The 57,671-nt window shown below is 40.9% G+C and carries 46 protein-coding genes and 1 pseudogene (1 of these 47 running past the window's edge); 26 read left to right on the top strand and 21 right to left on the bottom strand.

Annotation, left to right across the window (positions count from 1 at the left end; genetic code table 11):
- From PAT01_RS07705 to PAT01_RS07690, 4 genes are all read right to left on the bottom strand, one after another.
- On the bottom strand, positions 1–1,690 hold the 5' portion of the coding sequence (locus tag PAT01_RS07705) for a TonB-dependent receptor domain-containing protein (protein ID WP_154945278.1). Its footprint begins 1,133 nt before the window's first position; only the first 1,690 of its 2,823 coding nucleotides appear in the window; the start codon lies at positions 1,688–1,690; its stop codon lies off the left edge, out of view.
- Positions 1,691–3,161: 1,471 nt separating this feature from the next.
- On the bottom strand, positions 3,162–4,508 hold the full coding sequence (locus tag PAT01_RS07700) for an IS1182 family transposase (protein WP_154945277.1): 1,347 nt from the start codon (positions 4,506–4,508) through the stop codon (positions 3,162–3,164).
- 135 nt (positions 4,509–4,643) lie between these two features.
- Positions 4,644–7,571 carry a TonB-dependent receptor domain-containing protein gene (locus PAT01_RS07695; protein WP_154945276.1) on the bottom strand — a complete coding sequence of 976 codons (2,928 nt, stop codon included), beginning with the start codon at positions 7,569–7,571 and terminating at the stop codon, positions 4,644–4,646.
- A 245-nt stretch (positions 7,572–7,816) separates the two neighbouring features.
- Positions 7,817–10,159 (bottom strand): DNA polymerase II, encoded by a 2,343-nt coding sequence (locus PAT01_RS07690; protein ID WP_154945275.1) that lies wholly within the window; start codon positions 10,157–10,159, stop codon positions 7,817–7,819.
- 232 nt (positions 10,160–10,391) lie between these two features.
- On the opposite strand from PAT01_RS07690, the gene dinG reads away from it, so the two are divergent.
- From dinG to rsmS, 6 genes are read left to right on the top strand one after another with little or no spacing between them, the layout of a single operon-like run.
- On the top strand, positions 10,392–12,467 hold the full coding sequence (dinG, locus tag PAT01_RS07685; protein WP_154945274.1) for an ATP-dependent DNA helicase DinG: 2,076 nt from the start codon (positions 10,392–10,394) through the stop codon (positions 12,465–12,467).
- Positions 12,467–13,243, top strand: a complete 777-nt coding sequence (locus tag PAT01_RS07680; protein ID WP_024033710.1) for a TSUP family transporter — start codon at positions 12,467–12,469, stop codon at positions 13,241–13,243. Before dinG ends, PAT01_RS07680 begins: the two co-directional genes overlap by 1 nt.
- On the top strand, positions 13,244–13,852 hold the full coding sequence (locus PAT01_RS07675; RefSeq protein ID WP_138579832.1) for a primosomal replication protein: 609 nt from the start codon (positions 13,244–13,246) through the stop codon (positions 13,850–13,852).
- The gene (locus PAT01_RS07670) at positions 13,852–14,748 is read left to right on the top strand and encodes a histone deacetylase family protein (RefSeq protein WP_154945273.1); all 897 of its coding nucleotides are present in this window, start codon (positions 13,852–13,854) and stop codon (positions 14,746–14,748) included. Before PAT01_RS07675 ends, PAT01_RS07670 begins: the two co-directional genes overlap by 1 nt.
- Positions 14,749–14,797: 49 nt before the next feature.
- Positions 14,798–15,079, top strand: a complete 282-nt coding sequence (locus PAT01_RS07665; protein ID WP_004585951.1) for a late competence development ComFB family protein — start codon at positions 14,798–14,800, stop codon at positions 15,077–15,079.
- Positions 15,063–15,215, top strand: a complete 153-nt coding sequence (gene rsmS / locus PAT01_RS07660) for a pleiotropic regulatory protein RsmS (protein ID WP_024033713.1) — start codon at positions 15,063–15,065, stop codon at positions 15,213–15,215. Before PAT01_RS07665 ends, rsmS begins: the two co-directional genes overlap by 17 nt.
- Positions 15,216–15,217: 2 nt before the next feature.
- Here the strand turns inward: rsmS and PAT01_RS07655 are convergent, their stop codons facing one another.
- Entirely contained in the window at positions 15,218–15,742 is a 525-nt protein-coding gene (locus tag PAT01_RS07655; RefSeq protein WP_024033714.1) for a hypothetical protein, read from the bottom strand.
- Positions 15,743–15,847: 105 nt separating this feature from the next.
- On the opposite strand from PAT01_RS07655, the gene PAT01_RS07650 reads away from it, so the two are divergent.
- Positions 15,848–16,732, top strand: coding sequence for a DMT family transporter (locus PAT01_RS07650; protein WP_154945272.1), 885 nt, complete (start codon positions 15,848–15,850; stop codon positions 16,730–16,732).
- Positions 16,733–16,761: 29 nt separating this feature from the next.
- Here PAT01_RS07650 and PAT01_RS07645 read toward each other — a convergent pair whose 3' ends face one another.
- Positions 16,762–17,760 carry a cupin domain-containing protein gene (locus PAT01_RS07645; RefSeq protein WP_154945271.1) on the bottom strand — a complete coding sequence of 333 codons (999 nt, stop codon included), beginning with the start codon at positions 17,758–17,760 and terminating at the stop codon, positions 16,762–16,764.
- Between the two features lie 18 nt (positions 17,761–17,778).
- Complete coding sequence (locus PAT01_RS07640; protein ID WP_024033718.1) at positions 17,779–18,519, bottom strand: SDR family NAD(P)-dependent oxidoreductase; 741 nt, start codon at positions 18,517–18,519, stop codon at positions 17,779–17,781.
- A gap of 129 nt (positions 18,520–18,648) precedes the next feature.
- Here PAT01_RS07640 and hisD point away from each other — a divergent pair, with 129 nt between their 5' ends.
- The 5 genes from hisD to PAT01_RS07615 are packed head-to-tail and all read left to right on the top strand — an operon-like array spanning position 18,649 to position 23,432.
- The gene (gene hisD, locus PAT01_RS07635) at positions 18,649–19,923 is read left to right on the top strand and encodes a histidinol dehydrogenase (RefSeq protein ID WP_024033719.1); all 1,275 of its coding nucleotides are present in this window, start codon (positions 18,649–18,651) and stop codon (positions 19,921–19,923) included.
- Positions 19,924–20,931 (top strand): LacI family DNA-binding transcriptional regulator, encoded by a 1,008-nt coding sequence (locus tag PAT01_RS07630; protein WP_024033720.1) that lies wholly within the window; start codon positions 19,924–19,926, stop codon positions 20,929–20,931.
- A 14-nt stretch (positions 20,932–20,945) separates the two neighbouring features.
- Positions 20,946–21,647 carry an alpha/beta fold hydrolase gene (locus PAT01_RS07625; RefSeq protein ID WP_154945270.1) on the top strand — a complete coding sequence of 234 codons (702 nt, stop codon included), beginning with the start codon at positions 20,946–20,948 and terminating at the stop codon, positions 21,645–21,647.
- Complete coding sequence (locus PAT01_RS07620) at positions 21,644–22,423, top strand: HpcH/HpaI aldolase family protein (protein WP_154945269.1); 780 nt, start codon at positions 21,644–21,646, stop codon at positions 22,421–22,423. The genes PAT01_RS07625 and PAT01_RS07620 overlap by 4 nt, the downstream gene beginning before the upstream one ends.
- Positions 22,410–23,432, top strand: coding sequence for an ester cyclase (locus PAT01_RS07615; protein WP_055255211.1), 1,023 nt, complete (start codon positions 22,410–22,412; stop codon positions 23,430–23,432). Before PAT01_RS07620 ends, PAT01_RS07615 begins: the two co-directional genes overlap by 14 nt.
- A gap of 55 nt (positions 23,433–23,487) precedes the next feature.
- Here PAT01_RS07615 and PAT01_RS07610 read toward each other — a convergent pair whose 3' ends face one another.
- Positions 23,488–24,501 carry a nuclear transport factor 2 family protein gene (locus PAT01_RS07610; protein WP_154945268.1) on the bottom strand — a complete coding sequence of 338 codons (1,014 nt, stop codon included), beginning with the start codon at positions 24,499–24,501 and terminating at the stop codon, positions 23,488–23,490.
- Positions 24,502–24,738: 237 nt separating this feature from the next.
- On the opposite strand from PAT01_RS07610, the gene PAT01_RS07605 reads away from it, so the two are divergent.
- From PAT01_RS07605 to PAT01_RS07590, 4 genes are read left to right on the top strand one after another with little or no spacing between them, the layout of a single operon-like run.
- The gene (locus tag PAT01_RS07605; RefSeq protein WP_024033725.1) at positions 24,739–26,349 is read left to right on the top strand and encodes a sodium:solute symporter family transporter; all 1,611 of its coding nucleotides are present in this window, start codon (positions 24,739–24,741) and stop codon (positions 26,347–26,349) included.
- Between the two features lie 10 nt (positions 26,350–26,359).
- A complete protein-coding gene (locus PAT01_RS07600) occupies positions 26,360–27,325 on the top strand; it encodes a nuclear transport factor 2 family protein (RefSeq protein WP_064386751.1) in 966 nt (321 codons plus the stop codon).
- Positions 27,326–27,334: 9 nt separating this feature from the next.
- Entirely contained in the window at positions 27,335–28,438 is a 1,104-nt protein-coding gene (locus tag PAT01_RS07595; RefSeq protein WP_154945267.1) for an ester cyclase, read from the top strand.
- On the top strand, positions 28,435–29,289 hold the full coding sequence (locus PAT01_RS07590; protein WP_096739884.1) for a nuclear transport factor 2 family protein: 855 nt from the start codon (positions 28,435–28,437) through the stop codon (positions 29,287–29,289). Before PAT01_RS07595 ends, PAT01_RS07590 begins: the two co-directional genes overlap by 4 nt.
- Positions 29,290–29,792: 503 nt before the next feature.
- Here PAT01_RS07590 and PAT01_RS07585 read toward each other — a convergent pair.
- The 5 genes from PAT01_RS07585 to PAT01_RS07565 form a co-directional block, all read right to left on the bottom strand.
- Positions 29,793–32,195, bottom strand: a complete 2,403-nt coding sequence (locus PAT01_RS07585) for a TonB-dependent receptor (RefSeq protein ID WP_154945266.1) — start codon at positions 32,193–32,195, stop codon at positions 29,793–29,795.
- A 351-nt stretch (positions 32,196–32,546) separates the two neighbouring features.
- Positions 32,547–34,901, bottom strand: a complete 2,355-nt coding sequence (locus tag PAT01_RS07580) for a TonB-dependent receptor (protein ID WP_186807275.1) — start codon at positions 34,899–34,901, stop codon at positions 32,547–32,549.
- A 501-nt stretch (positions 34,902–35,402) separates the two neighbouring features.
- Positions 35,403–35,915: a CC0125/CC1285 family lipoprotein gene (locus PAT01_RS07575; RefSeq protein WP_054982240.1), complete on the bottom strand. Its 513-nt coding sequence runs from the start codon at positions 35,913–35,915 to the stop codon at positions 35,403–35,405.
- A gap of 25 nt (positions 35,916–35,940) precedes the next feature.
- Positions 35,941–36,681, bottom strand: coding sequence for an anti-sigma factor (locus PAT01_RS07570; protein ID WP_154945264.1), 741 nt, complete (start codon positions 36,679–36,681; stop codon positions 35,941–35,943).
- Positions 36,678–37,169, bottom strand: coding sequence for an RNA polymerase sigma factor (locus PAT01_RS07565; protein WP_126006468.1), 492 nt, complete (start codon positions 37,167–37,169; stop codon positions 36,678–36,680). The genes PAT01_RS07570 and PAT01_RS07565 overlap by 4 nt, the downstream gene beginning before the upstream one ends.
- A gap of 140 nt (positions 37,170–37,309) precedes the next feature.
- On the opposite strand from PAT01_RS07565, the gene PAT01_RS07560 reads away from it, so the two are divergent.
- Positions 37,310–38,656, top strand: a complete 1,347-nt coding sequence (locus PAT01_RS07560; protein ID WP_154945263.1) for a S8 family serine peptidase — start codon at positions 37,310–37,312, stop codon at positions 38,654–38,656.
- Here PAT01_RS07560 and PAT01_RS07555 read toward each other — a convergent pair.
- The 3 genes from PAT01_RS07555 to PAT01_RS07545 all read right to left on the bottom strand — a co-directional run bounded on the left by PAT01_RS07555 (position 38,640) and on the right by PAT01_RS07545 (position 42,919).
- On the bottom strand, positions 38,640–39,593 hold the full coding sequence (locus tag PAT01_RS07555) for a hypothetical protein (protein ID WP_154945262.1): 954 nt from the start codon (positions 39,591–39,593) through the stop codon (positions 38,640–38,642). The genes PAT01_RS07560 and PAT01_RS07555 overlap by 17 nt on opposite strands.
- Positions 39,594–39,655: 62 nt before the next feature.
- Positions 39,656–40,546: a RodZ family helix-turn-helix domain-containing protein gene (locus PAT01_RS07550; RefSeq protein ID WP_154945261.1), complete on the bottom strand. Its 891-nt coding sequence runs from the start codon at positions 40,544–40,546 to the stop codon at positions 39,656–39,658.
- Positions 40,547–40,681: 135 nt separating this feature from the next.
- Positions 40,682–42,919: an exonuclease domain-containing protein gene (locus PAT01_RS07545; protein ID WP_154945260.1), complete on the bottom strand. Its 2,238-nt coding sequence runs from the start codon at positions 42,917–42,919 to the stop codon at positions 40,682–40,684.
- An 89-nt stretch (positions 42,920–43,008) separates the two neighbouring features.
- Between PAT01_RS07545 and PAT01_RS07540 the strand changes: the two genes are divergently transcribed.
- Entirely contained in the window at positions 43,009–43,503 is a 495-nt protein-coding gene (locus tag PAT01_RS07540) for a phosphatase domain-containing protein (protein ID WP_104642955.1), read from the top strand.
- Between the two features lie 292 nt (positions 43,504–43,795).
- Here PAT01_RS07540 and PAT01_RS07535 read toward each other — a convergent pair whose 3' ends face one another.
- Positions 43,796–44,215, bottom strand: coding sequence for a GNAT family N-acetyltransferase (locus PAT01_RS07535; RefSeq protein WP_154945259.1), 420 nt, complete (start codon positions 44,213–44,215; stop codon positions 43,796–43,798).
- A gap of 172 nt (positions 44,216–44,387) precedes the next feature.
- Here PAT01_RS07535 and PAT01_RS20230 point away from each other — a divergent pair.
- Positions 44,388–44,528: pseudogene (locus PAT01_RS20230) on the top strand (protein phosphatase); the annotation flags it as partial.
- 7 nt (positions 44,529–44,535) lie between these two features.
- On the opposite strand, the gene PAT01_RS07525 reads toward PAT01_RS20230, so the two are convergent.
- The 4 genes from PAT01_RS07525 to PAT01_RS07510 all read right to left on the bottom strand — a co-directional run bounded on the left by PAT01_RS07525 (position 44,536) and on the right by PAT01_RS07510 (position 50,948).
- Entirely contained in the window at positions 44,536–45,255 is a 720-nt protein-coding gene (locus tag PAT01_RS07525) for a DUF6445 family protein (protein ID WP_154945258.1), read from the bottom strand.
- Entirely contained in the window at positions 45,248–45,988 is a 741-nt protein-coding gene (locus PAT01_RS07520; protein WP_154945257.1) for a SapC family protein, read from the bottom strand. Before PAT01_RS07520 ends, PAT01_RS07525 begins: the two co-directional genes overlap by 8 nt.
- Before the next feature lie 38 nt (positions 45,989–46,026).
- The gene (locus PAT01_RS07515; protein WP_154945256.1) at positions 46,027–47,583 is read right to left on the bottom strand and encodes a tryptophan halogenase family protein; all 1,557 of its coding nucleotides are present in this window, start codon (positions 47,581–47,583) and stop codon (positions 46,027–46,029) included.
- 71 nt (positions 47,584–47,654) lie between these two features.
- On the bottom strand, positions 47,655–50,948 hold the full coding sequence (locus PAT01_RS07510; protein ID WP_029772169.1) for a TonB-dependent receptor: 3,294 nt from the start codon (positions 50,946–50,948) through the stop codon (positions 47,655–47,657).
- Between the two features lie 356 nt (positions 50,949–51,304).
- On the opposite strand from PAT01_RS07510, the gene PAT01_RS07505 reads away from it, so the two are divergent.
- The 7 genes from PAT01_RS07505 to PAT01_RS07475 all read left to right on the top strand — a co-directional run bounded on the left by PAT01_RS07505 (position 51,305) and on the right by PAT01_RS07475 (position 57,635).
- Positions 51,305–51,877: an RNA polymerase sigma factor gene (locus PAT01_RS07505; RefSeq protein WP_004585933.1), complete on the top strand. Its 573-nt coding sequence runs from the start codon at positions 51,305–51,307 to the stop codon at positions 51,875–51,877.
- Positions 51,870–52,964, top strand: coding sequence for a FecR family protein (locus tag PAT01_RS07500; RefSeq protein WP_004585932.1), 1,095 nt, complete (start codon positions 51,870–51,872; stop codon positions 52,962–52,964). Before PAT01_RS07505 ends, PAT01_RS07500 begins: the two co-directional genes overlap by 8 nt.
- Positions 52,965–53,001: 37 nt before the next feature.
- Positions 53,002–54,432, top strand: a complete 1,431-nt coding sequence (locus tag PAT01_RS07495) for a sugar porter family MFS transporter (RefSeq protein ID WP_054982226.1) — start codon at positions 53,002–53,004, stop codon at positions 54,430–54,432.
- Positions 54,433–54,653: 221 nt separating this feature from the next.
- Positions 54,654–55,913, top strand: a complete 1,260-nt coding sequence (locus PAT01_RS07490) for an OmpP1/FadL family transporter (protein WP_138579853.1) — start codon at positions 54,654–54,656, stop codon at positions 55,911–55,913.
- A 1-nt stretch (position 55,914) separates the two neighbouring features.
- Entirely contained in the window at positions 55,915–56,328 is a 414-nt protein-coding gene (locus tag PAT01_RS07485; RefSeq protein WP_138579854.1) for a YeeE/YedE family protein, read from the top strand.
- A 4-nt stretch (positions 56,329–56,332) separates the two neighbouring features.
- Positions 56,333–56,734, top strand: a complete 402-nt coding sequence (locus tag PAT01_RS07480) for a DUF6691 family protein (RefSeq protein WP_138579855.1) — start codon at positions 56,333–56,335, stop codon at positions 56,732–56,734.
- A gap of 169 nt (positions 56,735–56,903) precedes the next feature.
- Positions 56,904–57,635, top strand: a complete 732-nt coding sequence (locus tag PAT01_RS07475; RefSeq protein WP_249318365.1) for a mechanosensitive ion channel family protein — start codon at positions 56,904–56,906, stop codon at positions 57,633–57,635.
- The last annotated feature ends 36 nt before the right edge of the window (positions 57,636–57,671 follow it).

Below are 57,671 nucleotides of genomic sequence, written 5' to 3'. Positions count from 1 at the left end.
CGCCAACCATATCCGATATGATTGGTATGTTTAATTCTGCATACGCTTCAGTTACATCGTATTTACCGCCAGTTGCACCGGAAGCAAGTGTTGTACTTTCTCCTAACTGAGCAAGGGCATCAGGGTTATACTGACCTGTTTCTTTGCGGTACTCGCCCCCAAGAGCAAAAGTTAATCCACCAGCTGGCAACTCAGTAATCAAACCACTAATATTTGCAAAGTACATTGTAGTTTGCGTCTCTCCACGATAATGCAGAGTCGGATATAAAAAGTCTTGTACACTAGGATCCGCTAGGGAATATTCTACTGAGCCAGCGCCAAAGCCAGCTAGTGGATTCCAAGCTGTACACTCTGCTGAAGAAATAGGATTATCTTCTGTACCACATTGCACTTGACCTGATGAATTTAAAAATGAAGGACCTGTCGCAGCTTTAATTGCTGGCTTATAAAAGTTACCATTGTCGACTTGAATCGTAGAGCTTTTACTGTAAACCCCTCCAATATCCCAATCAAAATATCGATCAGCTAATTCAAATGAGCCTTCAAGTGCTGCTGTGAAACGAAGGGTATCTTGATTACTTTCTGTTGTACGAGGAACCTCCCAACCACGGCGAGTAAAATATACGTCCTCATCAACTGGGTTAAAATAACTATCGGCACTAAGAACAATATCATCAGAAGCTGACTGATAGGGGTAACCTGCAACTTGTCGTGTCGCTTTTCGCTCACTATAACCAATATCGCTACTAAAGTTTATATCGTCTGTAAGAGCATAGTTAGCGCTAACATAAAGCGAACGAGCACTGAGAGGCGTTTCTAAATGCATTTGCTGCTGTGAAATACTTGAGCCATTTTCATATGTTTGTGGTTCGAAATCATCGAAAGAAGCAGCATTGCCAGGGCGCTTAGCAACATACCACTGATCATTATAGTTGAATCGACCATACTGCCCTACCAAAGTACGGTTATTCGGAATATCGTACCCTGGGTAAGAAACCTCAGAAAATTCACGGTCTTTAGCCCATACATCACCTTCATCGCGCCATTCAGCACCTAATGTTATTGAGCCACGATCACCTGTAATACCTGTGACCATGCTTACATTTTTCTTTTCACCGTCGCCTTCGTCATACTCCCCGCCATAAACTGTAAATTCTAACCCTTCGAAATTCTTGCGGGTAATTATGTTCACAACACCAGCCATGGCATCTGAGCCATACATAGCAGATGCACCATCTTTTAATACATCAATACGTTCAACCATACCCATCGGTACAGCAGATAAATCTTGATAGCCAGAAGTTGTAATACCTAGGCGCTTGCCATTAATAAGAACAAGGGTTCGACCTGTACCTAAGTTACGTAAGTTCACATAATTTCCGCCAACATTTTCGCCTGAAACGAGGGGCTCCGAGCGACTTATTGGCGGAGATCCCGCCGCTGACATATTCTCAAGAAGATCAATAACCGAAGTGAAACCTTGGTTAGCAATATCTTCACGACTAATAGTCTGAATCGGCTGTGCAGTTTCAAGGTCTGTAGAACGAATTCGTGAGCCCGTAACTTGAATACGTTCTACTTTTTCAACTCCCTCTTCAGCAGCAAATGAATTTGCTGAAAACGCAGCTGTTGATGCTGCACCAAAAGCAATCGCTAAACGCACTGCCTTTGAAACTTTGTTATTTAACATGTGATTCTCCCTGAATACTTTTAATAGTTTATTTTTATACGCCTAGCTAATACTTAAAATTAACCGGCTCGCAAATACTAATACCATTTTGAGTACAAGGTCAACATAGCGATAACCAAAAATACCTTTTATTTACAACATCTTGTGACTTACATCCATGCAACACGTTGCAAATAAATCACCAATCCATTATTTAAATAAACAAAACAATAACTTCACTTAATCAACTTAATTATTCTTGAATTAAATAGGTTTTATTGACCAGAAGACTTTAAGAATGGGCAAAGCCCTAATACTGAGATGTAAAAGATAATGCCTAAAATATATCATTCACAACTGAATTTAAGCTAACGCAGTGGTCTAATCAGTTTCAAGTGGCACAGTCTAAAAAACTCACACCCGAAATTATTTATAAAAGAGACGCAAAACTTAAATAGTACAGCCTCGCAATTCACTCTGTAAATCTGAGCTAGCTAAATTAAAGAGCTATCCAAACGTAGCAAAGAAAGTTGAGGCTAGAGTTAATAGCACGAGTATTTATGTAAAAAAATTTGAGATAATGTGTCATAAAATAGAAAGTTAATGGCGTAATTAAATTTAATTATTAAACGACATATAGCACGAAGCGTAAACACTTAAATACACCTACAGTTAATTTTTTGAACCCGAAGTTTAACTTAGTAACAGCAAATCAGATTTAAGCCTTAGACGTAACCATATTTAGATAAAGGCTAAAATGTACTTAACTGTTTTTATGAGTATACATTTTGCCAAACTATTAGCTTCCATAACGATAAATATATGAGGATTGATTTATTGCTAAAAGCCATAATAAAAGTATGTTACGTAAAAAACCGTCCACTGGTAAAGTTTTTCATTTACAGAGGTGGCCTCAATGTAAAAGTGAGCGATACGAAACCTATTAAAGTAGTTTGGTATGCAAACAAATAGCTACACCAACGAGCAAATACTGGCATAATTAAATATATGAAGTATAGCAACCTAGAAACGGCTACAATCAGATAGAGACGTTCAATCGCCAGTAGAGACTGAAAAATATTTAAGAAAAAATCTGAGTGAGTTGACAAGCACTGTACTTTTAGACATAAAAATGCCAAACATAAATAAAGAATGGTGTTAAAATATTTGTTGACTACTATAGCCCTAAGAATATCTTAAAGTACTCATTTCAATACTATGAAAGCGTTGGAGTTACCCCAACTAAAAGCTAGGGTTAACATAAAACTGAGCCCAAATAAAAAGCCCCAGTAGTTGCTGGGGCTTCAGATTGACGATAAACCCTGTTTTTTTGCAGAGTTTATTATTTTTGGGCCGCCCCAGGCTGTGATCGCGATTTTTCTGCTGTTATCATTATTTTTCATTTTTTAGTGTGGCTGTCATTTTTCGGAGTTCTACTGCTGAGAAGCGGCTTTTTGGGGGACTTTTTGAGGCTTTTAACGCTTAATCTCGGCTAGGCTGCCTTCATTAAGGCTATTTTCTTCATATTTTGACAAGCTGCTGCCAACAAACACTGCGCATTGACCTTTTTAATTCCTCTGTATCTACAATAACGGTGGCCGTGATGTTGTTTTGCATCTGCGAAACTTCTTTCTACTGTTTCACCTCGTTGTTTATAACGTTTTTTACCCCACTCACTTAAGCGAATTTCATTGGCTGCTTCTACACTCGCTTGCCACACATGCCGTGTAATCACTTTGGTATGGTTCTTACTATTTGTGCACCGCTGTCGAACAGGGCATTCCTTACACTTGGCTAGGGTTGAGTGGTATTGTCGATAATCTAGTCGGTTTGTGGTGTTATAAATCAGTATTTCTCCCTCTGGACATGTGTAGGTATCGGTGTCTACGTCGTAGCTATATTCTCGCTTTGCGAAGTACCCTTTCTTTTTGTTTGGTCGTCGATAACCCAAGACGCCGACCAGTTGTCGTTCTTCTAGGTTATGGCATACTGCGGCTGTAAAATAACCAGCATCTAATCCAACCGCAATAGGGTTGAGTTCAAATGTCTCAAGTACGCGGTCTAAGCGTTGTATGATTGGTTGACTGTCATGCACATTACCTGCTGTGGTATGTGTATCAACGATAATACCGTGCATGCCATCAACTACCCTGTGATCTAAATAGAAGAACCCTTTTGGCTTCTCATCACGGACCATAAACCCACTGTCTGGGTCGGTTCGACTTACTTTGGTGGGTTTTGTACAAGGCTCCTTTTCCTCATATTTCAGGGGCTTTTTTCCTTCTGCTTCTCTGTCTTTTGTGACGGCCTCATTAAGCTGCTCAACATACACTGAGGGGCTGACCTTTAAGTCTTCAATATCATAATGACGCTTATTGGCATTGGCTTTTAAATGGGTGCTATCTGCAAATAAACTGTGCCCACCAATGAGCTTTTGCTTCATCGCTTGGCGAACAATATTGTCGAAAATGGATTGATAATTATTGCTATCTTTAAAGCGTTTTATACGATTTTGGCTCAGTGTCGAGTGATGAATAACATCATCGGTAAGCCCTAAACCAAGAAACCAACGGTATGCGACATTCACTTGCACTTCTTTAATAAGGCGGCGCTCGCTTTGAATACCAAACAAGTAACCTAAGAAGAGGTATTTAAAAAAGCGGACAGGGTCTACGGCTGGCCGGCCATTATTTTTGCAATACAAGTGGGCGACTTCATCGCGTATGAATTCAAAATCAATCGCTAAGTCTACGAGTCGAACTAAATGGTCTTGTAGAACAAGCTGGTCAATCGCGACCATTTCTAATTCATGTTGTTGCGGGGATTTGTCTTTAAGCATAATGAACTCTCCAACTTCACTCTGCTTATTAGATCAAAGGGCTTGAGCTGTGTCTAGCCCTTTTTCAACACTCTGAAGCCCCAGTAGTTGCTGGGGCTTATTGCTATTTTACATGCCGTGTTACGACACTATTGGTTAGAACTTGCTTCTAAAGCCTACATAAAACGTTTGACCAATAGGGTCGTACGTACCTGCATCGGTTTCAGTACCTGTGCTTGATCCACTTACACCTGACAGTATACGTGGAGGCTCTTTATCAAATAAATTGTTAGCACCGGCGTATAGCTCTACCGCGTCACTTATATGGTAGCTTGCTTGTACATCGTGGTAGGTTACTGAGCCAATACCCACACCACCAGCAGGAATACCAAAGCCACTTAAGAATTGATCATCAAAGTCAGCTGCCCCTATGTAAGTCATGCTCCAGTTAAAGTCAAAGTCATCAAGCTTATAGCCTAGGTTCCAGTTAGCTTTGTGTTCAGATGCGCCAATTTCACCAGCAAATTCATCTTTATCTGCACCAGGTAACGGAATGGTGTAACCATCAATCAAGTAAGTGTATGCAAGGCGAGTTCTAAATGCGCCTGGGCCAATATCGGCAGAGTAAGTTAGTGTTAAATCCACACCCTCTGTACCTAAACCACCACTATTTGATACACCGCTATCGATAAACTCAAGCGAGCCTGCACTGTTATTACCTGATGGACCGCTTCGACGGGTTATAAAGCTACAGAAACTATCATCGCCACCACCGTAACACTGGTCTAAAATAAACTGACGTGGTGTAGATACAATCGCATCCGTTATTTCTATGTCAAAATAATCCAGGGTAACGTCAAGGCCTGAAATTAACTCCTCTGGAGTAAATACCACACCCACAGTCACTGAGTCACCAACCTCTTCTTTTAAGTCTGGGTTACCACGGTTAAAACCACTAATGCCCTGTAAATCAGATTGATTAAGGGTAAACTCCCCGTTTGATGCAATATTATTTGCAACACCCACATCGGCACGACATGCATCACCAACAGCGCCACCGCCGCTGTTTGTAACACCTATACATGGATCATTTAAACCACTTGGAAAGGTTTGCGAAGGCGGTGAAAATAACTCATCAATATTAGGCGCACGTGTAGAGCGGGCGCGGGTAGCACGAAGGCGTAAGCTATCCATTACTTCCCAATCAACACCTACGTTCCAGCTTTCTGTATTACCCACTGTTGAGTAGTCTGATAAACGCACTGCTGCGTTCATCGTTACGGCATCCAACACTGGGATATTCGCCTCAACATAGTATTCAGTTACATCAAAAGAGCCTTCGGTTGCAGGGATTGCATTACCGGCATTTAAGCCTGCCTGCTGTAGAGCATCAAATTCACTGCGAGAAAACTCTTCGCGGTACTCAAAACCAGCTGCTATACCTACCATACCTGCAGGCAGCTCAAATAAATCACCTGAAACGTTACCGCCAATAATTTCTTGCTCTACCGATGTAGAAAGCGTGCTTGGTGCACTTACAAAATCAATTGCACCTTGCGATAGTGAATTAAATCCGTAAATGTTCACTGGCGCACAATTAAAGCCACGCGCTGTTGCATCAATACAAATCGCTTCGTCGGTAATGCCGTCACCATCTAAGTCTTGGCTATCAATGACGGCCTCTAAACCTTGGCGAAAGCTTTGTACATTTACTAAGCCACCAGAGACTTGCGACTCTTTCGTTTTACCGTACACATAATAGGTATCGTAAAACCAGTTGTCGTTAATTTCACCCTGAAAGCCCACCGCTAAGCGGAATGTATCACGCTCTGCACGAGCACCACGGTTACCTACATCACTTAAACGTTTTGCAAAGAAGATATCACGCGCACCATCACCATCAGTGTCTGTTGCTGCATTGTAGATATCATCTGGTACAAAAGCGTTTCTGAGCATTTCACCATTTACATCAAATTCAATAGGCACACGACCATTAGCATAAATGTCATCTGAGGCAAACGGGAAAGGCTCTAATTCTGAAATAGTGGTACTAGAAGCGTACGTCCCTTCAAAAAAGAAACTGTGTTTATCAGTAAGCTCATAACTACCATTTGAGGCGAACAGGTAGCGCTCTGTAGGTATAGCGATAGTACGTACACCACTTCGGTTAAAGCCGTTAGCATCTATACCGTCACCGCCATTGGTGCTAAACGAGTCTTGCAAGTTGTTGTTTGGGTCATAAGTAAAGCGTGTATCGCCTGCATCAAAACGCCCTTGCGGAGGAAATGATGAGAAAAACGGATTTACAGCTTCAAAAATAGAACCTGGATTTGCCGCCGGATCGTCTTCAAAATAAATACCTGAAAATTGGTCTACTGCAGAGCGCTCACGGTCGCGTGAAAACACAGCGCCTTGGTCTGAGTAGCCTAAGTGGAACATGGCTTGACCTTTGCCATCACCTGTAGTTAAACCCGAAGTAAAAGAAAACTGGCGCGATTCATCATCGCCCTCGCTTGATTCGCCGTACTGGCCTTCAAACTCTACGCCTTCAAAGTCATCTTTGAGTACAAAGTTAACTACACCCGCAACCGCATCAGAGCCATATACTGATGAGGCACCACCAGTCATAATTTCCACACGTTCAATAAATTGGCTAGGTATAGTATTTAAATCAACTGCCGAGCTACCTGGCACACCCGATACATAACGGCGACCATTAACAAGTACTAAAGTACGATTTGAACCTAAGTTACGCAAATCAACAGTAGCTACACCCGCGCTTGCCGTTGAAAAGTTAGAGTTAGTACGGCTAATAGCCGGAGAGCCAAATGCCGGGTTTTCTAGCAATAGGTTTTGAATATTCAAAGAGCCTGATGCATCAATTGCCTCACCACTTACAACCTGTATAGGTGCTGATGACATTGCCTCTGCTGAACGAATACGAGAACCCGTTACTTGCACGCGTTCTATTTTTTCAAGTTCGTCTTCTTCTGCAGCAAATGAACTTGACGAAAATGCAGCTGTTGATACTGCACCAAATGCAATCGCTAAGCGAACTGCCTTTGAAACTTTATTATTTAACATTTGATTCTCCCTGGGTCACCACTTGTTAGAAGCGACTATTATTTAATTATTTTTTGTTGTCACAGTTTATTAACAGCGACTAAACCAAATACTAAACAAAAAATATCTAAAAGCCAACTACTGTTAACCAAATATTAATTAAAAAAGGGTTATTTATTGTTTTTTAGCTTAGATGAGGAATAACTGTACAAAAATAAAGCTAAAGCGTGGATTATGTAATCAAAAATTGTATTAATAGGTACAAGTTAGAATAGTTCGAACTGTTTTAGCTCGAAACTGTTTACGTTAACGTTAATAAATTGCGTAACCATTTCTAATAGAGGTACAATTTGTTTGCCTATATACAATGGGTAGTCGTAGCTATGCAGCCCTTGATACAGCTCAACACCGTGGGTTGTGTAAACAAATGTAACAAATTCACCTCTTTTTAGCGTAAATTCACTATTTTGTTTCTGAAACTTTTTTACTGCTTGCACATGTGGAGGGATATTTTTTTGATAGTCGGTTAAGTTTTGACCTAAACGTTTTTTAAAAACCAGCAAATGATCAAATTCGCCACGTAAAAGTTTACTAATGTAATCGTTTACAAGGTCACTAATTTGCTCAGGTTGATTAAAAAGGAGGGTAAATAAGTCAAATTGGAACTGTTGAGCCAGTTTAGTCCAGTCACTTCTTACGGTTTCTAAGCCTTTAAAAACCAGTTTTGATTCATCCGGCTTTATTAACTGACCTACATAGCGCTTTTTAGACCCCACACTTTTACCTCTTATGGTGGGTAAAAAGAACGGGCTGTAAAGCGATTCAAACTCTATTTCTAAATGGCTAGTTAAATTATATTTAGCGTGTATGTGTTGCTGCCACAACGTGTTTATGTGTTTAGCTAACTGTTTACCTATTTTATTACACACTTCAACACTTAAATCATCCGTTAACTTTACAAAGGTCGAATCGGTATCGCCGTAAATAACACTATAACCTTGCTCTTCAATCCACTTTTTAGTTTGCTGCATTATTTCATGGCCACGTAAAGTAATAGAGCTTGAGAGTCTAGGGTCATAAAAACGACAGCCTTGTGAGCCTAATACACCATATAAGCTGTTCATTATTATTTTAATGGCTTGAGATAGCATTAAATCGTGATTATCTTTAGCTCGTTGACGCTGGAGTGCTAGGCTTTTTATAAGCTTGGGTAAGTGGTGCTGATCTCGAGAAAACTGTGCGCTATTAAAACCTTCAATACTATTTTCAGGGTTTTCAATCCCTTCTATCAGGCCAAGCGGGTCTATATGAAAAGTTTGCATAATACTGGGGTACAGGCTTTTAAAATCAAGCACGATGACATTTTTATACAGCCCTGGTACCGACTCCATAACATAACCACCTGGGCTTTCAAACGTCAGCCCATGGTCGCCCATATTAGGTGCTACATAACCGCTGCGATGTAATAAAGGCAAATACATGTTTACAAAAGCCGCCACTGAGCCGCCGCGCTTTTCCAGCTCAAGGCCTGTTAATTGTGTGCGAATAACAGCAAAATCGAGAAGTTTTAGCTTATCGAATATTTTATTAACGAGAATGCAGTCTTGGCGATTGTAGTTAGCGAGCGAGAGTTTATCTTCATTAAATTGACGAATAATTTCTTGTAAGCTATTACTAGATTCAATTAATTTAGACTCGCCTAAAATTTCTTTAGCTACATTAGCAAGTGAAAAAGTTTCAAAACTATAAGTGGCATTTTTTAGAGTATCAATGCCATCAATTACACAGCGCCCGGGAATAGAAACCCTTGTAAAATGGCCTTTTCGAACATATAAAGGAAGGTTTCCTCTTCCTAGTAATAGTTTTACCCCAAGTGCCGCAGAGCGCTCATAAATAACTGCAAAATCAAACTCAATAACATTCCACCCAATAATAATATCTGGGTCGCACTGCTTAATAAGTGTTACAAGTTGCTGTAATAGTGCAACCTCGTCTGCGCACCATATAATAGTATAACCAATCACTGGGTCGTGATGCTCAGGCTCTCCGATCATGATTACGCAATCTAAACCACAGCCTACCAAGCCAATAGAAAACAACACCCCACTTTCATTGCACTCTATATCAAGTGATAACTTAGTAAGCACGGGCGTATAATCGCCATTGGTTTTTAATTTAGCATCTAAAATTTCAGTGTAATGTGCATGATCCACTCGTTTACCCGTGATCCACGCCCCGCCTTTAATAAATCGCTCCATTAAATAGCGCTCAATGGGCCTTATATCATCTTCATAAAGTGTAATACCGCGACTTTTTAACGCTTTGCTCGCGCTATAAAAGTGTTTGAGTGAGTAAAAGTAACAGCCACACATATCTTGCTGCTGAAAATTTTTAAGTGAAAGAGGTTTAATTAAAAAGTTTAGTGATTCGGCAGATAAAATAGCTTGAGCTGCTTTTTCATCTGCGTTTTTTATAAAAAATAGTGCGGTTTCATTCTCAGAAATTGTCTTTATTGGTCCATTATCGGTAGCAAACCAAATTTCATATTGTAAACCCTGAGCGCTATCGTGCGCTTGTGCAGAAAGTACAAAACCAGATGTTAAATACACTATCAATAAACCTTACTTATATTTTGTTTTTCTACTTTAAGGCCATGAACGTTAAGGATTGAAAATTGTTCAACCTCAAAATATAAACAGGCCATAATAGGGAGTAATTTATAAACTTAAAAAATCGCCGCATTAATTTACTAAATTAATTTCATCCTTGCTTGTAGTTACACGGTTATAACTCTAAAATCCATACACTGTAATTATATACATATTTTAGGTTTATCTCCCCATGCTTTCTGACCAACTAAAAAAAACAATTAGGCAAGTACACCAGCATGTGGCTAGTAACCTTACTGATTACCGCCCCCGCAGTAGCCAAAACTACCTTGTTGCCGAAATAGCAAAAACACTGGCTGGCGAATACCATAAAAAGCAGCGAATATGTGTTATTGAGGCTGGCACAGGGACTGGTAAATCGCTTGCTTATTGTTTAGGCGCGTTACCGCTTGCCCTTGCTCAAAAAAAGAAGCTGGTTATTTCTACTGCAACCGTGGCCCTGCAAGAGCAATTAATAGCAAAAGAGCTGCCTTTTTTTAAAAAACACTCAGGGCTCGACTTTAAGTTTGACCTAGTAAAAGGTAGGCAACGCTATATATGTGCCCATAAATTACATAACGCTGTTAATGGCGATAGCCAAACGCAAATGGAGTTTATGCCCACACTTACCTCGCCGCTAAGTGATATGGAAACGAAATGTTTAAAAGGCCTTTACGATGCCTATGTAAATAAAAAATGGCAAGGCGACAGAGATAGTTGGGCCGACACCATACCCGATAGAGTGTGGAACTTAATCGCATGCGATAAACACGCTTGCCAACGCCAAATGAAAGCCCATCAAACCTGCCCGTTTCAGCTTGCTCGTAATCAGCTTATGCAAATGGATGTGCTTGTTATTAACCACTCACTGCTACTGGCAGATTTGGATTTAGGGGGCGGTAAAATTTTACCCGAGCCCGATAACACCATTTATGTCATAGATGAAGCTCACCACCTTGCGCATATTACCCGCGACTTTTCATCGGCAGCGGCCACTATTAAAGGCACCATTGATTGGCTCGATAAGCTCACTAAATTTAGTGGTAAAATGTCTAAAGTATTAGTAGGTCAAAAGGCCATTGGTCAAAATTTCAAATTGTGCGATAGCATTAACGATGCTAATAAAGACTTAAAAGTGGTGCGTGATATTCTTGATAATGCCGACTTTGAATACTCAAAAGACGATACATATCGTTTTGAGCATGGCGAAATACCAAAATCATTGCACAACAAAGCTAAAGATATAAGTGACGCCACACTAGATGCACTGCGTTGTTTAAATAAAATGCACGATACCCTCACTCAAGATGTAAGCGATGGCGATATAAAACCCTACGTTGCCGACCCTGTTTTGGCCGAAAGCGGGCACTATATAAACCGCTTAGAGCAATTAAATAAGCTGTGGTATAGCTATGCAAATAAAGGCGAAGGCACACCTCACGCAAGGTGGATCAAACGTTTAGAATATAAAAACCATCACGATCACCTATTAAGTGATTGCCCTATCGAAGTTGGCTACTACTTAAAAGACAAGCTATGGAATGAATGCGCAGGGGCGGTACTATGCTCGGCAACTTTAAGTGCTCTTGGTTCGTTTGACCACTTTGCCTATGAAAGCGGGTTAGCAAAAGAAGAAGGCGTTAAGTTTATTAAAGTGCCCTCTCCGTTTGATTACCCAAAACAAGCCACTTTGCGTATCCCGGTAAGTAAAATTGAGCCAACCGACAAAGCATTTAGTGACCATATAGCGCAAACCTTGCCAGAGTACTTAAACACAAAAAAAGCTAATTTGGTGTTGTTTGCCTCGTACTGGCAAATGGACCATGTGGCTAAGTTTCTTAGAACAAAAGGTTTTAACTTATTAGTGCAAGGCGAAATGTCGCGCGAGGCATTATTAAAAAAACACACCCAAAATATTGATATCGGTAAAGGTAGTATTTTATTTGGTACGCAAAGCCTCTCAGAAGGGCTTGATTTACCTGGTAAATATTTAGAAAACTTAATAATTACAAAAATACCGTTTGCAGTACCTACATCACCAATAGAAGAAGCCCAAGCCGAATTTGTACAAAGTAAAGGCGGTAATCCATTTTTGTCTATTACGGTGCCCGATGCAGCAAAGAAATTGGTACAAAGCTGTGGTAGACTGCTGCGAAAAGAGAGCGATGAAGGCCGTATAACCATTCTCGATAGACGCTTAATTACCAAGCGCTACGGCAAAGCCATGCTCGACACCTTACCACCTTTTAAAAGACAAATAGATTATTAATGTTTGAACTTGCTTTAGATCCCACAACACTGGCAGTTTTATGTGCCGCGGCCCTTGCTGCTGGCTTTATTGATGCAATTGCCGGCGGCGGTGGCTTATTAACAGTCCCTGCACTACTCACCGCTGGCTTGCCACCGCATGTAACGCTTGGCACCAACAAGCTTGCGGCAAGCTTTGGCTCATTAACGGCCAGCTACACGTATTATAAAAAAAATCTATTTAGTCCTAAATTTTGGGCAAATTCCATTTTTGCTACAGCCATAGGCGCTGTGATTGGTACGTTAATAGTCGATCACTTAAGTATTGAATTTTTAAATAAGCTTTTGCCTATCATTATTATTATGGTGGCCTGTTATAGCTTGTTTGGTAGTTTAAGCACCACACAGGGCGATGATTTACCAAAAGTAACACCAATACTTAAACTAAAGCAGTGGTTGCAGGGCTTAGCATTAGGTTTTTTTGATGGCGTAGCAGGCCCAGGCGCCGGTACATTTTGGACCGCATCTAATAGTTTATTTTATAAAATGAGCTTACTGCTTAACTGTGGTTTAGCCCGCTCAATGAACTTTGTATCTAATTTTATATCGCTTATTACCTTTGTGGCACTTGGTCATGTAAACTTTTTATTAGGCCTTATCATGGGCTTTTTTATTATGTTAGGTGCTTGGATTGGCGCTCACTCAGCCATTCGCTTTGGCGGTAAGTTTATTCGCCCTGTTTTTAACACTATGGTTATACTGCTAGCATTAAAACTGATTTACGAGGCTTATTTGTAAATGCAAACACACGCGTTAGATAAATTACGCCAACAAGTTGCTACGCTTAAACAACAAGCTGAGCAATTTGATAGCGCAAAGTTGTTTTCTAAAAACCGCTATATGCAGGCGCAGCCTAGTTTATTTGACCGCGGCGTATTTAGTACTAAAAGCATGAACTTAACTGACTACGTAGCAGAAATTGAAGACGAAATTACCAGCTTACCACCAAGTGATCACCGCCATGCTTATGCTTATGCACTCGAGCGCATAGGTAATCAAGTACAAGCTGTATTTAGTGTTATTAAATCGACCCCCATCTGGGCAAAAGAAAACAAAAGCCAGTACAAACCTAGGCCCAAAAATACGGTTTATAAGCAAGCCGTAAAAAAAATAATGCAATCGTCGCACGAGCTATACGACGAGCTTAAACAAAACCATGAGTTTGAACGACGCTTAGTGTTAATGATTGAAGAGCGTAAACTACAAATGGAAAAAGCCAGCCCAGCGCAAGCACAAAAACTTAATATGGAAATTTTAACCACGCATGCGCGTTTAGGCCGCTGCCGTAAAGCTATTTCGGCCACCGAAGATAAAATTCAACAAGTCGAAAAACAACAATTACGCTAATGCAGCTTTTTTACCACCCGCTTTACAGTGCTTTAACGCTTCCTGAGCGCCACCGTTTTCCTATTCAAAAATACCAAATGCTAAAAGCAGAAATAGAACGCTTAGGCTTTGGGGCTACACAGTTTAATACACCAACCAAAGCTACGCCCGAGCAGCTTGCACTGTGCCATAGCCCAGGCTACATAAATGATTTTTTAAACGCCACACTCAGTAATAAAGCAATTAAAAAAATGGGTTTCCCGTATTCACGCAAATTAGTAGAGCGTACGCTACTTTCAGTTGGCGCCAGTATTCAAGGCAGCGAATACGCACTAAAACATGGTTTTTGCGCTAATTTAAGTGGTGGCTATCATCATGCATATAGCGATTACGGAAGTGGCTTTTGTATTTTTAACGATTTGGCTGTGGCTGGCGCGCATTTAATCAATACAGACCAAGCCGATACCGTATTAATATTTGATTGTGATGTACACCAAGGCGATGGCACAGCACAAATTACGCAACATAATAACGCTATAGTTACTTGCTCTATTCATTGCGAGCAAAATTTTCCGCGCTTAAAGCAACACTCCGATTACGACTTCGCCCTACCTGCCAACACATCAGATACCGAGTACTTAACAACGCTAAAACAAGCCCTCGAATTTTGCGTGCGTATTCATAAACCCGATATTATTTTATATAACGCAGGGGCTGATATTTACGAAAAAGACGAGCTAGGGTTATTTAATGTATCGCTTGAAGGGGTTTATGCGCGCGATTATTTTATTGTTAACTACTGCAAAGCCCATAACATCCCACTTATGTGCGCTTTAGGTGGCGGTTATCAGCGTAATTTAAATGCGTTAATTAATGTTCATAAACAACTATTTAAAGCTGCTATCGATTTATTTTAGTGCTTAGTATACACTCAAATAAACGGACTCTATAAAAGGCGCTAGCACGATGCGACTGCACGACGACATACATAACTTTTACGAAAAAATTGTGGTTGAAGAAATCATTAAACGTAAACTAGATAAAGTTTACAGTGAAGATGTAATGGCCGATTTTTGTTGCACGGTACTTAATCAGTTGCCGCCACGTTATATTAGATACGATGTAGATATGGCCTTTTATTTACCACAAAGTGAACGTATTCACATGGAAGAGCGCGTACAAACCGCTATTGATGTTGCTATTAGCCAAATTTCAAAAAAGAAAGATTTAGATGACCAGCCCACTTGATAACGCCCCTACACATGTAAAACTGGCAGTGGATTTAATTATGCTTTTGGAGCAGCACGAGGTTGCTCCAGAGGATGTATTAAAAGCGCTCGAAATTGTAAAAAGTGACTTTGAACAAAAACAAGCCACCGCTTAGCATTACTCTTTTGTTTGCACTTCGTATTTAGTCACAGTGCCATCGTGTTTGTTACAATCAATTTTAATCTCGCCAAACGTGCGTCTTGGGGTTGTTGAGCGACGGCACGTCATTTTTTGTGCTTTACTACCATATTGGCTTATGTACAACGCAACGGTTTCGTCTATTTTAAGCTGTTGCGCCGAAGTGGCTGCGTTATAAAAGGTATTGTATTGCGCCTGCCAACTTTCAACTCCAGCCTCTTTTGCAACGCCTAGCCACCCCATACCCATGTTAGTGGATTGTGTTAAGTACTGCCCTTTTAAAAACATAAACGACAATGTGTATTGCGCGCTTTTATAGCCAAGTGCTGCAGGGTCTTTTAGGTACATAAAGGCTTGTTTATAATCTCCTTTTTTATACGCTTTTATGCCATTGTACTCATGTTTTTTCATGGTTATGTCATCGTATAAATTAATAGGCGTAGACCCACAACCACTTAATAAACCCACTCCCATAATTGCTGTGATCAGTAAATATCGGCTCATGACTATTCCTTTTTTATTATTTTTATATGCGAGTACCGAATCTGGCTTACAGTTAATGCAAAGCCTGTTACTCTGTAAATTAATTTGTATAATTAAAATACTATCATGAGCTTAGCAAGTTTACTTCGGTTATTTTTTCTGGCTGCAATTTGGGGCGCGTCATTTTTATTTATGCGAATGGCAGCAAACAGCTTAGGCCCAGCGGTGTTAATAGAGTTTAGAGTTGGCTTTGCCGCACTCACCCTCTTTATTGTGGCGCTGTACTTAAAACGCCGCTTGGCGTTTACTAAGCACACAAAGCACTTTTTTATAATTGGCGCACTTAACTCCGCCCTACCCTTTTTACTGTTTGCTTATGCCGCGCAAACGATTAGCGCCTCTACTTTATCTATTTTAAATTCTACAACGCCCATATGGGGCGCGGTGGTGGGTATAATTTGGAGCAAAACCAAACCGACTAAAAGCATGGTGTTAGGTTTGCTGTTGGGTTTAATAGGCGTGGCAATTTTAGTTGGGCAAAATCATTTTGTATTAAATAGTCAGTCACTTATTGCGATTGTAGCAGCGCTAAGCGCCTCCCTGTGTTATGCCATTGCATCCCATTATACAAAAAATGCCCCAAAGCTTGCCCCGTTCGATAACGCACACGGCTCTATGTGGGCAGCCAGTTTTATAGTACTGCCCCTTATACTTTTTATGCCAATGCGCGAAGTACCTAATACAAACGTTATGCTCGGCGTATTAGCACTTGGCGTGGTGTGTACCGCACTTGCTTATATTTTATTTTTTAAACTTATTGACGATATAGGCCCAACCTCAGCTTTAACGGTCACGTTTTTAATTCCGCTATTTGGCATTTTTTGGGGGCATTTAATTTTAGATGAGCAAATAGGGCCAAACACGTTACTCGGCGCATTATTTGTTATTGTGGGTACTATGTTGGTTACTGGTTTTTTACCACGAAAAAAGCACTTAGCTAAAACAAGCTAAGTGCCTTAAATTTTATATAGCATTAAAGTTTAAACAAATTGTGGGTCTTTTGGCGCGTCGTGGCGGCGCGTTATATAAAGCACACAGTCGGCTTGGCTATTATTGCTATAGGCTCTTACGTGCTCAATAGGCACTGAAAAAGTATCACCTTGGTTAAGCGTTAATACTTCATCACCTAAGTCTATTGTTACGCTTCCTTGATGAACAAATATAACCTCTTCTTCAAAACGAATATGAGGCGCAACCTGTGCATCTGGTTGTAACTTTAACGCAGAAATATTAAAGCCATGAGGCCAATTTAGCTGTGTTTGAATACATGTTTTGGCGTTTAAATTACCGACTAATGGCGCTTCATATACGCCATCAAACTGGCTAAGGTACGAGCGTTTATTCCAGTTAAAGTTGCTGGCTTTAACCACAGTTTGTGCCAGCTCTTCATCGGTTATTACTCTGTGCTGCGCTATTTGCTCTTGGCTGGTGACTGCCATTGGCTTTACGCCATCGGGAATGGTTTCATTTAACGTGGTATCTACTAAGCTGCCATTTTCTAGCAAAATTAGTCCGTATTCTTTTGCCATGTCAAATACTTGCGGAGCCCAAAGTACTCTACCTGGGTTATCACTTCCAAGTACCGCATATAAATAGCCTACGCCGTCGCCAACATTTTCAAACCCTCTAAATATATCCATCGGGATCGAAATAATATCGCCTTCATTTAAAATTACCTTGGCATCTTTACCGTCAACACCAGTGTAAAAAGCCCACGTACCACTGTGTACTACAAAAATTTCTTCAGTTAAATGGCTATGCTGCGAATTTAAACACCCTGCAGGTTGGCGCGCACCACCAATATTAAACCCATGAGGAATAGAAATATGTACATGTTGATTTGGGTTTTCGGCAACGCCTGGGCCAATAATTGTAAAGTTTTCTTTTTGATCGCTCCCCGGCGAGCGTGTATCAATAAAGGCATTTTTACACGCAATTAAATCATCGTATCGTACTAACCTATCTGCAAATACACTCATTACTCTCTCCTAAATTGGTTACTGTGCGGTCCAACCGCCATCAATTTTAATACTTGTACCGGTGATCATTGCTGAAAGCCCGCTTAGTAAAAACACACAAGCATTGGCAATATCATCGGTTTGGGCAATTTTTTTCAGTGGGATCATGTCGTAAACAAACTGCTTAAACGTCGCATCTTCTAGCATGGGTTTGGTCATTGGGGTTTCTACAAAGGTGGGGGCTACGGTGTTCACGCGCACATTTTTATCGGCAAGTTCAACCGCCATTGCTTTGCTCAACCCCTCTACCGCATGTTTGCTCATGCAATACAAAGTACGTTTAGGTGAACCTACAAACCCCATTTGCGACGACATATTAACCACCGCCCCAGCGCCAGAATTTATTAGCGCTGGCAGTGCCGCTTGGCTAATTTTGTAAACGCTGCGTATATTCATCGCAATTACGTCATCAATATTTTCATCTGTTTGCTCAAGCATTGGCGCAACCCGATTTATACCGGCGTTATTTAACAGCCCATCGAGTGTTTTTAGCGCCTTTAAACGCTCAAAAAAAGCATCGCTATTTATATCTAGCGGCCAAATTTCTATTTGCTCAGGCGCGTATTTCTGTAATGTTTGTAAGTCACTGAGGGTACGTGCTACTGCAATAACTTGAGCCCCTGCATCTACGCATTTTTCTACGCATGCTTTACCAATACCTTTGCCTGCACCTGTCACTAAAATGGTTTTACCCACTAAAAGCGTTTTATCAAATCCCATTTGTTCACCTAAATTCTGTATTGCATTCGAAGTCATTATTAATTAGAGTGCAGTTAGATGCAAGACATTATTTAACCAATACGTCTCATCAAATGTGTATATAACAACGACTCACTAAGGACACTAGCAATGATAAAGCATTTAAAAAAGGGTCAACCAATTGACTCAAAACAAAAACAAAATCAATCGGTAAGAGATATTGTAGAGAATATTTTAGCGCATGTTGAAACCGAAGGTGACGCAGCCATTCGTGAGTACTCTGAAAAGTTCGACAACTGGACTCCGGAGTCTTTCAAACTTTCAGAAGACGAAATTAAAGCCTGCTATACACAACTTGATGAGCAATTAATTAACGATATTAAGTGGGCGCAAAGCCAAGTACGTAATTTTGCACAAATACAACGTGACTCAATGAAAGACGTAGAAGTAGAAACTCTTCCGGGCGTAACCCTTGGTCATAAACATATCGCTATGGATAGCGTAGGCTGTTATGTGCCAGGTGGTAAATACCCGCTATTAGCCTCTGCGCACATGAGCGTATTAACCGCTAAAGTAGCGGGTGTTAAACGCGTAATAGCCATGGCTCCACCGTTTAATGGCAAGCCATCACCTGAAATTGTAGTCGCGATGGATATGGCCGGAGCAGATGAAATTTATTGTTTAGGCGGCGTGCAAGCAGTAGCTGCAATGGCAATTGGTACACAAACTATTGCGCCGGTAGATATGATAGTTGGACCAGGTAACGCGTTTGTAGCCGAAGCAAAGCGTCAGCTATTTGGCCGTGTTGGTATTGATTTATTTGCCGGGCCTACCGAAACCCTCGTTATTGCCGATGACAGTGTAGATGGCGAGCTATGTGCGGCAGATTTACTCGGCCAAGCTGAGCACGGCCCTACTTCACCGGCTATTTTACTCACCAACTCAGAGCAACTAGCTAAAGATACAATCGCTGAGGTGCAAAGGCAGCTTACTATTTTACCCACCGCCGATATTGCAGGCGTAGCATGGGAAGATCACGGTGAGGTAATTGTATGTGACACCTACGAAGAAATGCTGCAAGTTGCCAACGACTTAGCGTTTGAACACGTGCAAGTGATGACCAGCAATACCGATTACTTTAAAGAGAACATGCAAAACTTTGGCGCTTTATTTTTAGGTCCGCAAACTAATGTTTCGTATGGTGATAAATGTATTGGTACAAATCATACACTACCCACAGGTAAAGCTGCGCGCTATACTGGCGGACTATGGGTAGGTAAATTCATAAAAACATGTACTTTTCAGCAAGTAACAGAGCAAGCCTCGGTGGTTGTTGGTGAGTATTGTTCACGATTATGTGCTGCAGAAGGGTTCGCAGGCCACAAAGAACAAGCAGACATTCGTGTAAGACGATATAGGAAGTAAATCTTGAAGCAAAAAAGAGTCACCTCATACGATGTTGCCCGTGTAGCGGGCGTATCGCAATCGGCGGTATCACGTGTTTTTAGACCCGGTTTTAGTGTGTCTAAAAAAACCCGTGAAAAAGTAATCGCAACGGCCAATGAAATGGGCTATCGCCCGAATGCTATTGCCCGTATGTTGATCACCAAACAATCGGGGATGGTTGCGGTTATATTGTCATCGCAAGCAAACCTGAATTACCCAGAGGTGCTTTCTGAGCTAAACAGAGAGCTGGCACTGCACAATAAACGTGTGCTGCTCTTTACACTTGATAACGCAGAAGAGCTAGATGAATTACTCGAAAACATATGGACCTTTCAGGTTGATGGTGTAATTGCCCTAGCTGCTCACTTTGATAGTAAAAGCTTAAACTTATTTGCTAAACACAGTACGCCTATTGTGCTTTATAACCGCCATGTGCCTGAGTCGAATGCAAACACCGTTTGCTGTAATCACGACAAAGGCATTAAACAGTTAATTGATTTATTACACGAAGCTAACCATAAATCGTATTTAATTATCTCCGGCCCTACCGACTCAGATGTTGCAAACGAGCGCAGAGAAATAGCCGAAAATTATTTACAAACCCTAGGCGTTAAAGACACGCCGGTTATTTATGGTGATTATGGGTATAAATCGGCACGCGACGCACTTAAAAAATGGTTAAAAAAACACCCCAAGCCCGATGCCATAATATGCAGTAATGATGCTATGGCAATTGGCGTAATTGATGAACTAAAAGAAAACTTTTGCATTAAAGTGCCCGACGACATGTCGGTTGTAGGATTTGATGGTATTAATGCCTCTTCGTGGTACAACTATCAAATAACCACAATACAACAGCCAATGAAACAGCTTACTAAAGCCGCTGTTGATATATTAATGGAGCGCATTGAAAACCCTCAAGCGGCTGCAGAAGTTCGGGTATTTACTGGTTCATTAATTGAAGGGAACTCTATTAAAAAACGTTAAATTAAGGAATTTTTGTGGCCAAAAATCCTGTTTATATTTTACCTGGTACACTGTGTAATCACCGCATGTTTGCAGCGCAAATTAACGCACTGCAAAATGCAGGTTATACACCGAGCGTAATACCCTTCACCGAGCAATCTAGCATTTTGCAAATGGTAGAACTTTGCAAAAAAATTGTACAAGAGCCGGGCCCATTTATAGGTTTTTCCATGGGCGGAATTGTTGCGCTTGCCCTGTTAAAATCAAACCCTGAGCTTGTTACCTCCTTGTGTTTAATGTCGAGCAATTATTTAGCCGATAAACCTGAGCGCCCTGCAATTAGGCTCAAACAAATTGAACACGCCAAAAGCAGCAGTTTAGAAGCCCTGCTTAAACGTGACTTTTTACCGCACTACTTTTACCAACCAAGTAAAGCCCATGAAGAGACCGTACTTAGCATGGCAAACGATCTGGGTATTAACGCCTTTAGCGCCCAGCTGAGTGCACTTGCCACCCGCGAAGATACGTTAAGCGTAATAAAGCAAAGTACAAAAAAACTACTCATTATTGGGGGCGAGCATGACCCGTTATGCCCGGCAAGTGTTCAGCAAAGTATGCATGAAGCAGCGCCTAATAGTGACCTTGTACTGCTTGGTCATTGCGCTCACTTTGCCCCGCTTGAGCGAAGTAATACGGTAAACACAATTTTATTAGACTGGTTGGAGTCTTTATCATGAATTTAAAGCAAAAGTTAAATGCAAAACAACTACTGCTAGGTACTTTTATTAAAAGCACGCATTATCATAATACAGAAGTATTGGCTCACACTAACCTTGATGTTCTGTGCCTTGATGCAGAGCATGCGCCCTTTGATAGAGGCGATTTAGATAGCTGCATAATGGCAGCACGTACTAAAAATATGCCCACGCTTATACGTGTTAGTAATACAGACCACGCCTCTTTATTAAGTAGCTTAGATATAGGCGCAGATGGCCTTGTACTGCCGCATATAAAAACCCCCGAACAAGCAAAAGCAATTATTAAAAACTGCTTTTATGGCAATAACGGCCGAGGCTATGCCGGTTCAAGCCGCTTTGCTGGTTACACAACCCATGCCCTAACCGATAACCTAGCAAGCAATAAGTCATCAACCTGTATTATTGCTCAAATAGAAGATGCCGATGCACTGGATAATATCGAGCAACTGTGCCAAATAGATGAAATAGACTGCATTTTTATAGGCCGTATGGATTTAACCATTTCCCTTGGCGAAACCAACCCAAGCGCCCCTATTGTACTTGAGGCTGTCACTAAAATAGCCAAGGCAGCGGCTAAATATAATAAATGCTGTGGCATGTTTGTAGGTAATTTGAGCGAGCTGAGCCATTGGCAATCATTAGGCGTGAGCTTTTATTTATTAGGCTCAGATCACAGCTTTTTATTAAGTGGCGCTAAGCAATTGCGAGACCAATTTGAAACAGCAACAGGAGCCCAAAGCAATGAACATTCATAATAAAAATAAAGCGTTAATACACGACTTTAGACAGGCCCTGTATAACTTTGATATAAACGCCTTACATACACAAATTAATACCGTGTTTAGCGATGACGCGCTCATTCAGCTGTGTTACCCGTTTGAAACACTTACCAACCCTAATGCACTTATTGAGCAAGTTTATTTACCGCTTAGCGAGGCATTTGTAGGCTTAGAGCGCCGCGATACAATCGTTATGGCAGGTAGCTCAATTAACGACTCAGACTGGGTAGGTTGTTGCGGTTATTATACCGGTTCGTTTGAAAAGCCATGGCTTGATATCCCCCCTACTGGGCATCAAGTTAGCATGCGTTTTCATGAATTTTACCGTATTAAAAATAACAAAGTGGTAGAAGTACAAGCTATTTGGGATATTCCCGAAGTAATGATGCAAGCTAAAGTATGGCCGCTTTCGGTGAGCTTAGGTAAAGAGTGGCATGTACCAGGCCCTGCAACGCAAGATGGATTAATCACAAACGAATACAATGAAGAGCACGCAGCACAAAGCTTAAAACTTGTGGGCGACATGTGTGAGCACCTTGGTTTTTATGCCAAAGGCGGTATAGAGGCCATGAAGCTTGAGCAATTTTGGCACCCGCACTGTAGCTGGTATGGACCAAGCACCATAGGCACTGCACGAGGTATAAAAGGGTTTAGAAACTGGCATCAAATTCCGTTTTTAAATGCCCTCCCAAACCGAGTAGGTGATGCAAGTAAAGGCTATTTATTTGCCGATGAAAACTATGTTGGCTTTACCGCATGGCCGGGTATGAGCATGACTATTAGTAATGATGGTTGGTTAGGTATTGCGCCTGCAAACCAGCAAATAACCATGCGTAGTCTCGACTTTTGGCGTGCCGAGAATAACTTAATTCGCGAAAACTGGGTATTAATAGATATACTCGATGTGTACCATCAAATTGGGGTAGATGTGTTCGCACGCATGAAAGAGCTTACCAAAGCGCGCTATTTAAATTTTGCACCCTAGGACGTATAAACAAAAAAAGCTCTGTAAAACAGAGCTTTTTTATTACTTAAATAGACTATGCGCCTGGGTTCGCAATACTTTGCGTGCGCTTTAAAATATCTAGGCCTTGTTGTTTTAACCAATAAGGAATATCAATAATGACCCAGTTTTCTACCAGTTTATCGCCCTCGCGGTGATACACATCCACCACGCGCATATCTGCTGGGGTATTAGCACCCGGTAGGCCTAAAAAGCCCCCAATGGCGGTGTTAGTTAAGTTAGGCCAGCCAAAAAAGCAGGCAAACTCATCTTCAGCAAACCGGCAAATATGGCCGTTAAATACTTTACCCGTTAACCCTTCTCTAAACGGATACATGTGCTGCTGCTGATAACGCTTAATTGTGTAAGTTGCGCCAATGCCTGCTGGGCCATACCACACCATGTTTTCATCCCAGGTTTTACCAAGCACTTCGGGCGGGCACGTATCAACGCCACTTTTATTAAGCGCGGTTAGGTTATCAATCATTTGATTTACCAGCGCCATTGTTTTTTCGCTTTGCTCATCGATACTTTTACCTAAACGAATACCATCGTGCGTACGTGGCCCAGGATACGTAAAATATTGCCCGGTTGAGAGCGGCAGCGGGTTTAAACCTACTTGCATCATAAGACCAATAATATCGACGAAAAAGCCCGTCTGAATTATTTTTCCGTCTTTAACGCAGTTAAATTCGGCATAGCGCAAAGTGGCAAGCTTATGGGTTGGCGCAATACCTAGCCAATCTTTATCAAATAAGCCCATAAAATGGCCCATGCTCATCACCCACTGGCCGCCGTCGGCTTCGCTTTGCCCTGCAATAAAAATATCCTCACGGCGCTGCAGCGCACTAAACGAGCTAAATAATGGCTGCCAAACTTGGGCAATTACATCATTAGCACACTCAAGCTCATTAAACGGATGCACCCCTTTAAAGCTGTATTCACTGGCCATAAACTCATTAAATACGGCTTGTAAATCATTGCCTTGTGCTTTTTCTAGTGCAGTATGGAATTGACGAACTAGTTGTTTATCTTTAAGTATATCTGCCATGATTATTCCTCATTGTTTGCGCAGTCAAATTAATGTCTTCAAACCGCCGTTAAACACACTTTAACAAAATGTATTGCATTTAAAGAGTAATTAAAAGCCTGTGAATAGTAAGTTATAAATTGCTTTAAAATAATACTAATGAGAATTGACTTCGAAGTCAAAGTGATTCATGATGATTCAAAATAAAAATACAAATAGGCTCTCAAGCCCGTAAAACCTAATCTAACAGGATTAATTATGAATGATTTTGGATTGTTGAATTGGAGCATTCTCATCGGGTACATAATTGCCAACCTAATACTTGGGTTTGTAATTAGTAAAAAGATCAGTAGTGCTAACGACTTTTACATAGGTCGAAAAACAACACCTTGGTGGGCTATTGGTATATCGGTTGTTGCTACTTACGTAAGTGCGCTCACCTTTTTAGGTGCGCCAGCGTGGTCTTACAAAGAGGGACTCTCGGTTATTGCCATACACCTTAACTACCCACTGGTTATTGTGGCGGTGGTGTGTTTGTTTTTTCCGTTTTTTTACAACGCGGGTGTGGCCTCTATTTACGAATACCAAGAGCGCCGCTTTGGTAAAAAGGCCCGCTTACTTATCTCTACTATTTGGTTAATATCGCAAACTATGGGTTCAGCCGCAGTGCTGTATGCAACCTCCTTAGTGTTGGCCTTTATTATCGATATAAATGTTATAACTGCGATATTTTTAGTTACCATAATCGCCCTTATTTATACCATGCTAGGTGGCATAACCGCCGTTATATGGACCGATGTAATTCAGTCAGCCATCTTATTTATAGGGGCTGGTATTATTATGTATGCCCTTATCACCTCAATGGATGGTTCATTTAGCTCAACTCTGAGCGAGCTAAAAAGCCAAGGTAAATTAGACCCACTTAATTTCTCGCTCGACTTTACCCAAGTAACTACCGTGTGGTCTGGCGTGCTGGCTATGTCGCTGTATCACATTACGGTGTATGGCACTAACCAAATGATGGTGCAACGCACCCTTGCCGCTAAAAATATTGGCGATGCTAAAAAATCCTACTTACTAATGGGCTTTATCGCGTTCTTTATTTACTTGTTTTTTATATTTATGGGCGTGCTGTTTTATAGCTACTACGGCGGGCGCACTTTTGAAAACGACAACTTAATTATTTTACAGTTTGCAGCTGATTATGGCTTACCAGGGTTAATGGGCATTATTGCCGCTGCGGTAATGGCAGCATCTATGTCGAGCCTCGACTCAGCACTTAACTCACTTTCAACCATAAGTACTATCGATTTTTATAAAAAGTACTTTGCGCCTGAAAAAAACGATGCTCACTATTTAAATGTTACTCGCTTATTTACGCTAGGTTGGGCGGTGATCATTATTATTCCGGCCATTATGTATCACCTATACAGCGAAGGCTCAATTTTAGAAATACTCACTAAAGTAGGCTCGTACTTTGTAGGTGCTCAGCTTGGCATGTTTGCCCTTGGGTTTTTCTCTAAGCACACCACCGAAAAAGGCTTATTAATAGGCACCTTAGTGTCGTTTATTACCGTTGCTGTGTGCGCACTGTTTACCGACATTGCATGGCCATGGTACTGCGCCATAGGGGCAATAACCTGCCTTGTATTTAGCATTGCGTTAAGTATTGCATTTGATGGCTATCAAGAGGATTACAACGAATACACCATTAAAGGTCAGTTAAAAGCATTTAAAGATGAAAAACGTCCAGAAAAAGAAAACGGCTGGTACTTAATTCCGGGTAAGTTTGACTCAATCAATTACTGGTTACTTGGCTTTTTTGTACTGAGCTTTGCCTCTCTCATGTTATTTGAATATTTTGTGTAAGGTGAAATAAATGAATATTTTAGAACAGCTTTTCGAAAACTTCAGCGCTGCAGAATTGCCAAATCAAGCATTGCTTGCAGACTCCGTTCAATGGCAGGTAAGCCACCCTTTTGAGCCTATTAGCACAAAGCAAAATGTGATTAATGACTACTTTGGCGTACTTAAACATTCGTTACCTGACATAGAGCGCAAACCGTTTATCTCTATCCAGGGCGACTACAAAGGTGAGCAATGGGTGTGTGCAACAGGGTATTTTACCGGCACATTTACACAGCCTTTATTGGGTATTCCTGCCAGTGGCAAAAGTGTGTTTATTCGCTACAGCGAAATGGCGCAAATAGAAAACAACCAAGTGGTTAGTGTTTATACATTTTTAGATTTAATTGATGTAATGAACCAAGTAGGCGTAAACCCATTACGCCCAAGCTTAGGTTACCCAGGTTTAGTTATGCCCCCCACCACACTTGATGGCGTACCAACAGGTGATAAAAACGAAACGCTTAGCAAAACCAACGAGCAACTTGTAGTTGATATGCTCACAGAGCTTGGCCGCTATGACGGTAAAGACCTATACAGCATTAATTTAGAAAAATACTGGCACCCAGACTTTATTTGGTATGGCCCAGCAGGCATTGGTACAACCCGCGGAATTAGCGGCTTTAGAGAGCACCATCAAGGGCCGTTTTTAAAAGGCTTTCCTGATCGCGGTATTAATAAAACACTGTGTTTAGTAAGTCACGATAACTTTGTTGCTACCGGCGGCTGGCCTCACATGTATGGCACCCATACCGGTGAAGACTGGTTAGGTCTACCGCCTTCTGGCAATAAGCTGTTCCCGCGTGTAATGGACTTTTGGCGCTGCGAAAACGGCATATTAAAAGAAAACTGGGTCGCTATTGATATCCCTCATTTATTAGATGGAATGGGCATTGATATTTTTGAGCAAATGCAACGCAAAATAGCCGCAGCTAATTAAGAGGTGAGCATGAACAAACACAATAATATGACCCAACCTTACTGGTTGCCGTTATCGAGCGTGTTAAACCCGCAAGGTAACAAACAACAGCCTTTAATCGGTTTTGATGACGAATTTGTTGATATCGTTGATTACATTTTACGCATAACGCACCGTATTTGGGAGCAAAAAAACATTGGCTTATGCTATCGCTATTACGCCGATGTATGCCCTGTTTTTACCCTTGGCGCCTATGGCGAAAACATAGAAGATGTTATTCAAGGCACCCTTAAAACTATTGCCGCCTTCCCCGACAGAAGCCTAATTGGCGAAAACGTGGTGTTTTCAGAAGAAGCCAACGAGCACTATTACTCATCACATTTAATTAGCAGTGTAATGACTAACACAGGTAACTCTGAGTTTGGCCCAGCAACACATAAAACAGGGCGTGTTACAACCATTGCCGACTGCGTATGCTTTGAAAACAAAATAGTTAAAGAGTGGCTAGTGCGCGACAACGGTTTTTTAGTTAAGCAGCTTGGCTTAAACATTATCAATGTAGCCAAACACATGGCAAACATTCCGAGTAAAGAAAAACACACGCAGTGGCTAAACGATGAATTTAACCGTGTAATTGCCATAGATCACCGCGTTGCAAGTACGCCCATTGTAGAGGGTGAGCTTGCGGCATTTGCCCACACTTGGTTAGACACGCTATTTAATCAAAAACAGTTTGCTAAAGTGCACGAATTTTACAGTTTAACGGCCACACAGCAATGGCCTAGCGGCAGAATGGCCACCGGACTTGCACAAATTAACGGCGTATTTATACAATTTTTTGCAACCTGCCCCAACGCCAAATTAACGATTGATCATATAGCTATTACCCCATTTGACGAAACCACAACAGATGTAGCGATACGCTGGTCGCTAGCCGGCCACTTTAATCCGCAAAATAGCGAGCTAAGTGAGCTTAAACAGCAGCCTTACTTTATTTTAGGCGCATCGCATTTGCGTATTAAAAACAAAAAAATCATCGAAGAGATCACCGTTTTTGATGAAGTAGCACTTTATGCAAACTTATTTAAAGCACATGCATTAGTCAACAAATCACAGTGGGAGGAAAATGCATGATCAACGCTATTATCGATTTATACACTAAAGCCGACATTGAAGGCCTAAGCAGCAAGTTGCTTCGCAGTAGCCGTTGGCAGCAGCACCACTTTACTGCCATGGGTGCTTTGCAGGCGCAGCCTTTGTGGCTTAGCTTTTTAGCTCAATATGGTGTGTCTGAGTGTGTATCGCACACTCATAGTGTAGGCGCAGAACGTGAAACCCTACAGCTGGTTTTACAGCCTAAAAAGCTTAAAAACCCAGTGCGTTTAACGTTTGTAATAAAACACAACGGGACTTTTATTAAGTCAGTAAAATGTGTGGTTGATACGTTGTCTCTAGCCAATAACGAGTATGTAAATACAACGGTAAATAACAGCTCGGTTATTCCTAAACTACCAAAAAGTGACCCGATTATTGTTAGCGATTTAGATAACCAGCTGCACCCTACTACTTTTCATGCAACCCCCAGCGCTATTTGCGAGCTGCCCTCTCACACTGCTCGTACTTTAGATAACTGGTGGCAAATTTGGCAAACTAACAACCTGGCTCAGTTTGAAACCCTTTATACTCCAAGCGCTACGGCTGTACTTGCAGGTAACACACAGCCACAACCTATTAGCGCGCTGCTTGATTGCCACTTAGATTTTACGCAATCGCTAAGCAGACGCTATGCCCAGCTAGAAACCGTTGAGTATGACAGTACGCAAAACCAAGCCACCCTATGCTGGACTCTCGATGGCAGCTTTAATGCTAAAAACGTACGTGTACGTCAGCAAATAATTAGCGTTATTAGCATCAGCGATAATCAAATAACCCACGAAGTAATGCAATTCGACACGCTGGCACTTAACCAGCAGTTTGCATTATAAGGTCACCTTTTCCACTTCCCTTCGAGCGCTCACTGAGCGCTTTTTTTATAGATGGCCTTTGTAGCAACCTGTAATCATACTTAAGCAATTTTTACCTTGTTAATGACTCGCTTTTATAACTCAAAATAGCTCACTTAATTAAGCGATTGGGTATTACTTATTTAAAAAATAACGCTTTAAAATAGTTAAAGGCAGTAAATAAAGTATCAGCCTCGCCTTACTAAAGCCCGAGTATCCAACCAACAGCCAAGCCCCCCCATTGTAAGTTACGCACTTATGGCTTAAATACACGTATGCATTTAGCAAACTTAAATTAAGGTCAGGTAAGAGGGGTTAAGCTTACAATCTAAAGCCAATAAAAGCGCACTTAATAAATGCCAGCTAAGGTGGGGGAAATACAATAGTAAAGTTAAATAGTAGCTAACTAACAAGCTTAAAATAAAAAAGCCAGCTAATAAATAGCTGGCTGAAAGTAATGACCGTAGCGGCCATTTTAGGAAATTCTAAAACTGATATTTTAAGCTTGCGCCCCACGTACGTGGGTTGTTCCAGTTAGCTTGTACTGAGTTTGCAGGTAAGCCATCAACGATTTGTGAGTGCACTACACCACGGGTTAAAATCGCTTTATCACCAATGTTTTTAACGTACGCTTCTACTTGCACACTGTCGTTAATGTACCAAGTTAAACGTGCATCAGCCATTAAGTGTGCATCTACTTGCACCTCTGGGATGTTCGTATCAAACGCGTAGTAATCGTCTAAGTAATTTAGTTGAATGTACGGTACTAAGTACGAATCCCCCCCTAAGCTAAACTCATAACGAGCTGAAAAACCAACGCTGTATTCGGGTGCCATAGCTGGGCTCCAGCCTTCAAAACTAAACTGACTAGAGCTGTCGTTTATATCTTGGCGACCTTCTAAGTTACCTAATGCTAATAATGGGCGTAGTTGCTCATTACCTACTGCATAGCCATCAGCAAATTCGCTATCAAGCAGAGATAAAGTACCGGTTAGTGTTAGGTTATCAATTGGCACCCATTGAATATCAGCTTCTAGGCCCACAGTTTCTACATCGCCGCCGTTTTCGTAGTATTCAAAGGTGGTAGCAGTACCTGCTGCAACACACTCTAAAACAGTATCGCCAGTGGTCGTATCGTTACATGAGGTTGCAAATAACTGTGCTTTTACATCTTCGTATTCGTTCATAAATACCGAAAGATTTAAACGCATTGCGCCATCAAGCAAATAGCTTTTCATACCCATTTCGTAAGAGATAACATCTTCGTTATCGTAAAGTGGGTCAGCACCGCGAGCTACAACGCGCGAATCGTTTGCGCCACCGGTTCTGTAGCCTGTCGCTACACTTGCATACACCATAATATCGTTATTAATGTCGTACTCGGCAGCCGCTTTATAAAGCAGTGCTGAGTCATCCCAATCTGGTATTGTATCGCCGGTAAATGTTTTGTCGTCTTGGTTTACACGCAATCCACCTACCACGCGCAAATCTTCTGTTACTTGGTAGCGTAATTGCCCATACGCCGCAATAGATTTAGCCGTATGCGGGTCGTAATCTGGGTTCCCCCACGAAGGCACTACAACAGAGTCTGATACACCATCGCCTGTGGTATCTGCATGCGATAACCAGCTCCAATCTGCTTCTTGGTCAAAGTAGTAAAGACCACCAATCCACGAAAAATCACCCTCATCGTTAGATGAAAATTGTAGCTCAGATGAAAGTGTTTTTTGGTCATCCTCACGACCAAAACCACCTACAAAATCAATGCCACCGTCGCTGTAGTCGTTATCGTAATATTGCTTACCACTAAGCGTTGAGTAGTTGGTGGTCCATTTAATATCAGCAAAGTCGGTATACCATTCAAGTGCTAATGTGGTCGAAAAGCTTTCTTGCTTATCAAGTGAAAAACCATTGCGGTATACATCATACGGGCCAAGGTCTTCGTGCTGTGCATCACTTGGCTGATAAATATGCCCCTCGGTTATTGTAGGCGTGGTGTTAAATACACCCGACCCCGGCGAGGTTTCTTCAATTTGGTAGCCAGCTATTTGTTGGTAACCCCAAATAGCTTCTGAGTTTGAATCTTTACGAGAGTAATCAAAGCGCACTGTGGCATTAAACTTTTCGTTTGGCTCCCACTTAGTAACGTTACGCATATAAAACTGGTTTTTCTCGCGCAAGTCATCTGAAGGGCCTGGAACAACTAAATTATTGATATAACCATCGTGACGATCAGAGGCCACTACAAAACGGGTTGCCACGGTGTCGCTTACTGGAATATTTATAATTCCTTCGTAAGCGCTGCGGTTATAACTGCCTGTTTCAACTTTTATACTCCCCAGTAAATCGTCAAAAACAGGTTGATTAGTAATAATATTAATACTGCCCGCAAACGTGTTTCGGCCATATAACGTACCTTGCGGCCCGCGTAATACCTCAATGCGTTGAACATCCACCAGCGCGCCTAAGCCCGATGAGGTAGTCGGCACATAAATACCATCTTGAAATATACCTACAATTTGCTCAGCAATACCGGTGCCTGCTACACCTACTTCGTTGGTGCGAGCGCCACGCATAGCGGGTCTAACTTCACCACCCGACGAACCCATACGTAAGCCTGGTACCACTTGTTCAAGACCCGTAACATCAATAATACCAGCACGGGCAATGTCCCCTTCCCCTAATGCTGTTATTGATGATGATACTTCCTGTAGGTCTTGTGAGCGACGGTTTGCCGTTACCGCTATACGCTCTATCGCGGGCTCTGCGGTTTGTTCTTGCGTTTGTGCTTGTTCTGGCTCTTGCGCAGCGTGTGCGTTCATTGTGGTTGCTGCAATAGCGGTGGTTACAGCAAAGTGAACGAGAGTCCGTGTAAATTTAGCTTTCATTATAGTTATTCTCCCCAGTATAAAACGTATTTAGTTCTCCCCAAACCTACATTTTCAATTATTACAGTAAACAAGTTGTATCAATTGAAAATGCATGGATCTAAAATAGACTTCGAAGTCAAAAAGATCAACAACTTTCTGCTCGAATAATAACCTTATCGAAATTAACCTAAATAAAACAATATATTAAAATTAAAATAAAGTGATTTCGAAACACAAAAAAAGCCAGTAATAATTTATTACTGGCTCTATGTAAGCGATTGTTTAATTTAAAATTTCAATGCTATATTTTAGCAAAATGCACAAACTTACACTTTTACTTAAACCTTAAAATACATTATTGAAAAATGCCTAAAAGTTATAGCCTACCCTTACACCATAAGTGCGAGGATTAGCATAATCGGCCGCAGCCACATTACCACCAAAGCGGACTGTCCTAAGTAATATAAGCTCATCTCCTGCGTTTTGAACATACGCACGTACAGACCACTCATTATCTGCCGAATACCATGCAAGGCTAGCATCGTACTTTTGGTAACTTTCTTGAGTACCAAATGAAAAAGACAAATCGTTGGTTGTATACGAATCCGATAATTGAATACTGGTAGCAGGCACAACGCGGCCTTTATCACCTAAATCAAACTCATAACTGGCCAATAGTGTAATATTGTATTTAGGGCTTAGCTGCACGTCATTACCATCTAGTTGCAGTAAGTTATCCACGCCATTAATGGTCTCTCCACCCTCTTCAAATACATTTGGCGTAACAAAGTCGCCATACGTTGAGTCTGTAAACGCGGCGCGTGCCCCTAGGCGCAATGCATCACTTGCCTGCCAATCAATTTCTAACTCAAGACCTGCAGCATCAATTTCCCCGGCATTACCAAAAAACGACACCGCCGTACCACCCACGTTTTGAAAACGAGTAGAAAGTAGGTCCTCGTACTGGTTGTAATATAAAGAAGCGTTAAATCTTAATGAATTATCAAGCAGCATGCTTTTAAAGCCAAGCTCGTAAGCCGTTACTGTTTGCTCATCGTAGCTATCTTCACCATTAAAAGCGCCCTGTGCGTTACCCGCTAAAAAGCCTGTAGAAACTGTAGCATAAAGCAGTTGAGAACTTGCTAAATCGTGCTCAAGACCTAGCTTCCAGGTTACTTTACTCCAATCATCGTCTGCGTTATCAACCTCAAGTACAGAAAAATCGAGCGTGCTTAAGTTATCTGGGTTTTGGCCGTAAATATCCCACTCACGGCTGTCATTTGTATACCTAATGCCGGCTATACCGCGTGTATCATCATTAAATGTGTAATTACCTTGAAAGTAGGCCGCAGCTGATCTTGTTTCTAACTGAATTTGATTTAACCACGACGCGTACTGAAATTCTTGGGGTTGCGTTGTATCTGGCGCATTATCAACCACAGCGCCATAGCTGCCATTTAAAAATGCGTTGTCTAAATCTTCTGAGAGCAAATAAATACCCGCTACCCATTCAAAGTCGCTTTCATACGTTGAGCTAACCTGCACTTCTAACGAGTTTGTTTTTGATTCAACCGCATTGCCATCAACCGTGGTTGCATAAGTCGAAAAATCACCATCAGTAAGACGCGTTTCTTCGTAATCCATTGAGGCTGCAATCACTTTCAAATCTACCGACTCTAATGACCAGTTAAGCTCTGCACTAATGCTTACATCACTTACATCACGCGATGGTTTATAGTCAAACTGCTGAGTAAATGGGTCTGACGATACCGCCTGTGCGGTATTAAGACCAGGTGTTGCAGCGTTATCTAAACCTGCGCCAAAGCGGCCACAATTACTGCCACACACATCGTCACGACCAATTCGCTCAGTTAATGGTGCCGACAAACTTGTTTTACCCGTTGCAGGATTTATAGGAACGCCTAAAATATGGTAGCCAAAAGCACCGCCGCCATTTGATTCATCCTGCCACGTTTCTACTTTTACATTTAAATTTATATCGTCGTTAATTTCAGTAAAAACTTGGCCACGTAAAAAATACATATCAGCATCTTTTAAGCCTGCATCTTCATTAAATGTATTTTCAACGTAGGGATCTCTTATTTCTCGAACGCCAGTAAATCGCACCGCGGTATCATCAGTAAGCGCTGCATTAAAAAAGCCCTCACCACGTAAATGACCATAATTACCAAATGTAACGGCCATACCGCCTTCGGTAATATCTAGCTCTGGTTTTTTAGCTATAACATCAATCGCACCACCAAATGAGTTACGACCAAACAATGTACCTTGTGGCCCGCGCAATACTTCAACACGCTCTAAATCAACAAACCCAGCAAGCGCCTGCCCGTGACGAGAACGATAAACACCGTTAGAATAAAACGCGATGGCAACATCGTTAGCCTCTACTTGCTCTGTTCTAGCACCGCGCATAGCTGGGCGAGCATCACTGCCCGACACACCCGACTTTAACCCTGGCGCTAAGCTATCAAGGTTTAAGATATCAGTAACGCCATTTTCTAGTAAATCTTTAGCAGATACAGCGGTCACAGCCAACGGCACTGATTGAATACTTTTAACACGCTTAGTAGAGGTAACCGAAATAACCTCCAACTCTTTGTTAGGGTTTAACTTTGCCTCTTGCGAGTATACCGAGGCTGAGCCCAATATCGCCGTGTTTACTGCAGCAAAAATAAGTGTTTTACGTAAAATATGTGCGGCCATGAGATTAATTCTCCACCTGTTGATATAAGTTATTTTATTAAGCATTTAAGGGCTAAATAACCCGCAACCGAATTTTAAGTATTTATAATGATTTAAAGCGCGATTTAAATGCCTATTTTTTCGACTTATAAAAACTATCGCTTTTTGCATTCGAATGCAATAAAGATTATGTAAAAGTTTTACATGTTCATAACACTAAAAACGAAGCAGCGTATTTAAATAAAAATAATCCCTTTAAAATTATAAAGTTAATTTACAAGTTTATTCTTTAAAGCACTGGTTTAATCTGTTTAATTTAACAATAACAACCAAAGAAAGAAGTATGGTAGAGAAAATACAGATTAAAAGACTCCGAAGTCCAAGGGGTGTGTAATCACATTTAAAGTAGGCACCTAACCGACTAATAATTAAGTGCCCACTGTCTCTAAAGGTTAGACCGTAAGTGTGTAGCTGAAATATAATCACATGTAGAATAACAACAGCTAATAACTATTCTCATAATTAGTTTTGTGTCTTTTTGCTTAAGTTTTCAATTAAGTCTTGTGCGCTATAGCTGTTGTCGCTGGGTTTAATACCTTTGCCCATTTTAATGTCAATCAGGGTGTGTACTTCTTTTCGTTTATCATTGTTGCTCACTTGTACGCCTACGCTATTGCTCGGGCGTACGCGTGTTTCGCAGGTTAATAAACCGCAGTTTCGCTCATATTGCTGGCTGTGTGATGCACTAATAGATGACGCGGGCGCTTGCGATTTAGACTCAACAAAGGTTTCTTTATTTGTTACAACAAACCAGTCGTAGCCTTGCGCTTGGGTAAGCTCAGCCGCGCGTAACAATGCATAGTCACCGGCATCGGCTACGTTGTTTGACACACTTTTAAACTCGACGCGGTATTGATCGTCACTAATTTTTTGCTCGCTATAACCTTGTGAGCCATTATTAGCTGGGCGGTAGTCGGGTTTAGATGCGCAACCCGCCATAAGTAAAATACTGATAATTAAAATAGATGTTTTCATTATTCACCTCGTTTTATAAAAACTATTATTGGTTTAACTGCCACTTTGCACTAATTGCTTGCTGCTCTTGCGCTCTATCTAGTGGTGCGCCGCTGATCATGCTATCTATAACAGCATCTAACTCACTGTTATTAGACGCCGTTTGATATTGCGCGCCATTATCACTTTGCCGCGCGGCTGTTTGCGCTTTTATTTGCCAGCCGCTTTGCGTTTTACAAGCAATGCTTGTTTGCGTGGTATTGTTTGAGCTTAGCGCATACTGCCTACAAAGCTCACCTTGCTGATTTTTAAAGCTAAGCTGCGCGCTAAATACTGAGCCATCACTTTGCTCATACTCACCACTACTTAGCTGTGTATCAAGTGCTGATGCTATGTTACTAGCTACTAAATTTTGCGACTCATTGGGTTGTAAATAACTCGTCATTGCAATACCAAATACCACGGCAACGCTTGCAGCGATTGCTAAGCTTTTATTAGCCGACTGCTTAACCCTTTGCCAAGGCGTTAACGTTACTACATTGCTATTTAACGTGTTTTTTGTCGTTGCTGTATCAAGCTTTGCAACCGTTTTAGCTAATGATTCACTAAGGGGTGCATCATCAATACTTGTTGCGTGCTCTTTTACTCGCATGTCTACTTCGCTTAGCTCTGCAAGTCGCATTACTAGTTCATCATCGGTTTCAAGGGCTTTGCGCACTTGCTCCATTTCGTGCTCGCTTAGCTCTGAGTCTAAAAAGGCGCTAAGTGTTTCGTCGTTAATGTTCATACTTGCTCCTTTTTAAAGTCGGGTTTTATTAAATTATAAAGTGTACTGCGTGCTCGCGATAATTTACTCATTACACTGCCTATAGGTATATCGAGTGTATGTGCTACTTCTTTATAGGCCATGCCCTGCACTGCCACCAGCGATACAATGGCGCGTTGCTCTTCGGGTAATTGCCCAAGTGCAATATTTACATTTTTAAGCATTTGATTGTTTTCGAGTGTTTGGTGCTCATTACTTGTAATTGGCTCTGGTAAAACATCGGCCTGAGCCGTATTTTGTCTTACCTTGCGCGAGCGGTATTCGTCTATCCACACATTGCGGCAAATTTTAAACGCCCATTTAGCAGGCTCAACGTCATCCGGAATGCCTTTTACTAATAGTTTTTCAATTGTTATTTGCACTACATCGTCTGCATCTGCTTTACTACCCGTTAGCGAATAGGCAAAGCGCCTAAGCATGGGCAATAAGGTTTTTAGAGTTTCGTTCATTGATTTTTACCCCTTTTATAAAGAAGACGATTCAAAAAAACATTTATTCCCAAAGAATCAAAATAATTTGAATAATGAAATATTTCTATGTGTTAAACGTTAACTAACCAGCATGATAAATTTAATAGAAGTAACCCACTATGAATATTAAAAACACACGCGTTAAACACATAATAGCCACTTCGCTTTGCATATTTAGCGCAACGAGCTCTGCCAATATAGTGAGAGTCGATCAAGTGCTTGGGCAGTTAAACCCAATAGAGCAGCGTATTGAGCAAACAATAGAGCGGGCACAACGCCTACCACTTCCGGTGCCTGTACCACAAGTATCGATTGATGAACTAAAAGCGAAAATTAATGAGCCAATTAGCAGCTTACCCAATGTGCTTAACATTAATATAAATAGCCAAAACACCGCATTTGTTGAAGTAGAGCTAGAAAACGGCTTTAGAGCAATAGAGCGCCAATGGTTATTAATGGCAAATAGCCAACAACTTAATACCCTAAAACAGCAAAATGTAACCATTGTATCGGTAAAAAATTACAACGCACTTAACATGAGCTTAGTACGCTTTAACGCCCCACAAGGTGTTAATTCTAAAAGTGAGTTATTAAAAGCGCTTAACTTAGATGAGTCTGCAATACTTGACCGAAACCACATATACCAAGCGCAAACAGGCGAGCCTACCGAAAAAGTAACACCAAATAACTCTATTGCCCCCTACTGCACACAAAGCGTAAAAATTGGCATAATCGACAGCGCCATTAATACCAAACACAGTGCTTTTGAAGGTGCAAATATCACTACGCAAAGCTTTTTACCACAAGGGTTAAGCTCGCCAAATTTACACGGCACCGCCATTGCAGGGCTAATTACAGGTAAAGGCGCAAAACTTAGCCCGCTTTTAGGCAATGCCAAGCTTTACAGTGCCGAGGTGTTTTATAGACAATCTGAATATGCTCAAGGGGCTACATTATTTGCCATAGTAGAAGCACTTAACTGGTTAGTCAGTAATAAAATACCCGTAATTAATATGAGCCTAACGGGGCCAAATAACGCAATTTTAGAAGCAAGTATTACTGCAGCAATAAAACAAAAGGTATTAATTGTAGCTGCTGCAGGTAACCAAGGGCCGGCGTCGCAGCCGTTATACCCAGCTGCGTATAAAAGCGTGATAGCGGTAAGTGCTATTGATGCAAATAACCAAATTTATAGATGGTCAAATAAAGGCGATTACATAGACTTTGCAGCCCTTGGTGTAAATGTTGTTACAAGTCAAGGCAATGGAAAATTTGGAAGGGAGTCGGGTACGTCAATGGCGGCGCCGCATGTAAGCGCGGCATTAAGTTGTTTATTGTTAAAGCATGGTAATAATAAAACCAAAGCTCTTAACGAGCTTACATCGCTTGCCGTCGATTTAGGCGAGCATGGCAAAGACACCACCTTTGGTTATGGTGCCATTTACCCACCTAAAAATGCACTTTAACTGACGCCGATAAAACCGATTGCGTATAGGTATTGCTACTAAGCTTTGATTGATAATCGCCATATTCAGCCTCGGCTATGAGTGTTACGTGCTCAAATAAAGCTAGGTTATAAAACGCATTAACGACATTTCTGTGCTCATCTCGCGACGGTATTTGCTCAAAAAAATCATCCGTTGTTTGCTCATCGTAATCTTTATTTTGATAGCGCCAACCTGCGCCCACTTTATTCGCTAAATTAAAGGCCGCAAATTTGTGCGTAACTTTAGTAGTAAAACCGTAGCCGTTAAAGTCGTATTGGTTGTCGTCGGCATTTTCTTTATCAGCACTTAGCGCTGCCATTAGCATGGTTTGGCCATTATTTATAAAATGATAAAGCGCTACATCGCCGCCTACGCCGTCGGCATTACGTGCTTTTGCAGTAACAAAACGTTTAGCTTTGGTTTTTACACTCATACGCAAGTACGTATGCGGGTTTAAAAAATGGCCATAGTAGGCGCTGGCTTGATTAAAATGTAAAAATGTTTCGCCATCTACATTTGCTTTTGCGCCATCGTAACGAACCCCTAGCTCATGGCTATTAAAGCTATAACTGCCATCTAAACCGTATTGATGCAGGTCTAAATCGTATTGATCAAACTCATCGTAGTCTTGTTGTTCAAACTTATAGCTTGAGGTTAATTCAGCGCTTTTGGTTACTTGCCATTTTGCATTAACACCGGCTGCGGTTTTTATGCCGCTGTCGCTTTGCGACGAAATATCGTCAAGCTCTTGAACAGAGAGCGCCGAGTTACTTAATATCCCAACTTCAGCATCTGCATTTAGCTCAAAGCTACTTTTAAAGGGCTTATTTTGCTCAGCTGTTTTAACGTGGTTGGTTTGTGCAAGCACCGCTTGGGCACTAAAAACACACAAAGTGGCGGTTATAACTGCTTTCATATTTATTCTCCAACAGGCCGAATAGGTTTCCCCATTCGGCATTTGTGCAAGCACTTGGCGTATTAAAGGCCTAGGTCTAAATCGTTAGTAATGTTGGTTACTACTTCACTTGCGGTGCTAAGTGCTACATCGTTACTAATTTGATCAGTAACCGCCGCACTCACCTGCCCGCTAACACTTTGCTGTACCGTGCTTTGTAAACTACTAACCGTACTGTCTTGCACACTGGCAATTAAAGATTGCTGAACATTGCTTACTACTTCATTACTGGTATTAATTGCATCACCCATTTGCAGTGCAGAACTCACTGAGTTTGCAGCCGTATTAGTAATTGCTAATTGGTTTGTAAGCTCACCCGCATTAAGCGTATTAGTTGCATTAGTTGCATCAGCTTGTGTAACTGAATCGGTAGCGCTGCCCACATTTGAAAGTAAAGAGGCATCGGCTGGTGTATCGGTAGAGTCTGGCTGAGTGCCTTGCTCAGAGGCAACAGAAAGTAATAACGACTGGCTCACAGCGGTTGTTAAATTACCCGCCGATGAGGTTAACTGCGTTGTTGCATCAAGCGCTGTATTGGCTGTGGTATTGCCTGTGGCATTCAAAGACGAGGCCGATGCATTTAATGAATTATTTAAAGATCCGCTTGCAGATGCAACTAATGTATTTGCAGGCTCTGCGGCCTCACTGCTTTCTTGCGCTGGAGTTTGTGTGTTATTCGCCGTTGAATCTGTGTTTTGCGAATCATCAGCCGTTACTTGTGTATCGTTAGATACGTTTGACTCGTTGCTACCACTGGCTGTTAAACCATTTTGTGAAAGCGCAATAGATGTAGATGTTTGTTGCTGCGCCGACGTTGACTGAGATAGTTCAATATCAGCGGCGTGCACTGCACCTGTAAAAGTACACACACCGCTTAACATCATTACGCTTACAATTTTATTTAATTTAGTCATTGTTTTGTCCTCTAGTTTGTCGGATTGACATAAAGAAGACGATTTACAAAAACACTTTATTCCAAAATAAATTAAAAATTTATAATAAAGCTACTTATTATTTAAATTTCAAACACTTAAAAATAAGATAATAAGCTACTGCGTTAGCGTTTCACTTTTTTGTATCAGCAATAACAGCTCAGCAGTGGCGGTAGCATCGGCCAATGCGCGGTGATGGCTGGTTAAATTTAAATTAAAATGCGCGCTAAGGTTACCAAGCGAATACGACTTTAACCCTTTAAACGCTCTGCGCGATTCAACCACGGTGCACATTTTTGGCATTTTAAAAAAGTGCCCTGCAATCTCGCATTCTTTTTTAATAAAACCGTAATCAAAGTTTACGTTATGGGCTACAAAAATACTGCCTGCGAGTTTATCTAGTAGTGGCTGTGCTATATCGGCAAATACAGGCGCGTTGTAAACCATGCCATCGCTTATGCCGGTCAATTTAGTAATAAAGCTTGGGATATGGCGCTGCGGATTAATAAGTCTCGTCCAGGTATCAATTACTTTACCGTGCTGCACTTTAACAATGCCAATTTCGGTAATCCGGTTACCGCCTTTTAAGCCACCCGTGGTTTCTATATCAACCACGCTGTAAATACGGTTAGGGTCTACAAACCACTTAACTGCAGCAATATGTACTGTAAAGCCTATATTTTTTAAATTATCAATGGTGGTTAATTGGTTGCGCCTTAGCTTATCGCCTGGGGCTTTTACCTCTTCAAAATGTACTTGGCCATTATTAATAACCATTAAGTCGGGGTAGCCGTCTTTTAGCTGTAAATAGTGTTTGCTCATAGCCGTTAAGTGCGCAATTAACGCTTCAAGCGGGCTGTTTAAAATAAGTGCCTCTAGTGGCTCTAATAAATTGCTGCGCCATCTAAATAAACCATTAGGCTGCTCAAAATATTGCGCGGCATGTTTACATACCAAATTAAGCAGCGCCTGATTAGTGCTACAGCTTTTTAAACGTGCGTCAATTTGCGTGCTTTGCGCTTCATAAAAATTACCAAGCTGTAAAACTTGCGGGTAAATATCAAATTCATTACACGGTGGGTAAGGCGACTCAATAAATAACTCGTGCCAAAATACCAAGCCAAACAAGCTTTGCCATAAGGTATTTTCGGTATTAAAAACCGTTAACCCTTTTGCACTGTAATGCTCATTTACGCCTTGCTCTACATCGCCTCGGTAAATTTCGTCAATTTCAAGCACACACTGGGTGTCTGCCAGCATAGTGCTTAAGCGCGAACGCGTTTGTTTATTAAACTTGCGCATCAAAAAGTCATCAGCAAAGTACAGTAAATCGTCGGTGAGCGGGTTTTCTATAATTTGCTCTAGCTGCGCTTTTACCCACGCTTTATTACCTAGGCGGTATTGCTCTCTTATTTGAATTTCTTGTGCTTCGGCGTAATCGGTGCAGCCTTCAAGTAAGCTAAAAGCAAGTTCGCTATCGGTATTTTTAAGTTGTTTGTACAGCCTAACCAGCAGTTTATTTTTAATATCGTGCGCTTGTGCGCCATGCGCCGGTTGCACTAATACTAAATGCGCAAGCTCGGTGTAAGGGGTTTTGTCATCAAAGGTTTCATCTTTTGTATTACCGGCTGTTTTGCCGATGTTTTTAAACGCTAAACGGTAACGATTTAAAACGTAATTAGATTGCGCCTCAGCGAGTGTATTAAAGCGTGACAAGCTCTCGCTGTGCCCTTCGCGGGTAGCGGTTAACCCTAAATCGCGCATAACAAAGCGGTTTTGGTGGTTTACATCGCCACTACTTAAGCGCCCTGCAAATAAAAACTCAAAATACTCGTAATAATCTTCACGGTTATTTATCACATATTGGCTATATAAAGGGGCTAAATCATCTGCGCGCTCACTAAAAAATTGGCACGTAATAGTGACCAACTCTCCTTTAGCTGCGCTTTTTTTAAAGCTTATTTGCTCACTGTAATTACTGAGTAACTCCACCAGCATGGGCTTAGTTAAATGCGCTATAAGCTGCTTGTAATGCTGTGCGTTTGGCTCATATAAAATACCCGCTGTTTTTAGCGTATAAATAGCCTGATGCGGCGAAGTTATTTCTTCATAATTGAGCGATTGCGCCTGCACTAAATAAGGCTTGCGCGAATACACACGCGCCAACATGCATTGGCTTTGCTCATCTAGTTGGTTAATTTTACTAATAAATTCACTATGTTTAGGCTCAAGTAAATGCATACATTTACTTGTTACAAACTCAATAAGCTCTCTAAAATGCGCTAAATAGTATTTTGCTGGTAATTCTTTTTTCATAACATCGCCATAACTGTATATAAAAACAGTATCTAGCATTTGTGCTTATTATTCAATCTTAAACTTGTAACTAAAACACGCTATAGTGAGCGTATAAAAGTAAATTTATTAAAAATAAAGGACTTACCATGAGCGCGCACCCATACGATGTTTTATCACTTAATAACGGCGCAAATATTATTTTTACGCCTTGCCCTGGTACAAAAACGCAAAACCTAGCGGATTCAATCGCTACATTAAAAGCCGCTGGCACTCACATGCTGTTATCGCTTATGCCGCAAAAGGAGCTTGAAAAAAACAACGTACAAACAATTAATACTGAGTGCAATAAGCACGATATAACCTGGTTTCATTTACCTATAAATGACGACGAAGCACCCAAACAGCCTTTTACATCAAGCTGGAACACCCACAAAACAGACATACTACAAGCCATACAGCAAAAACAAACCATTGCCATACATTGCAAAGGCGGCACTGGCCGCACAGGGTTGGTTGCTGCGCTTATTTTAAATTCGGCAGGTTACACAAAAGATGAGGTATATAGCTTAGTACAAGGTATTCGCCCTAAAGCACTGACTATAGAGCTGCAAAAAGAATACTTTAATAACTTTGAGGTGTGAGGGAAAACAGGGGAATATGTTAAAGCTCATTCTTAGTTACCCTTGGTAAGCTTAGCCACTTATTAACGGTAACTAATCGTAATTATGTAAACCAAAAAACCTCCAAATAGGAATGAGCCAAAACCTGCAGGCCTAAATGTACTTTTAAATTTTTGAGCTGACCACACAGCAATTAAATACACCTAACTCTCCTAAAAACTAATGCCTGCATAGGGTAATACAGTCGGACTGGACTAAAGTTAGCTAAAGAGTAGTGAAACCAAGTACTTTACGCCTCTTAATACTGTTGCTATTAGACTCGCAAGCTCATGTAGTAGAAACGATCATCTTTTCTATCGACTGCAAATCCAATACGGCTATATAACTTAAATGCTGGGCTACGCTGAAATACTTTGAGGTCTATGAATTTGACGCTGTGTTGTCGAGCTATATCAACTACTTTAGCAATAACAAGAGCACCATAACCTTTGTTTTGAAAAATAGCTGCAATCTGAATGTCGCGAAGTTGGCAACGCCCTTCATCAAAAGATAAGCGCACGACACCTATGTGTTGATCCTTACACAAAATATCAAAATTTTTGAGGCCTTTGGTTGCTTGGTAAATGTTTTCTACATCCCAATCTACCGCATACATTTCGTAATAGGGTTTCATATTGTTAAACGTAAAGTGCGCGGCAGCCTTTAAGTCTTCAGTAGCAACAATCTCTAGCATCCATCTAGCCTCAAAAAAGAATTAATACTCAATAAACTAATTAGCCACTTTAATTGAATAAGCTAAACTGCGCTATAAATTACGCGTGCTAATTGGTTAATTAGTTTTAACCAGCTTTCAGGGGATATATTCAACTTTTAATGTAAAAGAAAAAAGGTAATATCAATATGACCGCACAGCGTTGGTCGCTGCGCTTATTTTAAATTCGGCAGGTTACACAAAAGATGAGGTATACAGCTTAGTACAAGGTATTCGCCCTAAAGCACTGACTATAGCATTGCAAAAAGAGTACTTTGCAAGTTTTAGCAGGTAATAAAAAGCTAACGTAAAACAGCAAAGCTACTAATAGTTAAACGCCCATTAATTGGATCGCATACATAATCGTTAGCCGCATTTATATTACCAGAGTGCAATAAGTTGCTTGGGTATATAACAACCCGATTTAACTTTGCCTCTACACTGTAAACTTGCTCAAACAAAGCTGTACTGCCATTTATATAATGTGGGTTTTTGTGAAGCTTTTGCGCCATGGCTTGCTGCTTAATAGTTTGCCTATATGGCATAAGTCGCTCTTTTGTTATGCGTTCATACCCTAGGGCTCTATGCTTATAAAATGAAGTGCCACCATGCGTTTCATCACATAAAAAGTGCACCATAGCAAGTTGATTCATATTAGGTGTATCAAAATGAGGGAGCATTTGTATTGGCCTTAGCTCATCAGGTTCAGTGCATGCAATTGAAAAAGCAGAAAGTATTACATCAAACTCGCTTTTATCTGTCATATCAAAGTGTGAATTAATAATTGGCGCAAGGTCTTTTAACCGCTCGATATAACTAAGCGGTGCTGCTTTTCTTACTCCTGGATAAAAATCACTTTCTTGTGCGCAAAATGTTTCTCTGGCGTTTTGAGAAAACACAGCAAAATTAATAAGTTCATCTACATTATTTACAAAATCATCAATAACAATAATTGGGGTTTGCTCCTCCCCAACAGTGTGTATCTGTAACACCATATTTTTGTTAAGTGTAAAATCAATCATCGGCTAAATTAAGCACCGCATTTTTACGCTCAATCAATGGGTATATTTGGCCAAGTGAGGTTATAACAGTATAAATAGCGGGTAATAAAGCGCGTTGATGTAAAAGCGTAATTTGATCACTATTAAGTTGTGCGAGTCTTTCTTGATTAATAGTGTATAAGCCGTTTAACTTTGTTTTTTGACTGTTCTGAAACGTTACCTCAAGCGATAATGGCTGCAGTAGCTCATGCTGTAACAAGGTATCTATTAACTTTTTATTGTCTATTTCGCCTTGTAGTAAATGCCCTAAACACTGCTTTATTTTTTTAAAATAACCACTTTCTTCTGCGTTTTGGGTATAAATTGGTTCTAAATCATTCTGGCTTTGCGCTTGGTTATTAATGACTGCTGGGCTATTTAAATTAATACACACAGGGTATTGAGTTTGCTTTGCATGAGTATCACCAACAAAAAATGGCTGACGCTGTAACTGAAGCGGTAAATATACTCCCTGCCACTGCGAGTGCTGATAAAACAAGTTCTCATGTTGCTCAAAGCCTAATAAAGCATTGAGTGTAAACTCCCCTGTTTCTGAGTTTTTTGCAAAAACTATAGGCTGCTGAACGGCAATTTGATTAAGTTCTGCCATAACAACAGGGATCATATTAATGTTTTCAGCGTGTGATTGTGCTTTTTGTGTGTCTATTTTTATATGCTGATGAGCACTTTGCTCTAATGCGACTAAATTTTCCATGCGTGTCTCTTTATTGTTTTTATGTGTAAATTTTTAAGCTAAATAGTGCTAAAGCCATGACTCTTAATTTTATTTAACAATTCTCGGTTACTAGGTAAGTTAGTGACTGCTTGGTTTATCATGCTTTTATTTTTATCAAACTGACTTTTAGCAAAATCAGTGTCTTTAAGCATATAGGAAATTGTGCTGTAGTCACTTTTAAAGCCCATACCATATAAAACATATTGATAACTCGCCGCTGGAAACACCTCATTGTTACTTGTAAAGTCGTGGTCAGCAGGGGCGCGGTATTGCCATAATTTCATTAGATCTTGTAGGCTTTGAGGAATCGTTTTTGGGTCTCTGTTATCACGCCAAAATGCGTTATCGTCACGGGTTGATAAAATATAGTGTAACTTTAAAAAGTCGATTATTTTTTCCCACCTGTAGCTAAACGTCTCATTAAAGCGCTTGGCGGTAATATCCATAATATCGCGGGTGTGGGGGAGTTGTTCGCTTATCATTTGCGCTGACATTTCTACTAATACCAATGCAGAAGCTTCAAGCGGTTCCAAAAAGCCAGCCGAAAGCCCTACCGCAACACAGTTGTTCTGCCAAAAGTGTGAGCGATGGCCACTTTTAATAGGGATTTTTCTAATTGTTAACGACTCTATTTTATCGCCAACATACTCTTTAAGCTTTTCTCGTGCTTGTGCTTCGCTACTGTATTTACTCGAATACACATAACCTACCCCACGGCGGTGTTGTAACCCTATATCCCATATCCAGCCTGCTTCTTGCGCTGTTGAAATTGTGTGAGACGCAATGCTCTCATCTTCATTCTCATAGGGGACTTGCACTGCTAAGGCGGTATCGATAAACAGCACATCATCGCAAGGCATAAAAGGAACCTTATAATGCTCGCCTAATAACAATGATGAAAAACCGGTACAATCGACAAATAAATCACCGCTAATTTCACCTTGTTGCTTTGTGGTAACACTTGCAATATCGCCATTTTTAGCACTATTGACCTGTGTTACATCAGCTAAAAAATGTTTAACGCCAAGCTCCTGCGTACAATGTTTTTGTAAAAAAACGGCAAATTTTGCCGAGTCTAAGTGGTAGGCATAATTGGCTAAGGCAGCATATTCTGGGGTGCGAATTGTTTTAGGAGCAAGCCCTTGCTCACAAATAGCTTCTTGGTAACACACTGCATTTGAAAAAGACGTTGACTCAGCGGTGTTATTTAACCAATGCCCTGCCATATCTGTTTTTGAAAAGCCCTGTGGCAAAACTAATGGGTGATAATAAAAATCATCATTGCTGCCATCTACCCATTTGGCAAATTTTGCACCTTGCTTAAAGCTTGCTTCGCACTCACGTATAAAGTCGGTTTCGCTAATACCAAGTGCTATTAATGTACTACGCATGGTAGGCCAAGTGCCTTCACCAACACCTATAATTGGTACATTTGGAGATTCAACTAGCACAACATTAAGGCCATCGGGGGTATTACTTTTATGGTGCGCCGCTAATCGTCCTGCTGTTAGCCAGCCCGCTATACCACCACCAACGACAACCACTGTTTTTATTTTTTTATTTTGCTGGTTCATACTTGTTACCTATAAAGGCATATTTAAAAAGTGGCTATTACTAAATGTAAAAGCCACTTTATTAATTAAAGTTAAAAACTACCGCGAATACCTAACGCAAAACGTCGTCCGCTATCTTCAACCAATAATAATTGATTAGAAAAACGACCACGCTTGTGCACATACTCTTCGGTTAAGTTAATACCTTCAAAAAATACCGATACATTTTCGGTAATGTCATAGCTGCCGCTAGCATCAAGTTGTGCGTAATCTTCCACAATTGTCACACCATCACCATTTAGCTGTGTAAGTGACTGTACGAAGCTATCGCGCCAGTTATAGGCTAAACGCGCTTGAAATGGTCCATTCTCATAAAAGCCAACCACATTATAAGAGTCGCTTAAGCCTGTTAATGCAAATACTTGAGTTATATCTGCAGGGTCTAGCTCTGCATCACTGTCTACAAATGTTGCATTAACCATAAAGCCAAAGCCACTGTCAAAACTATGCTGTAAGGCTATTTCCCAGCCATCAACAATCGCCGATTCGCTATTATTTGGTAAGGTGTTTGTAAATACAGCCGTTGAGTCGGCTGCATCAGGGTTATCTACATCGTTACCTGTTGAAGGGTCAGTCAACAATCCGCCACCAGACAATTCAAAGGTTAAATCTTCAGTGGTATTGATAATGAAGTTAGCAACATTCTTTCTAAAGTAACCAGCGGATAAATAACTGGCATCAGCGTAATACCACTCTAATGATAAATCTAAGTTATCAGAGGTAAACGGTTCAAGTTCAGGGTTACCAGAGCTTGATGTTAAATTGCCCCCCTGCCGAGTTGTTTCGATTACAGTTACAGGCGACATACTATCGAGTGTTGGTCGTGTAATTGTTTGTGATACAGCAGCACGTGCTATTAGCTCATCGCTTATTTCAAGCTTTACACTAAAGTTAGGTAAAATCGCTTCGTAATCTGAACTTGCTGAAATATTTTCTACGGCGCCAAAGTTTGCGAGCATTTCCGTTTTATCTAAGATCGTTAATGCACTAACTGGCTCGTCTGTGCCTTTTACTTCTACATCGGTGCTTTCGTATCTAAAGCCGGCTGTTGCGTATAAAGGCATGCCTGCAAGTTCAGCTTCAAAATCAAATTCTGTATAAAACGAGAAAGTATCTTCAGTTATCTCAAACGACTTATTACGCTTAACTGCATCAAAACTAATAGGCTGACCATTCGCTGCAGCTATTTGCTCAAGGTACGCAAAGTTTGCCTCACCATCATGTGCAAGCCATGACGTTGGCATACGACCGCTGCCGCTCACATCAGATAAAAAGTCATCCCCTGCGTCAAATACAAATTGCGCTAAGCCATCCATACTTGGGTCATCTGGGTAACCACAAAAAGTACAGTGAATACCAACACCTTCGTTATCCCAACGATCGAGATTTTTTGTTTCAGTTGAATACATAGCACCAAATTTGACCGAGACTAGGCCTGATGTACCATCGTTATGCCAAATGCTATCCCAACGAAACTGATCCACGGTATCTTCTACAGCCCAACCACGGCGTAGCATTACATGTGCTCGGCTATTGGCTGTATCTAAATGGTTTGATACGCCATCTGGTGTAACTGCAGGGTTATAAGCAACACCGTCCAGCTCTTGCTGGCCGCTATAAATGTTAGGGTTAGCAGAGGCAAACTCACTCGCATAAGGTAAAATACCGCCATCCACTTCAAATCGAACTCGGTTAGCATAGCCAATCAACGATAACTGATCCCCGCCACCATTATTAGCCTCACGCTCAGCTTTTGAGTGGCTTAAATCAAACTTCATATTTAAGTTATCGTTTACATGCCAATCAAAGTTTAAACCTAATGCGCTAGAGTTGGTTAAACGATCAAACTTTTTAGCGTGCATATCGGTGGCAAGGCCTACCTCTTGATATAAATCAACCACAGTGCCATTTTCATCAACAGTTGGCCCTGCAGCGCCGCCAAAGCCTTCTAAGTTTGGCGCTGTAAACCAATGCCCATAAGACGTTGTGTCTGCTTCTACATCAAAATCAGAATAGAGCGCATCAGCAGTGATAACTAAATCATCTGAAGGTGCGTACTGTATTACTAAGTTTGCATTGGTACGTGTACGTGTTTCTGTTGTTACTTTATGATCGTAATTACGCGGCGAAAAAATATTACCGGTGTATGCTTGCCCGCTTTGAGTTTGCGGGTTTGGGACGCCCACGTTTTCTAACCAGCCGTCTACCTGCGCCTGGTTTAAGCGTGTTTCGCGCTCTTGGCGAGAAACAGCGAACAAAACCCCCAATGTGTCATCATTAAATGTATTACTAATTAATCCAGAAATTTCAGGTGTAGTTTCTTCGCTATTTTCATCGTAAATACCCTTAACGCTACCTGCCACTTTAAAACCGCTAATCGCAAATGGTCGCGCAGTATTTACATTTACTGTTGAGCCAATACCACCAGATTGCATAGTGGCTGTTGAGGTTTTAAATACATCTAAGCTTTTAACTAGCTCTGATGCAATAGTATCAAAGCTAAACGCACGGCTTTGATTTTCAGAGGCCATTTGGCGACCATTTACAAGCACAGTATTAAACTGCGGGCCAAAACCACGCACCGTAATAAGCTGCCCTTCACCGCCTGAACGGTCTATTGAAACCCCCGTAATTCGCTGTAAAGACTCAGCTAAATTTGTGTCAGGAAATTTACCAATATCTTCTGCTGAAATGGAGTCGACCACGCCGCCCGCTTCTCTTTTGGCATCCATAGCTCGGCCAAGCGAGCCCCTGATCCCGCGTACTTCAATTATTTCTGGTTCTTGTGCTGCTGTCTCTGCCACTGCAGGGAGCGTTGCCATTGTGCTTAGTACAGCTAGTACAGCACTGGACACGCCATTTTTTTTATAGTTAGCCATGTTGTCAGTTCTCTCGAAACTTGGGTCTATTAAAATAGATATTTGCCCATCTTCGCTAACATGCGGTTGCAACCCTGTGCCATCGAGTAAAATCTGTAATGCGTTTATTATTGAATACTCGCCAGCAATAGTATTTGTTTGTAACTGCTGAATTTTATCCAGCGGAAAAAGCAAAGTAATATCGGCTTGCTCGGCAAAATTTATTAGCGATAAATCGGCCCTTTGTCTTGGAATATTAAACACAGCTTTATCGTTTACAGCGCTCGCTTTTACCTCGGTGGTGAGTAAGCTAAAAACCAGCGCATAAAGCGGTAAACAAAGCGGCAAATGTAAATATTCCTTGTGTATAGTTTTTGGCCACACACAGAACAAAGACGAGTGACTTTTTATTTTCCTCCATAAATTTTTTTTATTTTTTTTTAATAAATTATTTTTTTGACTAGCCATGCTAATTTTTTTTATGCCTTTATTATTTTTATTGTTTGCGCTTTTAACTGTATTTTTAAACAATTAAAAATACAGTCCACATTGCAATTTTTTACTTATTAATTAAAAAGTTAAAGTTTCTAAAGTACAGAGCCAGTACTTAGTAAGGTATTTATAATGGCAAAAACTGTAGTACACTTCGCCTTTACATTACAAGCTTTATGCCCTTTGCGGTTAGTGAACATTAAATTTAAAAATAAAAAAACTTATTTATTTTTTAAATTTAATGGCGGATTTTTTCTTACCATTCGTCTTAGTTTGTATTGGCAAAACAATAACAATAATTGCCGTAAACACACACACGAGACACACACTAAATGACGAAAGACACACTTTTTTATAAGGTCTATTTGGCCTCGCGCAAAAGTCTCTCAAATGTAGTTGCACGTATAGTGCCGCCACATGAAATTGAAGATATAGTGCAAGAAACTTATGTGCGAATTTGTCAGATTAAAAACACTGAAAACATAAGCTCACCAAAATCTTTTATTTATAAAACGGCGCGAAATTTAGCGCTCGATTACCAAAAGCAAGCCAATATACGCCTAGTCGATGGGATCGACAACATGGAAGCGTTAGAGCAACTCTTATCGGAACACCAGCAAGACGAAATGTACGAAAAAGCACTCACCGATAGTGAATTTTCTAATTTTTGTGAAGCCATACGGCTTTTACCTGTGCAGTGCCGTAAAGTGTTTGTATTAAAAAAAGTGTATGGTTATTCGCAGCGAGAAATTGCTGCTCAATTAAACCTTAGTGAAAGTACCGTGGAAAAACATATAGCAACAGGCATGAAACGTTGTACGCAATTTATGCGTCAATCTACAAAAAGTGTTTATGGGCAACCAAATACTTCTTCGCAGCTAAATGCAGGAGGGAGGAATGAGTAATGTTCATCATATAAACGAACGAAACACTAGCGACGATGCGCGCCTTGATAAAGCAAGTGAGTGGCTGGCTAAACTTGATCGTGGACTGTCTAAGCTCGAAGAACAAGCATTAAAGCAATGGTTGTCACAATCTTATAAAAATGTAGAGGTGTTACTTGAAGTAGCACAGCTGTGGGACAAAATGGACGACCTCAGCCGCTTGTCAGATCTGTTTCCACAAACACCAGTAAAACAAAAACGCCTCCCTGTGTGGTTAGGTGCAACAGCTGCATCTATTTTATTAGCTGTTGCACTTAGCTTTTTTCAAGAAGCGTTTAACTTTTCATTTTTTTACCCGGTTAATCAATCAGCTGTGGTTGCTAAACAGCTTAATTTTCAAACCGACGTAGGTGAAAGTAAGGACATACTGCTTTCTGATAAAAGTAAAATCACCTTAAACACAAATAGCTTTGTTCAAGTGAGGTATACCCAACACGCTCGCGTAATAAATTTACTGCGTGGCGAAATTCATATAGACGTAGCTCACGATAAAATGCGCCCTTTAAGTGTTATCGCTGGTGATAAAGTTATTCAGGCTGTTGGTACTGCATTTAATGTAGAAGTAGGTCAAAAGCAAATAGAACTGATTGTGACAGATGGCAAAGTCCTTGTTGCAGAGCAAAGTACCAAACCGTTACCAAATCTTTCCCAAGGGACTAATAAACAAGGTCAGTATTTATCAAATAGTTCAACTTCGGTGTCAAAGGGAGAAAAACTTGATTTAAGCTTCAAAGGCAAAATTGCTAAAGCGGCCGAAAAAGTTGATCCTATGGATGTAGCCGCTAGATTATCGTGGCGTAAAGGTAGCTTAATATTTAGAGGTGAATCACTTGCTGAAGCCATGGCTGAAATCAGCCGCTATACAAATATAGATTTCGAGCTTTCAGAGGATGACCGTCTCAAAAAAGTACAAGTAGCTGGCATGTTCAAAACGGGCGATATTAAAGGACTGCTAGAAGTATTAAACAATAATTTTAATATTGATTATGAAAGAGTTAGCCCAGATAAAATTCGTTTAAAATACGCAGCACCACACGTCTCAATATAGTAAAGTACACAATAATAAAAAACCAGGACACACAATTATGACATCACCTCTCTCGCCGAGCAGTAATAGCTCGGCGCACACATTGGGCACATGCTCTCTTTTTTACGTAATTTTTATCTCTGCCGTGGCTGCTATTGGTGGCTTTTTATTTGGTTTTGACTCGGGTGTTATTAACGGCACGGTGTCGGCACTCGGTAATGCGTTTAATTCAAGCAGTGTAGCTACGGGCTTTAACGTAGCGTCTGTATTACTTGGCTGTGCCTTAGGTGCACTTGCTGCGGGGCCGCTGGCTGATAAGTTTGGCCGGCGTGCAATTATGATCATCACCGCGATTATTTTTGCCATTAGTGCGTTTGGTTCGGGCATTAGCGAAAGCTCGGCCGAGTTTATTTTTTACCGCTTATTTGGTGGCTTAGGTATTGGTGCTGCATCGGTATTAGCGCCGGCTTATATTGCAGAGGTTGCACCACCAGCCCTTCGTGGTCGTTTAGCTACATTACAACAACTCGCTATTGTATTGGGTTTATTTGCTGCATTTTTAAGTAACTATTTAATTGCTGATGCAGCAGGTAGTGCGCAAAATATTTTAATGCTTGATATAGCCGCTTGGCGTTGGATGTTTTGGGCTGAGCTTGTGCCTGCAATACTGTTTTTAGTGGGTGTGTTGTTTATTCCTGAGTCGCCTCGTTATTTAGTGGCGCAAGGTAAAGTAGACGATGCAAAAACAGTATTTAGTAAAATTTCGAACGACAACGTTGCTGAGCAAATAAGCGATGTTAAAAGCTCCTTACGCAGCGATAAAAAGCCAAGTATTCGCGACTTATTTATTGATGGCAGTAAAAAAGTACACCCGATTGTATGGGCGGGTGTTGCGCTGAGTGTGTTTCAGCAATTTGTAGGTATTAACGTGGTGTTTTATTACGGCTCTGAGCTTTGGCAAGCTGCTGGGTTTGATGAGTCGCAATCGTTATTTATAAATGTATTAGCGGGTACGACTAATATTGTATCGACCTTTATTGCTATTGCCCTTGTTGACAAAATTGGCCGTAAGCCACTGCTATTAGTAGGCAGTATTGGTATGTTTATCAGCTTAAGCGCGCTTACTTATATATTTGGCAGCGCAGGCCTTGATGAAGCAGGCAAGCTTGTACTTAGCGATAACATGGGTACGTTCGCGCTTATTATGGCTAACTTATTTGTGGTATTTTTTGGTTTAAGTTGGGGCCCCGTTGTGTGGGTGTTATTAGGCGAAATGTTTAATAACCGTATTCGTGGGGCAGCGCTTGCTGTTGCTGCAAGCGCGCAGTGGATTGCTAACTTTGCCATTACCATGACCTTCCCTATTATGCTGGCTAACATAGGCCTTGCCGGAGCGTACGGATTTTATGCTTTATCGGCACTTATTAGCATATTTTTTGTGGCCAAATACATTACAGAAACCCGTGGTAAAACACTTGAGTCTATGTAATTAGCCCTGAAAGCGGTGAACCCTTTTCACCGCTTTGTGCTTTTTAGGTAAATGATTGATTCAATAGCAGTATTAAACCATCTAATAATTACTGCGCTAAACAGTGGCTTACCCCTCTCGTTCAGTATTCCTTTTTACTATAAGTAATCGATTTAAATTCCTTTTTTGAATATAGAAAATTAGCTATTGTCCGCGTTTTCCCACTACGTATGTCTATCAAAATGAAAAATAAGTTAGTATCTGGTTTGGCCCTAACCCTTACTTTAGGTTCGTTTAACGCATTTGCTACCAATGGGTATTTTACTCATGGTTATGGCATGACCCACAAAGGCATGGCGGGTGCGGGTGTTGCGCTATCTGAAGAGTTAATGTCTGGCGCTAATAACCCTGCTACCTTTTTAGCTAATGGTACGCAATTATCTGTGGGCTTGGAGCTTTTTTCGCCTGATCGAAAATACTCAGCATCCGATGTAGATACCTTTTACCCTGACGCATTTTACCTGCAAGCAAAAACCCAAAAAAGTGATAACACTTTATTTGCTATTCCTGAGTTTGCTATTGGCCACCAGCTTAATGACAAAGTAAGTATTGGCTTATTAGTTTATGGTAATGGCGGTATGAACACCGACTACAGCGCCGATTCAGAGCCTGAAGGCACATTTTATGCTGGCACTACTGGTGTTGATTTAAAGCAAATGTTTATTAGCCCAACAATAAGCTACAAACTTAACGAGCAAATACGCCTTGGTGTATCACCAATTTATGCAGTGCAGCAGTTTAAAGCTACAGGCCTTGGAAACTTTGCGCCTTTTTCGCAATCGCCCCAAGCCCTTACTAATAATGGCACTGACACCAGCACAGGCTTAGGTATTCAATTAGGTATTAGCCAAGATATAAACTCGTCATTAAGCTTGGGAGCAAGTTACCGCTCATCAGTATCTATGCAAGAGTTTGATAGCTATAAAGGTTTGTTTGCAGAGCAAGGTGGATTTGATTTACCTAGTTCGCTTCAAATTGGCGCAGCTTATAAAATTACGCCAAACAACCAGCTTGTATTTGATTGGCAAAAAATAAATTACAGTGAAGTAAACAGCATTGCTAACCCGATTGATAATTTAATGTCGGCTCCACTAGGTGCCGATGCAGGCGCAGGCTTTGGTTGGGACGATATGACCATTTATAAACTTGGCTATCAGTGGCAGCGTACAGCAAAACAAAAAATTCGCTTTGGTATTTCGTATACAGAGCAACCTATTCCTTCATCAAACGTTTTACTTAATATTTTAGCGCCAGGTGTGCAAGAATGGCATTTTACTACGGGGTTTAGCCATTCTATTAGTAACACGGTACAATTAAATGCAATGGCTTTTTACTCGCCAGCTAAAAAAGTATCGGGTGCTAACTACTTAGCGCCAAACCAACAAGTATCAATTGAAATGGAGCAATCAGGCCTAGGTGTGTCGGTTGTTTGGGGAATATAAAATGGTTACAGAGTTTACGCCAATAGCGGCAGCTATAGGGGGTGCTTTAATAGGAATAGCGTGCGCACTATTACTGGTTTTATACGGAAAAATAGCCGGTATATCAGGCATTGTTAAATCTGTTTTTAATAAGCAAACGGCTGAGTCGCGTTGGAAATTATACTTTATTGCAGGGCTATTATTAGCCGGTATTGCGGTGCGTATATTTGCGCCGTCTTTATTAGAAGGTGAGCTGAGCTTATCGCCTGTGCTTATAGTTGTAGCTGGGCTACTTGTCGGTATGGGCACCTCATTAGCTAATGGCTGTACAAGTGGCCATGGCGTATGTGGCATGTCGCGTTTTTCTACCCGTTCGTGGGTTTCAACATGTACATTTATGGCCGTGGCTATAATTACAGCAAACCTAGTAGGGTAAAAAAATGACAGCAGTAATTCATGTTATTTTAGGATTTATATTTGGTTTAGGGCTTATCATTAGTGGTATGACAAATCCCGACAAAGTACTTAACTTTTTAAATTTTCAAAACCAATGGGATGGCAGTTTAATTATTGTAATGGCTGTGGCTATGGGAATAATGATGCTGGCATGGTTTTGGGTTGCCAAAAAAGATAAACCACTGCTTGGTGATACGTTTACTTTAAGTGATGTTAAAAACATTAGCCCTCGGCTAATCACTGGCTCTGTACTGTTTGGTTTAGGATGGGGATTAAGCGGCATATGCCCAGGCCCTGGCCTTGTGCAACTTACTTCACTTAAAATGGAATTTTGGTTATTTTTTGCAGCCGTACTTGGCGGTATGTGGATAGCTAAAAAAGTATAAATTTAACCTCGAAAGATATACGGCCTTAGTCCTTCATTAAAACTGGCAGGTATTAGCTTGCCAGTTTAACCCTATTTAAATAGCCTCTCTTTCCTTGCCTTGGCTAACTATTCATATAGGTACATAACTTGCTGCTTACTCTTTTAAGTTTATAAAAGAGAGGTAAGTAATGTTTGCTACTACTTTTTACAACCTAACAGAGCAACCTTGGATGGTTATTGCTATTTGTTTAGTTTCTATAACTATAGCTTTGTTTTGTATCCGCTTTTTTATAATGTACTGGCTTAAAAAGTGGACCTCTCATACAAAATTTATATTCGATAGCTTACTTATCGCCTCTATCTCTAAACCGCTCACCCTTTGCACAATTATTGTGCTACTCACCATTATAGAGCAAGGGTTGTTAATACAAGGCGAGCCGGTTGCGAGCTATATGTCGTTTTCGACCATTAATATTATTTTGGGCTTAGTAGCTATTATTTTATTTTTTGACCGCTTTTTTGTGGGCACCATTAATTACTACAGCAAAGAGTCGGCGGTAATTTTTAATTCGCAAAGTATTATTAAAGGCATTATTAGGGTAAGCGTTTTATCGGTCGGGGCTTTAGTGCTGTTAGGCACCTTGGGTATTTCTATTACGCCTATTATTGCCTCGTTAGGTATTACGTCATTAGCGGTGGCGCTTGCTCTGCAACCCACCCTTGAAAACTTTTTTTCGGGCGTACAGCTTGTTATAGATAAACCCATACGGGTAGGGGATTTTATTGAGCTTGAGTCTAAGGAGCAAGGCTTTGTAGAGAAAATTGGTTGGCGCTCTACATGGGTTAAAATGCTGCCAAATAATATGATTATTATTCCGAATAGTCAGCTTTCTAAATCGCGTATTAGTAGGGCGTGTTGATCTTTGATGTTTGAATTTGCAGCAGCGTGTTTGGTT

The organism is Pseudoalteromonas atlantica (assembly GCA_007988745.1).
Classification (GTDB): Bacteria; Pseudomonadota; Gammaproteobacteria; order Enterobacterales; family Alteromonadaceae; genus Pseudoalteromonas; species Pseudoalteromonas atlantica.
The sequence above is the reverse complement of the archived record's forward strand: the minus strand, read 5'-3'. Positions and strand labels throughout refer to the sequence as shown.

Bases quoted from the DNA above. Each gene is read 5' to 3' on its own strand.
- PAT01_RS07550 (WP_154945261.1), bottom strand. From the start codon at position 40,546: ATGACTAAATTAAATAAAATTGTAAGCGTAATGATGTTAAGCGGTGTG.
- PAT01_RS07655 (WP_024033714.1), bottom strand. From the start codon at position 15,742: ATGAGCCGATATTTACTGATCACAGCAATTATGGGAGTGGGTTTATTA.
- PAT01_RS07475 (WP_249318365.1), top strand. From the start codon at position 56,904: ATGTTTGCTACTACTTTTTACAACCTAACAGAGCAACCTTGGATGGTT.
- PAT01_RS07535 (WP_154945259.1), bottom strand. From the start codon at position 44,215: ATGCTAGAGATTGTTGCTACTGAAGACTTAAAGGCTGCCGCGCACTTT.
- PAT01_RS07525 (WP_154945258.1), bottom strand. From the start codon at position 45,255: ATGATTGATTTTACACTTAACAAAAATATGGTGTTACAGATACACACT.
- PAT01_RS07610 (WP_154945268.1), bottom strand. From the start codon at position 24,501: ATGGCAGATATACTTAAAGATAAACAACTAGTTCGTCAATTCCATACT.
- rsmS (WP_024033713.1), top strand. From the start codon at position 15,063: ATGACCAGCCCACTTGATAACGCCCCTACACATGTAAAACTGGCAGTG.
- PAT01_RS07640 (WP_024033718.1), bottom strand. From the start codon at position 18,519: ATGGGATTTGATAAAACGCTTTTAGTGGGTAAAACCATTTTAGTGACA.
- PAT01_RS07600 (WP_064386751.1), top strand. From the start codon at position 26,360: ATGAATATTTTAGAACAGCTTTTCGAAAACTTCAGCGCTGCAGAATTG.
- PAT01_RS07520 (WP_154945257.1), bottom strand. From the start codon at position 45,988: ATGGAAAATTTAGTCGCATTAGAGCAAAGTGCTCATCAGCATATAAAA.
- PAT01_RS07620 (WP_154945269.1), top strand. From the start codon at position 21,644: ATGAATTTAAAGCAAAAGTTAAATGCAAAACAACTACTGCTAGGTACT.
- PAT01_RS07645 (WP_154945271.1), bottom strand. From the start codon at position 17,760: ATGAGTGTATTTGCAGATAGGTTAGTACGATACGATGATTTAATTGCG.
- PAT01_RS07595 (WP_154945267.1), top strand. From the start codon at position 27,335: ATGAACAAACACAATAATATGACCCAACCTTACTGGTTGCCGTTATCG.
- PAT01_RS07540 (WP_104642955.1), top strand. From the start codon at position 43,009: ATGAGCGCGCACCCATACGATGTTTTATCACTTAATAACGGCGCAAAT.
- PAT01_RS07650 (WP_154945272.1), top strand. From the start codon at position 15,848: ATGAGCTTAGCAAGTTTACTTCGGTTATTTTTTCTGGCTGCAATTTGG.
- PAT01_RS07670 (WP_154945273.1), top strand. From the start codon at position 13,852: ATGCAGCTTTTTTACCACCCGCTTTACAGTGCTTTAACGCTTCCTGAG.
- PAT01_RS07665 (WP_004585951.1), top strand. From the start codon at position 14,798: ATGCGACTGCACGACGACATACATAACTTTTACGAAAAAATTGTGGTT.
- PAT01_RS07505 (WP_004585933.1), top strand. From the start codon at position 51,305: ATGACGAAAGACACACTTTTTTATAAGGTCTATTTGGCCTCGCGCAAA.
- PAT01_RS07680 (WP_024033710.1), top strand. From the start codon at position 12,467: ATGTTTGAACTTGCTTTAGATCCCACAACACTGGCAGTTTTATGTGCC.
- PAT01_RS07590 (WP_096739884.1), top strand. From the start codon at position 28,435: ATGATCAACGCTATTATCGATTTATACACTAAAGCCGACATTGAAGGC.
- PAT01_RS07485 (WP_138579854.1), top strand. From the start codon at position 55,915: ATGGTTACAGAGTTTACGCCAATAGCGGCAGCTATAGGGGGTGCTTTA.
- PAT01_RS07700 (WP_154945277.1), bottom strand. From the start codon at position 4,508: ATGCTTAAAGACAAATCCCCGCAACAACATGAATTAGAAATGGTCGCG.
- PAT01_RS07615 (WP_055255211.1), top strand. From the start codon at position 22,410: ATGAACATTCATAATAAAAATAAAGCGTTAATACACGACTTTAGACAG.
- PAT01_RS07675 (WP_138579832.1), top strand. From the start codon at position 13,244: ATGCAAACACACGCGTTAGATAAATTACGCCAACAAGTTGCTACGCTT.
- PAT01_RS07490 (WP_138579853.1), top strand. From the start codon at position 54,654: ATGAAAAATAAGTTAGTATCTGGTTTGGCCCTAACCCTTACTTTAGGT.
- PAT01_RS07480 (WP_138579855.1), top strand. From the start codon at position 56,333: ATGACAGCAGTAATTCATGTTATTTTAGGATTTATATTTGGTTTAGGG.
- dinG (WP_154945274.1), top strand. From the start codon at position 10,392: ATGCTTTCTGACCAACTAAAAAAAACAATTAGGCAAGTACACCAGCAT.
- PAT01_RS07605 (WP_024033725.1), top strand. From the start codon at position 24,739: ATGAATGATTTTGGATTGTTGAATTGGAGCATTCTCATCGGGTACATA.
- hisD (WP_024033719.1), top strand. From the start codon at position 18,649: ATGATAAAGCATTTAAAAAAGGGTCAACCAATTGACTCAAAACAAAAA.
- PAT01_RS07565 (WP_126006468.1), bottom strand. From the start codon at position 37,169: ATGAACGAAACTCTAAAAACCTTATTGCCCATGCTTAGGCGCTTTGCC.
- PAT01_RS07510 (WP_029772169.1), bottom strand. From the start codon at position 50,948: ATGGCTAGTCAAAAAAATAATTTATTAAAAAAAAATAAAAAAAATTTA.
- PAT01_RS07575 (WP_054982240.1), bottom strand. From the start codon at position 35,915: ATGAAAACATCTATTTTAATTATCAGTATTTTACTTATGGCGGGTTGC.
- PAT01_RS07585 (WP_154945266.1), bottom strand. From the start codon at position 32,195: ATGAAAGCTAAATTTACACGGACTCTCGTTCACTTTGCTGTAACCACC.
- PAT01_RS07495 (WP_054982226.1), top strand. From the start codon at position 53,002: ATGACATCACCTCTCTCGCCGAGCAGTAATAGCTCGGCGCACACATTG.
- PAT01_RS07580 (WP_186807275.1), bottom strand. From the start codon at position 34,901: ATGGCCGCACATATTTTACGTAAAACACTTATTTTTGCTGCAGTAAAC.
- PAT01_RS07500 (WP_004585932.1), top strand. From the start codon at position 51,870: ATGAGTAATGTTCATCATATAAACGAACGAAACACTAGCGACGATGCG.
- PAT01_RS07545 (WP_154945260.1), bottom strand. From the start codon at position 42,919: ATGCTAGATACTGTTTTTATATACAGTTATGGCGATGTTATGAAAAAA.
- PAT01_RS07555 (WP_154945262.1), bottom strand. From the start codon at position 39,593: ATGAAAGCAGTTATAACCGCCACTTTGTGTGTTTTTAGTGCCCAAGCG.
- PAT01_RS07560 (WP_154945263.1), top strand. From the start codon at position 37,310: ATGAATATTAAAAACACACGCGTTAAACACATAATAGCCACTTCGCTT.
- PAT01_RS07695 (WP_154945276.1), bottom strand. From the start codon at position 7,571: ATGTTAAATAATAAAGTTTCAAAGGCAGTTCGCTTAGCGATTGCATTT.
- PAT01_RS07515 (WP_154945256.1), bottom strand. From the start codon at position 47,583: ATGAACCAGCAAAATAAAAAAATAAAAACAGTGGTTGTCGTTGGTGGT.
- PAT01_RS07570 (WP_154945264.1), bottom strand. From the start codon at position 36,681: ATGAACATTAACGACGAAACACTTAGCGCCTTTTTAGACTCAGAGCTA.